The 57,671-nt window shown below is 63.5% G+C and carries 44 protein-coding genes (2 of these 44 cut by a window edge); 24 read left to right on the forward strand and 20 right to left on the reverse strand.

Annotated elements, in window-relative coordinates; translation table 11 throughout:
• The 10 genes from MnOB_RS18845 to MnOB_RS18890 all read left to right on the forward strand — a co-directional run.
• A protein-coding gene (locus tag MnOB_RS18845) for an efflux RND transporter periplasmic adaptor subunit (protein ID WP_077525758.1) crosses the window boundary here: on the forward strand, positions 1 to 779 show its 3' portion. Its footprint begins 1 nt before the window's first position; the window shows 779 of its 780 coding nt (coding positions 2-780); only part of the start codon is in view: it crosses the left edge, with 2 bases visible at positions 1 to 2; the stop codon is at positions 777 to 779.
• Complete coding sequence (locus MnOB_RS18850; RefSeq protein ID WP_077525759.1) at positions 776 to 2,095, forward strand: efflux RND transporter periplasmic adaptor subunit; 1,320 nt, start codon at positions 776 to 778, stop codon at positions 2,093 to 2,095. The genes MnOB_RS18845 and MnOB_RS18850 overlap by 4 nt, the downstream gene beginning before the upstream one ends.
• Positions 2,092 to 4,188 carry an efflux RND transporter periplasmic adaptor subunit gene (locus MnOB_RS18855; RefSeq protein WP_199824556.1) on the forward strand — a complete coding sequence of 699 codons (2,097 nt, stop codon included), beginning with the start codon at positions 2,092 to 2,094 and terminating at the stop codon, positions 4,186 to 4,188. Before MnOB_RS18850 ends, MnOB_RS18855 begins: the two co-directional genes overlap by 4 nt.
• A 33-nt stretch (positions 4,189 to 4,221) precedes the next feature.
• A complete protein-coding gene (locus MnOB_RS18860; RefSeq protein ID WP_371579935.1) occupies positions 4,222 to 5,013 on the forward strand; it encodes an aspartyl/asparaginyl beta-hydroxylase domain-containing protein in 792 nt (263 codons plus the stop codon).
• Complete coding sequence (locus tag MnOB_RS18865; protein ID WP_077525762.1) at positions 5,001 to 6,005, forward strand: sulfotransferase family protein; 1,005 nt, start codon at positions 5,001 to 5,003, stop codon at positions 6,003 to 6,005. Before MnOB_RS18860 ends, MnOB_RS18865 begins: the two co-directional genes overlap by 13 nt.
• A 137-nt stretch (positions 6,006 to 6,142) precedes the next feature.
• Positions 6,143 to 6,646, forward strand: a complete 504-nt coding sequence (locus tag MnOB_RS18870; protein ID WP_077525763.1) for a GNAT family N-acetyltransferase — start codon at positions 6,143 to 6,145, stop codon at positions 6,644 to 6,646.
• The gene (locus tag MnOB_RS18875) at positions 6,643 to 6,954 is read left to right on the forward strand and encodes a DUF6916 family protein (RefSeq protein WP_077525764.1); all 312 of its coding nucleotides are present in this window, start codon (positions 6,643 to 6,645) and stop codon (positions 6,952 to 6,954) included. Before MnOB_RS18870 ends, MnOB_RS18875 begins: the two co-directional genes overlap by 4 nt.
• 80 nt (positions 6,955 to 7,034) lie before the next feature.
• On the forward strand, positions 7,035 to 7,646 hold the full coding sequence (locus tag MnOB_RS18880) for a phage tail protein (RefSeq protein ID WP_077525765.1): 612 nt from the start codon (positions 7,035 to 7,037) through the stop codon (positions 7,644 to 7,646).
• Between the two features lie 102 nt (positions 7,647 to 7,748).
• Positions 7,749 to 18,437 (forward strand): DUF4347 domain-containing protein, encoded by a 10,689-nt coding sequence (locus MnOB_RS18885; protein WP_077525766.1) that lies wholly within the window; start codon positions 7,749 to 7,751, stop codon positions 18,435 to 18,437.
• 52 nt (positions 18,438 to 18,489) lie between these two features.
• Entirely contained in the window at positions 18,490 to 19,986 is a 1,497-nt protein-coding gene (locus MnOB_RS18890) for a TolC family protein (RefSeq protein WP_077525767.1), read from the forward strand.
• Positions 19,987 to 20,148: 162 nt separating this feature from the next.
• Here the strand turns inward: MnOB_RS18890 and MnOB_RS18895 are convergent, their stop codons facing one another.
• Entirely contained in the window at positions 20,149 to 21,036 is an 888-nt protein-coding gene (locus tag MnOB_RS18895; RefSeq protein ID WP_077525768.1) for a neutral zinc metallopeptidase, read from the reverse strand.
• A gap of 148 nt (positions 21,037 to 21,184) precedes the next feature.
• Here MnOB_RS18895 and MnOB_RS18900 point away from each other — a divergent pair, with 148 nt between their 5' ends.
• Complete coding sequence (locus MnOB_RS18900; RefSeq protein WP_077525769.1) at positions 21,185 to 22,489, forward strand: sensor histidine kinase; 1,305 nt, start codon at positions 21,185 to 21,187, stop codon at positions 22,487 to 22,489.
• 4 nt (positions 22,490 to 22,493) lie between these two features.
• On the forward strand, positions 22,494 to 23,408 hold the full coding sequence (locus MnOB_RS18905) for a response regulator (RefSeq protein ID WP_077525770.1): 915 nt from the start codon (positions 22,494 to 22,496) through the stop codon (positions 23,406 to 23,408).
• A 21-nt stretch (positions 23,409 to 23,429) separates the two neighbouring features.
• Here MnOB_RS18905 and MnOB_RS18910 read toward each other — a convergent pair whose 3' ends face one another.
• The 7 genes from MnOB_RS18910 to MnOB_RS18940 form a co-directional block, all read right to left on the reverse strand.
• Positions 23,430 to 24,470: a GlxA family transcriptional regulator gene (locus tag MnOB_RS18910; protein WP_107504101.1), complete on the reverse strand. Its 1,041-nt coding sequence runs from the start codon at positions 24,468 to 24,470 to the stop codon at positions 23,430 to 23,432.
• A gap of 152 nt (positions 24,471 to 24,622) precedes the next feature.
• The gene (gene gabP / locus MnOB_RS18915) at positions 24,623 to 26,032 is read right to left on the reverse strand and encodes a GABA permease (protein ID WP_077525771.1); all 1,410 of its coding nucleotides are present in this window, start codon (positions 26,030 to 26,032) and stop codon (positions 24,623 to 24,625) included.
• A gap of 419 nt (positions 26,033 to 26,451) precedes the next feature.
• Positions 26,452 to 27,945: an aldehyde dehydrogenase gene (locus tag MnOB_RS18920; protein WP_077525772.1), complete on the reverse strand. Its 1,494-nt coding sequence runs from the start codon at positions 27,943 to 27,945 to the stop codon at positions 26,452 to 26,454.
• Positions 27,938 to 28,849, reverse strand: a complete 912-nt coding sequence (locus MnOB_RS18925) for a dihydrodipicolinate synthase family protein (RefSeq protein ID WP_077525773.1) — start codon at positions 28,847 to 28,849, stop codon at positions 27,938 to 27,940. The genes MnOB_RS18920 and MnOB_RS18925 overlap by 8 nt, the downstream gene beginning before the upstream one ends.
• A 67-nt stretch (positions 28,850 to 28,916) precedes the next feature.
• Positions 28,917 to 30,245, reverse strand: coding sequence for an MFS transporter (locus MnOB_RS18930; RefSeq protein ID WP_077525774.1), 1,329 nt, complete (start codon positions 30,243 to 30,245; stop codon positions 28,917 to 28,919).
• A 176-nt stretch (positions 30,246 to 30,421) separates the two neighbouring features.
• On the reverse strand, positions 30,422 to 31,741 hold the full coding sequence (locus tag MnOB_RS18935; RefSeq protein ID WP_077525775.1) for an NAD(P)/FAD-dependent oxidoreductase: 1,320 nt from the start codon (positions 31,739 to 31,741) through the stop codon (positions 30,422 to 30,424).
• 319 nt (positions 31,742 to 32,060) lie between these two features.
• On the reverse strand, positions 32,061 to 33,011 hold the full coding sequence (locus MnOB_RS18940; RefSeq protein WP_077525776.1) for a LysR family transcriptional regulator: 951 nt from the start codon (positions 33,009 to 33,011) through the stop codon (positions 32,061 to 32,063).
• 245 nt (positions 33,012 to 33,256) lie between these two features.
• On the opposite strand from MnOB_RS18940, the gene MnOB_RS18945 reads away from it, so the two are divergent.
• From MnOB_RS18945 to MnOB_RS28880, 12 genes are all read left to right on the forward strand, one after another.
• Positions 33,257 to 34,468 carry an aromatic ring-hydroxylating oxygenase subunit alpha gene (locus tag MnOB_RS18945; RefSeq protein ID WP_077525777.1) on the forward strand — a complete coding sequence of 404 codons (1,212 nt, stop codon included), beginning with the start codon at positions 33,257 to 33,259 and terminating at the stop codon, positions 34,466 to 34,468.
• Between the two features lie 98 nt (positions 34,469 to 34,566).
• Positions 34,567 to 35,487 (forward strand): DMT family transporter, encoded by a 921-nt coding sequence (locus MnOB_RS18950; protein ID WP_077525778.1) that lies wholly within the window; start codon positions 34,567 to 34,569, stop codon positions 35,485 to 35,487.
• Between the two features lie 246 nt (positions 35,488 to 35,733).
• A complete protein-coding gene (locus MnOB_RS18955) occupies positions 35,734 to 36,906 on the forward strand; it encodes a quaternary amine ABC transporter ATP-binding protein (RefSeq protein ID WP_077525779.1) in 1,173 nt (390 codons plus the stop codon).
• A 52-nt stretch (positions 36,907 to 36,958) separates the two neighbouring features.
• Complete coding sequence (proW, locus tag MnOB_RS18960) at positions 36,959 to 37,912, forward strand: glycine betaine/L-proline ABC transporter permease ProW (RefSeq protein ID WP_077525780.1); 954 nt, start codon at positions 36,959 to 36,961, stop codon at positions 37,910 to 37,912.
• Between the two features lie 55 nt (positions 37,913 to 37,967).
• A complete protein-coding gene (gene proX / locus MnOB_RS18965) occupies positions 37,968 to 39,008 on the forward strand; it encodes a glycine betaine/L-proline ABC transporter substrate-binding protein ProX (RefSeq protein WP_077525781.1) in 1,041 nt (346 codons plus the stop codon).
• A gap of 73 nt (positions 39,009 to 39,081) precedes the next feature.
• On the forward strand, positions 39,082 to 40,431 hold the full coding sequence (locus MnOB_RS18970; protein WP_077525782.1) for an MmgE/PrpD family protein: 1,350 nt from the start codon (positions 39,082 to 39,084) through the stop codon (positions 40,429 to 40,431).
• A 142-nt stretch (positions 40,432 to 40,573) separates the two neighbouring features.
• A complete protein-coding gene (locus tag MnOB_RS18975; RefSeq protein ID WP_077525783.1) occupies positions 40,574 to 41,614 on the forward strand; it encodes a GlxA family transcriptional regulator in 1,041 nt (346 codons plus the stop codon).
• Positions 41,615 to 41,848: 234 nt separating this feature from the next.
• Positions 41,849 to 42,886: a GlxA family transcriptional regulator gene (locus MnOB_RS18980; protein WP_077525784.1), complete on the forward strand. Its 1,038-nt coding sequence runs from the start codon at positions 41,849 to 41,851 to the stop codon at positions 42,884 to 42,886.
• 141 nt (positions 42,887 to 43,027) lie between these two features.
• Positions 43,028 to 43,747, forward strand: a complete 720-nt coding sequence (locus MnOB_RS18985; RefSeq protein ID WP_077525785.1) for an AzlC family ABC transporter permease — start codon at positions 43,028 to 43,030, stop codon at positions 43,745 to 43,747.
• On the forward strand, positions 43,744 to 44,070 hold the full coding sequence (locus MnOB_RS18990; protein ID WP_077525786.1) for an AzlD domain-containing protein: 327 nt from the start codon (positions 43,744 to 43,746) through the stop codon (positions 44,068 to 44,070). Before MnOB_RS18985 ends, MnOB_RS18990 begins: the two co-directional genes overlap by 4 nt.
• A 446-nt stretch (positions 44,071 to 44,516) precedes the next feature.
• Positions 44,517 to 44,840: a hypothetical protein gene (locus MnOB_RS28875; RefSeq protein ID WP_158713831.1), complete on the forward strand. Its 324-nt coding sequence runs from the start codon at positions 44,517 to 44,519 to the stop codon at positions 44,838 to 44,840.
• A 192-nt stretch (positions 44,841 to 45,032) separates the two neighbouring features.
• A complete protein-coding gene (locus tag MnOB_RS28880) occupies positions 45,033 to 45,374 on the forward strand; it encodes a hypothetical protein (RefSeq protein ID WP_158713832.1) in 342 nt (113 codons plus the stop codon).
• 440 nt (positions 45,375 to 45,814) lie between these two features.
• Here MnOB_RS28880 and MnOB_RS19005 read toward each other — a convergent pair whose 3' ends face one another.
• The 12 genes from MnOB_RS19005 to hppD all read right to left on the reverse strand — a co-directional run.
• Positions 45,815 to 47,224, reverse strand: coding sequence for an ATP-binding protein (locus tag MnOB_RS19005; RefSeq protein ID WP_077525788.1), 1,410 nt, complete (start codon positions 47,222 to 47,224; stop codon positions 45,815 to 45,817).
• Positions 47,221 to 47,883, reverse strand: a complete 663-nt coding sequence (locus MnOB_RS19010; RefSeq protein WP_077525789.1) for a response regulator — start codon at positions 47,881 to 47,883, stop codon at positions 47,221 to 47,223. Before MnOB_RS19010 ends, MnOB_RS19005 begins: the two co-directional genes overlap by 4 nt.
• Positions 47,884 to 47,899: 16 nt before the next feature.
• Positions 47,900 to 48,541 carry a tetratricopeptide repeat protein gene (locus tag MnOB_RS19015; protein ID WP_077525790.1) on the reverse strand — a complete coding sequence of 214 codons (642 nt, stop codon included), beginning with the start codon at positions 48,539 to 48,541 and terminating at the stop codon, positions 47,900 to 47,902.
• Entirely contained in the window at positions 48,541 to 49,347 is an 807-nt protein-coding gene (locus tag MnOB_RS19020; RefSeq protein WP_077525791.1) for an SDR family oxidoreductase, read from the reverse strand. Before MnOB_RS19020 ends, MnOB_RS19015 begins: the two co-directional genes overlap by 1 nt.
• Entirely contained in the window at positions 49,334 to 50,008 is a 675-nt protein-coding gene (locus tag MnOB_RS19025; protein WP_077525792.1) for an iron-containing redox enzyme family protein, read from the reverse strand. Before MnOB_RS19025 ends, MnOB_RS19020 begins: the two co-directional genes overlap by 14 nt.
• Positions 50,005 to 51,474: an AMP-binding protein gene (locus MnOB_RS19030; RefSeq protein WP_077525793.1), complete on the reverse strand. Its 1,470-nt coding sequence runs from the start codon at positions 51,472 to 51,474 to the stop codon at positions 50,005 to 50,007. Before MnOB_RS19030 ends, MnOB_RS19025 begins: the two co-directional genes overlap by 4 nt.
• A complete protein-coding gene (locus MnOB_RS19035) occupies positions 51,464 to 52,138 on the reverse strand; it encodes a thermostable hemolysin (protein ID WP_077525794.1) in 675 nt (224 codons plus the stop codon). Before MnOB_RS19035 ends, MnOB_RS19030 begins: the two co-directional genes overlap by 11 nt.
• A 255-nt stretch (positions 52,139 to 52,393) precedes the next feature.
• On the reverse strand, positions 52,394 to 52,879 hold the full coding sequence (locus tag MnOB_RS19040) for an adenosine-specific kinase (RefSeq protein WP_077525795.1): 486 nt from the start codon (positions 52,877 to 52,879) through the stop codon (positions 52,394 to 52,396).
• A gap of 143 nt (positions 52,880 to 53,022) precedes the next feature.
• Complete coding sequence (locus tag MnOB_RS19045) at positions 53,023 to 55,629, reverse strand: TonB-dependent receptor (RefSeq protein WP_107504103.1); 2,607 nt, start codon at positions 55,627 to 55,629, stop codon at positions 53,023 to 53,025.
• A 151-nt stretch (positions 55,630 to 55,780) separates the two neighbouring features.
• Positions 55,781 to 56,791 (reverse strand): FecR family protein, encoded by a 1,011-nt coding sequence (locus MnOB_RS19050; protein WP_077525797.1) that lies wholly within the window; start codon positions 56,789 to 56,791, stop codon positions 55,781 to 55,783.
• Positions 56,791 to 57,309, reverse strand: a complete 519-nt coding sequence (locus MnOB_RS19055; protein WP_077525798.1) for an RNA polymerase sigma factor — start codon at positions 57,307 to 57,309, stop codon at positions 56,791 to 56,793. Before MnOB_RS19055 ends, MnOB_RS19050 begins: the two co-directional genes overlap by 1 nt.
• A 189-nt stretch (positions 57,310 to 57,498) precedes the next feature.
• Positions 57,499 to 57,671: the 3' end of a 4-hydroxyphenylpyruvate dioxygenase gene (hppD, locus tag MnOB_RS19060; protein WP_077525799.1), read on the reverse strand. Its footprint extends 904 nt past the window's final position; only the last 173 of its 1,077 coding nucleotides appear in the window; its start codon lies beyond the right edge, outside the window; its stop codon occupies positions 57,499 to 57,501.

Here is a 57,671-nt window from a genome sequence, read left to right on the forward strand (position 1 = left end):
TGAAACGCACGCTGTGGACGTTGTTGGGCTTGGTTGGGCTGGTCGCTACCGCATGGGCGGAAGAGCCGCCCGCGCAGGATCCCTTGCTCGACGTCCCCGTTGCAGCGACCGCTTCGGGCAGCGAAGCCCGTGGCGTGCTGCGTGCGCGTAACCAGGCGGTGCTTGCCAGCGAACTGGCCGGGCGCATCGTCGAGATGCCTTACGCCGAAGGCCAGGCGTTCAAGAAGGGCGAGGTGCTGGTGCGTTTCGACTGCAGCGCCTACCAGGCCCAGTTGAACGCTGCCAATTCCGCCGTGCGCGCCGCCCGCGAAGAACTCAAGAACAAGCAGCAGCTGGCCGCCCTCAACTCGGTGGGCCGTTTCGAAGTGGCCCTGGCGGAGGCACGCCAGGCCCAGTCCCAGGCTGAGGCGCAGGTCTACCAGGTGCAGGTGCAACGCTGCCAGGTCAAAGCACCCTTCGACGGCCAGGTGGTGGCGCGCAAGGTCCAACCCCATGAAAGCGTCGCCAGTGGTGCGCCGCTGCTGGATGTGGTGGACAACCGCACCCTGGAGATCCATCTGCTCGTGCCCTCCCGCTGGTTGAGCAAGCTCAAGCCTGACCAGGCTTTCGAATTCGTCCCGGACGAAACCGGCGAGCCGCTGCACGCCGTGGTCAAGCGCCTTGGCGCGCGCATCGACGAAGGCAGCCAGACCCTCTTGCTGATCGGCGGCCTGCCTGCCGACGCACCGGGCTTGCTGGCCGGCATGAGCGGCACCGCGCATTTCCCGGAGAAGCCATGAACGCAGCTGCACCGGGTGCGGTCGAGCGAGTTTTCGCGCTCTTTCTCGGGCTGCAGCAACAAGCCCGCCAGAAGACCAGTACCGAGCAACTGGCTTTCGCCATGGTCAACGATGGCCAGGCCCTGTTCGGCTTTCGCCATGCGGCGTTGCTGATTGCCGGCAAGGTGCGGGCACTGACCGGGATCAGCCTGGTGGAGCCCAACGCGCCGTTCGTGGCCTTTGTCGAACGCGCCGCCGCGCAGTTGCTTGGCCAGGACCGGTTAAGCGCAACTGCCGCCATCGAGGCCGAATCCCTCGACGAACAGTCCCGTGCCGACTGGCAGGCGCTGTCCGCCGCGCATGCCTGCTGGGTTCCGCTGAAGGATCGTCACGGCGACGTCTTCGGTGGGCTCTGGCTGGCCCGCGAGCACCCGTTCAACGACGCCGAACTGGCCCTTTCGACCCAACTCGGCGACACCTATGCCCATGCGTGGCTGGCCCTGCAACCGCGCAAGCCCTGGCGCCTGCGCTGGCCGAAGAGGAAGCTGCTGGCCATCGCCGGTGGCCTGTGCCTGTTGCTCCTGATTCCAGTACGCCAATCGGTGCTGGCGCCTGCCGAAGTGGTGCCCCAGGGTGGCCGCGTGGTTGCGGCGCCGCTGGACGGGGTGATCGCCGAATTCCTGGTCAAGCCCAACCAGAGCGTGGCCGCCGGTGACTTGCTGGTGCGCTTCGATGCCACCAGCCTCAAGGCCCAGGCGGACGTTGCCGAGCGCGCCCTGGGCGTCGCCGAGGCCGAGCTCAAGGCCAATACCCAACGCGCCTTCGCCGATGCGGAATCCAGTGCGCGAATCGACCTGCTCGCAGCACGCGTGGAGCAAAAACGCGCCGAGCGCGACTATGCCCGCCAGCTGCTGGCGCGTAGCGAAGTGCGCGCCGAACGTGCCGGCATTGCGGTATTCGCCGACGCCGAGCGCCTCACCGGCAAACCGGTGCAGACCGGCGAACGGCTGATGCAGATTGCCGATCCGGCCCAGGCCGAACTGCGCATCGAGCTGCCGGTGGGCGATGCCATCGCCCTGCAACCCGGCGCCGAAGTGGCACTGTTCCTCGACAGCGATCCGCTCAACCGTCATGCCGCGCGCCTCGAACGTGCGGCATACGAAGCCCAGAGCACGGCCGCCGGGCAGTTGGCCTATCGCCTCGATGCCGCCTTCAGTGACGCCCCGCCGCGTATCGGCCTGCGTGGCACCGCCAAGCTCTTCGGTGACCGCGCGCCGCTGGCCTATTACCTGTTGCGCCGGCCACTGGCCGCGGCTCGTCAGAGCCTGGGCTTCTGATGCTGCCGGCGCTGCGCTCCGACCTGCAGTTGTCGCCGGCCGCCCCCGGCCTGGATGGCGCGCCGCAATGGACCCTGGCCGACCCCCTGCGCGGTCGCTACTTCAAACTCGGCGCGGCCGCCGTGCGCCTGCTGCGCCACTGGGCACTGGGCGACCCGCAACGGGTGCTGGACGCGGCCAACGCAGAACCCGGTCTGCCGCTGGGGGCGCTGGAGGTGGAGGAGTTGTTGCGGTTCTTGCGTGGTCACGACCTGATCGCGGCCCTGGATGAGGAGCAGCGCGCCAGTTATGGCCTGAAGGCCGGCGCCGCGAAGCAGAGCCTGTGGAACCGCGTGTTGCACCAGTACCTGTTCTTCCGCATTCCGTTGTGGCGGCCCGACGCCTTCCTCAATCGCACCTGGCCCGTCCTGGATCGCAACGGCCATTGGTTGCTGCGCTGGGGCCTGCCGCTGGTATTCGCCCTCGGCCTGTTCCTGGTGGCGCGGGACTGGCAGCGCTTCATCGCGACCTTTCCGCACCTGTTCAGTCTTGGTGGCGCCCTGGCCTTCGGCGTTGCCCTGACCTTCGCCAAGCTCTGCCACGAATTCGGTCATGCCTTCATGGCCAAGCGTGCGGGTTGTCGGGTGCAGAGCATGGGCCTGGCATTCATGGTGCTGCTGCCGATGTTCTATACCGACGTCAGCGACGCCTGGCGGGTCAACGACCGCCGTTCGCGATTGCTGATCGGCGCCGGCGGTGTGCTCGCCGAACTGGTACTGGCGGTGTTGGCGCTGCTGGCGTGGTCGCTGTTGCCGGACGGCCCGGCGCGTACGTCGGCCTTCATGTTGGCCAGCGCCACCTGGATCACCACGGTGATCATCAACCTCAACCCGTTCATGCGCTTCGACGGCTATTTCCTCCTCAGCGACCTCTGGGGTGTGGAAAACCTCCAGGCGCGCGCCTTCGCCCTGTGCCGCTGGCGCTTGCGCGAAGCGCTGTTCGGCTACGGCGAGCCCATGCCCGAACCCTGGCAGCCGGCGATGGCACGGCGACTGATCTTCTGGGGTTATGGCTCCTGGCTGTGGCGGGCAGTGCTGTTCTTCGGTATCGCCCTGGCGGTCTACCACCTGTTCTTCAAGGTGCTGGGTATCTTCCTGATGCTGGTGGAACTGGTCTGGTTCATCGGCCTGCCGATCTGGAAGGAGCTGCTGGAGTGGTGGCAGCGCCGCGACCAGACGAACCCGCGCAAGGTTCTGCTGACCGGTGGCGGACTGCTGGTGCTGCTGGTCTTGCTGGTGCTGCCATGGCGCAGTTCGGTCGAGGTCCCCGCGCTGCTGGAGGCTTCCCGCACTACGGCCCTGCATGCGCCTGTGGCGGCAAGGCTGAAGGCAGTGCAGGTGAAGGACGGCCAGGCGGTGGAGCAGGGCGACCTCTTGCTTGAACTGGAGTCTCCCGACCTCGATTCGCGCCAGTCCATCGTTCGCCGCGAAATCGAAATCCTCCAACTGCAGCTGCGCCGCCAGGCGGGACGCAGTGAAACCGCCGCCGACGCCGGCATCCTCGAACAGCGGCTGGCCGAAGCAGTGGCCGAGTACCGCGGGCTGGCCGCACAGCGCGAACGTCTGCAATTGCGAGCACCCCAGGCTGGCGTAGTGCGCGACCTGCTGCCGGACCTCACGTCCGGCCGTTGGCTCAGTCCGATCGATGCGCTGGCCCGGGTCGTGGAACCCGGCTTGCGCCTGCGCGGCTACCTGGCTGAAGAAGAGCTGTGGCGTGTCGAGCCGGGGGCCGAAGGCCGCTTCATCGCCGACGACCCGGCGCGTCCGGCAGTAGCTGTGCGCCTGGATGAGGTGGACGCCACTGGTGTCGCCTATCTGGAATTGGAAGCCCTGAGTTCCGATCACAAGGGGCCGATTGCCGTACGCCGCGACGAGCAGCGCCGTCCTGAACCGGTGCAGGCCCAGTACGGCGTGCGCCTGAGTCTGCTGGACGATTCCATCCACCCGGCCCAGCCGCTGCGCGGCGTGGTGGTTCTGGACGGGGAAGGGCAGTCGGTCCTCGGTTTCGCCTGGCGCCGGCTGGCGGCGCTGGGGGTGAGGGAAAGCGGTTTCTGAACAACAGCAGGGAACAAGGACGATTCAATGTCGATGCCACTACCCATCTGTTCGCGCCTGCCTCTGACGTTCGAGCTGGCGCCCTTGCTGGAAGCTCTGGGGCGAATCGACGAAGCCGCGTGGCAGAGCCACTTCAACACCGGCTACTTCGAGGGCGACTGGAGCGGCGTCGCCCTGATCGCTCCAGACGATGCGCCATTGCCGTTGGCTCCCGGGCAGGGCGCGCCGGTTCGTAGTGGCTGGTGGCAGCGGGAGGCTGCCTGGAACGATCTGCTGGATGCCTTCCACACTACTGTGCGCAGTGCGCGCTTGCTGCGCCTGGGGCCAGGCTCGCGCATCCATGAGCATTGTGACCCTGACCTCGGCATGCCAGGCAGCGACCTGCGCCTGCACGTGCCGCTGCTGAGTCCGACAGGGGTGGAGTTCCTCGTCGATGGCCTGCAAGCGCCCATGCAGCCGGGGCAATGCTGGTTCCTCGATCTGTCCCGTCCGCACCGTGTGGATAACCCCGGGCCGGGCGAGCGCATTCACCTGGTGCTGGATTGTCAGCCCAACGATTGGCTGCTTGGACTCATCGAACAGGGTCTGCCCGACACACCCGCGCTGCAGCCGGGGAGGGCGGAGCAGGCCTTCGCCCGCTTCCGTGAGCGGGTGGAGCGAGACTCGACGCTTGCGCAGCGGTTGCAGTCGCTGACCGATATCCGCGACTTCCTGCGGGAATCGGTAGTGCTGGGCGCGGCGCATGACCTGCACTTTTCCGAGGCGGAAGTCCGTTCCGCCATGCGCCAGGGCAAGCAGGCATGGAACGAACAATGGAAGGCATGAACGCGCGGGACATGCACGGCTGGCTGCCCATCCGGGCCTGGCGGCGCGACGGAGAATGGCGTCTGGACTGGTGCTGGTTCGGTGAGCAGCGACTCACTCGCCCCTTCTTCCGCGACGACGTTGACCAAGCCTTGCGCTTGCCGTTCAACCAGGCTTTTCGCCGCCAAACGGGACTGGATGCGCTGTTGGACTGGCAGGTCTCCAGCCCGGGATTAGTCCCGAGCGCCCTGATCTTTCACGCCTCCCGCTGCGGCTCGACCCTGATGGCCCAGATGCTGGCGAGCCTTGAACGGCATGTCGTGCTGTCCGAACCGCCAACACTGGATAGCCTGCTGCGCGCGCATTTCCTCGATCCTGCCGCTTCGTCGCAGCAGCCGGCGTGGATCTCAGCGTTGTTGTCGGCCTATGGCCAGCGGCGTTGCCGTGGCGAGCAGCGTCTGATGGTCAAGCTGGATGCCTGGAGCGTGTTCGAGGCGTCGCTGCTGCAAGGCCTCTACCCGAGTACGCCACGCATCTTTCTTTACCGCGATCCGCTGGAAATCGTCGTTTCCCAACTGCGCCAACCCGGCATGCATCGGGTGCCGGGGCTGCTGGGGCCGTCGGCGCTGGATGTTGCCGGGGAGGACATCGCGGCCATGTCGCCCCTGGAATACACCAGCCGCACGATCGGACGCATTCTCCAACAAGGGCTTGAGCTGTGCCGCGCCCAGGGAGGAATCCCGGTGAATTACAGCGAGCTTCCCGATGCGCTATGGGGGCGCCTGGCTCCCGTACTGGGCCTGACCGAAGTCGATACGCCGGCGCTGCGGGATATTGCGGCGTTCGATGCCAAGCAACCTGCGATGTGGTTCAGCGCCGACAGCCAGCGCAAGCGTGACGAGGCCAGCGATGATGTACGCGCGGCTGTAGCGCGTTGGGCGGGCGATTCATACGAAGGATTGGAGCGCTTGCGTCGGATAGATCAGACGCTTCCTATAGGTTTTAGAGATTAGTCGTATTGATTATTAACTAAACAGTGGCTAGTGGCCGGCACCTTGGGATAATCTTCCGACGTTGAAATCGCGTGATAGCAAAATAACAGGATGCCGGCCTGCCCTGCTGGGGGCAGTCAGCAAGGACGCACGATCTCATGCCAACTCTCGAGTTGAATCTTCGCCCCATAGCGGATGCCGACATGGCGTTCCTGCGGCGGCTTTACGCGACCACCCGCGCCGAAGAAATGGCCTCCACCGGCTGGAACCAGCCGGCCATCGACACCTTCCTCGCCCAGCAATTCGACGCCCAGCACCGCTATTACCAGGAGCACTACCACGATGCGCAGTTCTCGCTGATCTGCCATCTGGGCCAGGCCATCGGCCGGCTGTATGTCTTCCGCGGACCGAACACTCTCAATCTGATCGATATCGCCCTTTTGCCCGAATGGCGTGGGCGAGGTATCGGCACGCGCTATCTAACGACGCTGACCAGCGAGGCGGATGAAGCCGGCAAGGCGATCCGCCTGTTCGTCGAGCCGGGCAATCCGGCCACGCGCCTGTATAGCCGTTTCGGCTTCGTCGTCACGGGTAATAACCGCGTGTATCTGCAGATGCAGCGCAGCGCCAGGACCTCACTCGCACAGGAAGTATCCGCATGAGCCTGATCCCGACTCGTCAGGATTTCGAACAGCAACTTCATCAGCCATGGCAGTTGAGCTGGGAGAACGGCGGAGGCGTCTTTGTGACGCTGATCGAGGTTAGCGAAGGCCAGGCGATGAACTCACGCCATGAATGCTACAGCGCCATCTTCGCGCAGCCGGTTGGCATCCGGATGCCACAACACAGTTACCAGCTGCGCAGCCCCAGCAATGCCGAATGGACGGTGATGCTGAGCCCGATCGGGCCGGATGAGGACGGTGAGCGTCATCTGTTGCAGGCAGTGTTCCACTGCCGCAAGGCCCAGTAGGTCGGGCCTTGCACTAAAGGTTGTCCCGCGCATCGATGCGCACCCTGCCGCCTGGGCGGCATCAACAAGGAGCAACAGCAATGAGTGATCCCTTCCTCGGCGAAATTCGCATGGTCGGCTTCAACTTCGCCCCCCGTGGGTGGGCCTTATGCCAGGGCCAACTGATGTCCATCGCGCAGAACTCCGCCCTGTTCTCGCTGCTCGGCACCATGTACGGCGGCAATGGCCAGGTCACCTTCGGCCTGCCGGACTATCGCGGCCGCAGCCCGGTGGGGCAGGGGCAGGGTCCGGGCCTGAGCCCGATCGACATCGGTGAGGTGAGCGGCACGGAGAACGTGACCATTCTCTCCAACCAGATGCCAACCCACACCCACACCGCGACGCCCGCCAGCACTTCAATCGCTGCCTCCGGCCAGGCCTCCATTCCTGCTGCGACCACCGGTACCACCCAGGCCAATCCAGGGCCGACCACCGTCCTGGGCCCGGTCGCGGCCGCCGGCCGTGCCGGCACCCTGTACGCCACTGGTACCCCGGATACCACCTTGGCACCGTTCAATGTCAGCGTGCTGGGCGACATGCCGGGCATCACCATCGGCCTTGCCGGTGGCAGCCAGCCCGTGGCGATCCGCAACCCGTTCCTGGGCACCAACTTCGTAATCGCGCTCGAGGGCATCTTCCCGTCGCGCAACTGATCCCGGCCCGCCCCAGGGCGGATTACTGGAGTCGTAACAGTACAGAGGGGGGAAGGCGAGACTCGTCTTCCCCCCTCGTTGAATGGCAGTAGGAGGTGTTCCATGTGGTGGAAGAAGACTGCTCGCGAGCAAGTAGCCGCTCAGCCGGCTCGCTCGGCGCTTGCCTTGGCGCTCGAAGCCCGAATGATGTTCGACGGCGCAGTCGCTGCTACCGCGGTGGAAGCGGCAGATGCCGCGCCAGCTGCCGATGCCTCCAGTGACCCGGGTGCCCAGGCGGATGCTACCCAGCACGACAGCGCAAGCGAGAACCTGGCCGCGACGCCGTCGGGCACCTCCGACAATCGCCAGGAAGTGGTCTTTGTTGACGGCAATGTCAGGGATTACCAGCAGCTCGTCAGTGGCCTGAAACCGGGCACCGAAGTCGTGGTGCTGGATGCGAACAAGGACGGGCTGCAGCAGATTGCTGACTACCTCGACGGTCGCAGCGGCATCGATGCCATTCACATCCTTAGTCACGGCGATGTGGGCAAGATCCAGCTGGGTAACGACTGGCTGGACGGTGGCGATATAGCCGCTCGTAGCGAGTTGCTCGACGCCATTGGCCAATCTCTCGACAAGGATGGCGACATCCTGGTGTACGGCTGCCGAGTGGGGGCCGATGGGGCGGGTAATGAGTTCGTCCAGGCTCTGGCCAATGCAACTGGGGCCGATGTCGCTGCCTCGGACGACATGACAGGCGCGGCCGGATTGGGCGGCGATTGGACCCTGGAGCGAAGCCTGGGCACTGTAGAAACCAGTGCGTTGCTTGGTCTGGAGACCTACAACGGGCTGCTGGCGACGCCAGCGGACCAGAACTTCGACGCCCTGCCTGTTGCGGGTCAGGGGAGCAACAGCGTCACGATCGGCGGGGTCACCTACTTCAATAACGACAGCGTTGCCATTTCGATCGTCAATGACGGCTTCATCGCGGCCGGCACTGACCATGCCTTGGGATACCGGAGCACTGGCCCCGGCACCTCCACGGAAGTCGGATTCAAGACCCAGGACAGTTCGGAGTTCAAGCTCAACGGATTTGTCGTGGACCGCGGTTTTGGTGGAGACAGCTCGTTCACCATCAGCGCCTATCGGAATGGTGTGCTGATCGATGCCAAAGTCGTCGATGTGACGTTGGGCACCGCGACCTTCAACGTCAGCGGAGACAGCAAATGGGAGTATATCGACGAAGTCAGGATCACCGGAGCTGACCTCGACGTTGACATCGACGACATCAATTTCAGCGACGCCGTCATCCCCGATACCACGCCGCCAACGGTGACGTCCGTCAGTTCCAGTACGGCCAATGGCACTTACAAAGCGGGTGACGTGATCTCCGTCACCGTGACCTTCAGCGAGGTGGTCACGGTCACCGGTACGCCCCGGCTCACCCTGGAAACTGGCGCCATCGATCGGGTCATCAACTACAGCAGCGGTTCCGGGACCAGTACCCTGACCTTCAACTACACGGTACAGGCGGGTGATACCAACGCCGACCTGGACTATCTCAGCACCGGCGCCCTGGCCCTCAACGGCGGCACCATTCGTGATGCTGCCGCCAACAATGCCACCCTGACCCTGGCGTCACCGGGCGCTGCCGGTTCGCTGGGTGCCAACAAGAACATCGTGATCGACTCGGCTCCAAGCATCAGCAACGTCAACGGCGACAGCGTTGCCTGGGCTGGAGTTGGCAACACGGTAACGCTGGATTCGGGCAGCAATGCTGTATTCAGCGATATCGAGAAGGGCGCGCTCAATAGTGGCAACGGCAACTGGGCGGGCGGGAGCCTGACCGTGCAGCGCTCGGGTACAGCTGTTTCTGCGGATACTTTCGGCTTCGACACCACGGGTGCATTGTTCACTGTCAGCGGCAGCAACCTGCAGTCCGGCGGCCAGACCTTCGCCACCTACACCTCCACCGGCGGCGTGCTGACGATCACCTTCACCAGCAGCGGCACCGCCGCCACGACCGCCCTGATCAACAATGTGGCGCAGCGCGTCACTTACAGTAGCGATACGCCGGCCGGCGACGCCACCATCCGCTTCACCCTGAGCGATGGCACCTCCAGCGCCACCGCCGATGCCACGGTCACCAGCGACACCATCTACATCACCAGCACCGCCGACACCGCTACGATCGATGCGAGTAACGGAGTGAGCATCAGCGAGGCAGTGGCGATCGCCGCTGCGGACGCCACGGGCAGCCAGACGCTGATCTTCAGCAGTAATTTCAACAGCAACGTATCGCTGGCCGGTAACTTGGCCATCAACGAAAGCCTGACCCTCAACGCCGATGCAGCGACAGGACTGATAATCAACGGCAGCACCATCACCCTGGGCGGCGGCACTACGCTGAGCTTCGTGAGTGGGAGCGGCGACACCACGACCGTCAACAGCAACATTGCGGGTACCGGCGCGCTGGCCAAGTCCGGCGCTGGCACCCTGACGCTGGGGTCCACCAGTAACTCCGCCCTCTGGTCCGGGGCCGTGTCGGTGACGGGCGGAACGCTCACCGCCGACACCGGGACGCGTCTGTCGACCGGGAACCTGGCACTGGATGGCGGCACCCTGGCCATGACTGTGACGGGCGCGGCGGGAACGTCCACCACCTTCACCAACGCCATCACCCTGGGCGCGGGCGGCGGCACCATCAGCGTCGCCGGTGGCGGCGGTGCCAACATCGCCAATTTCTCTGGCGTGATTTCCGGCAGCGGCAGCCTGACGAAGACGTCCCCGTCGATCCTGCAGCTCAGCGGCAACAACACCTACACCGGTGCCACCAACGTGAGTAATGGCACCCTGCTTGTCAGCCATGCCAATGCGCTGGGTACCACTGCGGGAGGGACTACCATCAGCAGTGGTGCAACTGTGCGTATCGCCGGTGCCCTGACCGTTGCCGAAAGCTTCGTGGTGAGCGGCAGCGGCACGTCGGTATCCTCCGTCAATTACGGTGCCATTCACCTGGTCTCTGGCTCTTCGACCCTGAGTGGCAACGTCACCCTGGCGGGCGATACCGACATCAGCGCCGCCTCCGGCGGCACCCTGACCCTCACCGGCGCCCTGAGCGGTGCGTCCAACCTGAACAAGACCGACAGCGGCACCCTGACGCTGTCCAACAACGGTAACGAGGCCAGCCATACCGGCGGCACCACCATCACCGGCGGCACGCTGTCGATTGCCAACGACGACCACCTGGGCTCCGGCCAGGTCACGCTGGATGGCGGCACCCTGGCCATCACCGGCGCTACCACGATCGATAACGCCATCGCGCTGGCCGCTGCTTCGACCATCTCCAACAGTGCCAGCGCCACCCTGAGCGGCACTCTCAGCGGCAACGGCGCCCTGACCAAGTCCGGCGCCAGCACGCTGACCTTGTCCGCCAGCAATACCCACAGTGGCGCCGTCAGCCTCACGGCCGGTGGCCTGACCCTGAGCGGCGGTTCGGCGCTCGGCAACAGCAGTGCGGTGACGCAGTCGGCCAGCACCGTACTGACCATCTCCACCGCCGAGACCATCGGCTCACTGGCAGGCAGCGGCAGCGTGGTGCTCAACGCCGGGCTGACCACCGGCGGCGACAACACCAGCACCACCTATTCCGGCGTGATCTCGGGTACGTCCGGCCTCACCAAGGCCGGCAGCGGCACGCTGACGCTGACCGGCAACAACAGCTACACCGGCGCCACCAACGTGTCGGCGGGCGGACTGACGCTCAACCGCGTTGGCGGCGCGCTGGATGACAACACATCGGTGACGGTGGCGTCCGGCGCGACCCTGACCGTTTCCGCCGACGAGACCATCGATGCCCTTTCCGGCGCCGGTACCGTGGCCCTCGGCACCTCCGCGCTGACGATTGGCATCAACGGCACCAGCAGCACCTTCTCCGGCGCGGTCACCGGTTCCGGCACCCTGACGCTGGATGGCGGCGGCACCTTCACGCTGTCCGGCACCAACAGCGGACAGAGCTGGGGATTGCAGGTATTGAGCGGCGGCACGGTTTCCATCGCCGGCGACGCCAACCTGGGCAGCGGAACCGTGCAACTGAACGACGGCACGCTGTCGGTCACCAGCTCCGGGACCATCGACAACGCGATCACGCTGGGCGCCAGCGCCGGCCGCGTCTCGGTGGATACCGGCCTGGCCCTCAGCCTGAGCGGCGCGATCGGCGGCGCTGGCGCCCTGACCAAGACCGGCAGCGGCACGCTGACCCTGTCGGGCGGCAACAACTACTCGGGCACCACCACAGTCTTGTCCGGCACCCTGTCCGTGGCGGGCGACGGCAACCTCGGTGCCGGCGCGGTCGCGCTGGCGGCCGGCACGACCCTGCAGGTAACTGGTGCTACCACCATCAACAATGCGTTCAGCCTCGGCGGTGCGGCCACATTCCAGACCGACGCGGCGGTGACCGTCTCCGGCGCGATCGGCAGTACCGGTAGTCTCACTAAAACCGGCGCGGGCACGCTCACGCTGAGTTCCCTCAGCAGTAACTACTTGGGCGGCACCACGCTGGCCGCGGGTACCCTTTCGGTACAGTCCAGTGCGGCCCTGGGTAGTGGCACCATCACCTTCAATGGCGGTGCGCTGGATGTCAGCACGACCACGGCGCTGTCCTTCTCCAACGCTGTGAACATGGCCACGGCCGGCAGCATCAGTTTCATCGACGACGCCGAAGCCACCTTCAGCGGCGCCTTCAGCGGTAGCGGCGGGCTCACCGTGACGGGAGTTGCGGGCGGTCCCCGCGAGCTTTTGACGCTGAGCAACAGCGGCAACTCGACCAGTTGGAGCGGCACGCTGACGGCGAACAACGCGGCCTTGCAGGTCGCCGCCGACAGCATGCTGAGCTCGGGCTCGATCACCATCAACAACGGCAGCGTGCTGCTGACCACAGCCACCACCACCGTCGACAACGACGTGGTCATCGGCGGCGCGGGCATCCTCTTCTCCAACGCCGGCAATCTGGTGCTGTCTGGCGTGGTGTCGGGCTCGGGGGCGCTGACCACCGGCGGCACCGTTGGCACCAGCGTCACGCTCGCCGGCAACAACACCCATACCGGCAGCGTCACGGTGGCCGCCGGCAAGCTGATCCTCAGCGGCGGTTCGGCCATCGACGACAACTCGGCGGTTACTGTCAGCAACTCCAGCACGCTCGAGCTGGCGTCCAACGAAACTATCGGCTCGCTGGCCGGCACCGCCGGCAACACCCTGGCGCTCGGCAGCAACACCCTGACCACGGGCGGCAACAACAGCAGCACTACGTTCGCCGGTGGGATCAACGGCATCGGCAGCCTGGTCAAGACCGGCAGCGGCACGCTGACGCTGTCGGGCAGCAACACCTTCACTGGCGGGGTCCAGGTTTCGGCCGGCGGCCTGACGGCCAGCGGCGGCGCCGCCATCGCCAACACCGCTCTCATGAACGTGGATTCGGGTGCCACCTTCACGCTGTCGGCGACTGAGACCATCGGCGCGCTGTCCGGTGCCGGCACGGTGCAATTGAACAGCAATACGCTGACCACCGGCGGCACCAATCTCAGCACGACCTTCAGCGGCAGCATCAATGGCTCGGGCAATTTGATCAAAACGGGTACCGGCACTCTCACGCTGAGCGGCAGCAACGGCTATCTCGGTACCACAACGGTGGGAGGTGGCGGCACGCTGAGCATTACCGACGCCAGCAATCTCAGCGTCAACACGCTGGGGCTGAATAACGGCGGCACCCTTGAAGTCACCGGCAGCAACGTCACGCTGATCAACACCATCGTGCTCGATACTGGTGGTGGCAGGATCAGCAACGCCTATGGGCTGACGCTCGCCGGCGTGCTGACGAATTCCAATTCATTTACGAAGCTGGGCGCCGGTACGTTGACGCTGACCGGTGGCTCCAATTACACAGGCGCGACCAATGTCAACGCCGGCACCCTGTTGGTGAACGGTGCGCTGGCCGGTACCTCCAGCCTGACGGTGGCTTCTGGCGCCACGCTTGGCGGCAACGGCAGCATCTTCGCCAACAGCTCCACCAACACCCTGACCGTGCAGAGCGGCGGGGTCCTGTCGCCGGGCAACAGCGCGGGCACCCTGACGGTGAACGGCAACCTGCAGATGAACGCAGGCAGCATCCTGGCGGTCGAGATCAACGGCACCACGGCCGGTACCCAGTACGACCAGGTTGTGGTCAACGGCACAGTGGATATTTCCGGCGCCACCCTGGCCGTGACCCATGGCTACACCCCCGGCCTCGGCGACACCTACGTCCTGATTGACAACAACCTCGCCGACGGCGTGACCGGCAACTTCAGTGGCCTCGCCGAAGGCGCCATCCTGACCGCCGGCGGCAACAGCACCGAACTGACTGTCAGCTACGTCGGCGCCACCGGCAACGACTTCACCCTGACGGCGCCGACCAACGAGCCGCCGGTAGTCGGCAACCTGAATGGTGACAGCGTGGGTGTCATCGAAGGCGGCGGCGCGGCCCTACTGGATTCCGGCAGCGACGCCACGGTGACCGACAGCGATTCCGTGGACTTCGATGGCGGCAACGTCACCGTCGCCATAATCGCCAACCGCGCCAGCGGCGAAGACATCCTTTCCATCGTGAATCAGGGGACGGGGGCAGGGCAGATCGGTGTTTCCGGTTCGAACGTCACCTTCGGCGGCGTAGTGATCGGCACCTTTACCGGCGGCACCGGCACCAACGACCTGGTGATCAGCCTGAACGCCAATGCGACCCCGGCGGCTGTCCAGGCGCTGGTGCGCAATATCACCTACACCAACGGCAACACCCTCGATCCGAGCACCGCTACTCGTACCGTGCGCATCACCGTGGACGATGGCGACGGCGCCACCAGCGGCAACGCGGACATCGCCGTCAGCGTGACCAGCGTGAACGATGCACCCACCTTGTCCGCCACCGGCGGCACGCCCACCTACACCGAGAACGGTGCGGCGGTAGACCTGTTCAGCGGCGTGAGCGTCGGCACTATCGAGGCGGGCCAGACCATCACCGGCCTCACCCTGACCGTGAGCAACCTCGCCAACGGCGCCAGTGAAATCCTGCGCATCGACGGTACCGACATCATCCTGGTCAACGGCACCAGCGGCACCACCACCGGCGGCAACGGCATCGGTTATAGCGTCAGCGTCAGTGGCGGCACCGCCACCCTGACCCTGACCATCGCCGGCGGTCTCAGCGCGGCCAACGCCCAGACCGTCATCGATGGCATGAGCTACCGCAACAGCAGCGAAGCGCCGAGCGGCAGCAGCCGTGTGGTCACACTGACCAGCATCAGCGACAGCGGCGGCACCAGCAATGGCGGCGTGGACAGCACCAGCCTCAGTGTCGCGGCCACGGTCGGCATCGAGGCGGTAAACGATGCGCCCAGCATCACCGCGCCTGGCTCCATTTCTGTGACTGAGGATGTCACCACTGCGCTGACTGGCATCAGCTTCGCCGATATCGACGCAGGCACCGGCAGTGTTACCGCCACCTTCAGTGTGGCCAGCGGTACCCTGGCTGCCTCCAGTGGCAGCGGCGTCACCGTGGGCGGCTCGGGCACCGGCACCCTCACACTGACTGGCAGGCCGGCCGACATCAACGCCTTCATCGCCGCCAGCGGTCTGAGCTTCACCACCGCCAGTAACGCCACGGCCAACGTGACGCTGACGGTCGCCATCGACGATGGCGGCAACACCGGCAGCGACCCGGGCCTGTCCGGTACCGGCAGCAGCGAGGCTGACTCGACCACCCTTACGCTGGCGGTCGCGGCCGTCAACGATGCCCCGGTCAACAGTGCCCCGGCCAGCGCCACTGTGGATCAGGACGACACGCTGGTATTCAGCAGCGGCAACGGCAACCTGATCACCATCAGCGACGTGGACGCAGGGGGCGGCACCGTGCGCGTCACCCTCACCGCCACCAATGGCCTGATCACATTGAGCAGCCTGACGGGCCTGGTCTTCACGGTCGGCACTGGGACTGGCGACGCCAGCATGACCTTCGATGGCAGCATCGCCGACATCAACAACGCCCTCAACGGCCTGAGCTTCGCACCCACCGGCGGGTACAACGGCCCAGCCAGTCTGCAACTGGTCACCAATGACCTGGGACTGACCGGTAGCGGCGGCGTCCAAAGCGATACCGACACCATCAACATCACCGTCAGCCCGATCAACCCGCTGATCACCGATATCGGTGTCAGCAACCCGGATGGTGGCTACAAGGTGGGTGATGTCATCACCGTCACCATCAGCTTCGACCAGACCGTGATCGTCGACACGTCCGGCGGCCGGCCTTCGTTGCTGTTGGAAACCGGCCTGCTGGACCGCACCGCCACCTATGTTTCCGGCTCGGGCAGCAACACCCTGACCTTCAGCTACACCGTGCAGGCAGGTGATGTCAGCGCCGACCTGGACTACCAGTCCACCGGTGCCCTGGCCCTGAACGGCGCGACCATCCGAAACGCCGGCAGCGACGACGCCATCCTCACCCTGCCGGCCGTGGGTGGCGCTGACTCCATCGCCGGCCAGCACGGCATCGTCATTGACGGCCTCGTGCCGCAAGTGACCAGCGTCAGCGTGCCGGCCAACGGCACCTATGTGGCGGGGCAGAACCTCGACTTCACCGTCAGCCTCAGCGAAGCGGTGATCGTTGACACCATTGGCGGCACGCCGCGCATCGCCATCACCCTGGACGGCGGGGGTACGGTCTTCGCCAACTACCTCAGCGGTTCCGGCACCTCCGCGCTGGTGTTCCGCCTGACTGTCAGCAGCGGCCAGCTGGATACCAATGGCATCAGCGTCGGCGGCGCGATCCAGGCCAATGGCGGGACGTTGCGTGATGGCGTGGGCAACAACGCCAATACCACGCTGAATAACGTCGCCAGCACGACGGGCGTGCGGGTGGATGCCGTGGTGCCGACGGTGGCCAGCGTGAGCGTGCCCGTGGGCCTTCCCTACAACGCCGGCGACACCCTGAGCTTCGTGGTCAACGCCAGCGAGGCGGTGATCGTCAACGGCACCCCGCGCCTGGCCCTGGATATCGGCGGCACGACGGTGTTCGCCAACTACGTGGCGGGTTCCGGTACCTCGACCCTGGTGTTCCAGTACACCATCCAGGCGGGCGACAACGACGCCAACGGCATCGCCGTCACCGGCCTGGCTGCCAACGGCGGAACCTTGCGGGATGCGGCCGGCAACAGCATGAACCTCGCGCTGAACAGCGTGGGCGACACCAGCAACCTGATCGTCGATACCCACGCACCCAGCCCGAGCGGGATCGTCGCCCTCGATCCGTCGCCCACCAACGCCGGCAGCGTGCGCTACACCGTGACCTTCAGCGAGAACGTCAGCGGCGTGGACCTCAGCGACTTCGCCCTGGTCACCACCGGCACTGCCGGCGGCAGCCTGACCAGTTTGCTGCAGATCGATGCCCGTACCTTCCAGATCACCGTCAGTGGCGTGAACGGCACCGGCACGCTGGGGCTCAACCTCAGCGGTTCGGCTACCGGCATCGTCGACGCTGCCGGCAACGCCATCACCGGCGGCCTGACCGGCGCGGTGTACAGCGTCGACCGCGACGTGCCCACCGTCACTGGCGTCAGCGCGCCGGTCGGCGTGCCCTACAACGCTGGCGACACCCTGACCTTCGTGGTCAACGCCAGTGAAGCGGTGATCGTCAGCGGCATTCCGCGCCTGGCCATCGATATGGGCGGCACTACCGTGTTCGCCGACTACGTGGCGGGCTCGGGCAGCAACACGCTGGTGTTCCAATACACGGTCCGCGCCGGCGACAACGATGCCAACGGCATCGCGGTCACTGGCCTGGTGGCCAATGGTGCGACCCTGCGCGATGCCATCGGTAATTCGATGAACCTGACGCTGAATGGCGTCGGCAACACCAGCGGCGTGATCGTCGATACCACGGCTCCCAACGCCAGCGCGACTGTCGAGCCGCTCGCCACGCCGGGCAGCGTGCAGTACACCGTGACCTTCGATGAGAGCGTCAGCGGCATCGACCTCGGCGACTTCAACCTGGTGACCACCGGCAACGTCACCGGCACCCTGCAATCGCTGGTGCAGGTGGATAGCCGGACCTTCCTGGTCAACGTCAGCAATGTCGCGGGCGCCGGTACCCTCAGCCTCGGGCTGAACACCACTGGCACCCTGATCACCGATACCGCCGGCAATCCCATGCTCAGCGACTTGTCGGCGCAGACCTACAGCGTGCCGCAGAGCGATGGCGATCCGGAGTTCCGCACCAACCCGCCGATCATCGTGCCGCCAGAGCCGACGGTTCCGGTGGACACCGTGCTGCCGAACCCGCCGCCGCCGCCGTTCACCTCGCCGCTCATTCCGCCGCCGCTGTTCGAGCAGCCGACCCTGGGTAGCGGTATCCCGACCCTGGGCAACATCTTCATCAACCAGGGAGCCCTGGCGCCCAGCTTCATCGCGCAGGTGTTCGGCAGCAGTGACGGCTTCCGCGATGGCTCCGGCTCGGGGTTCCTCGGCTTCGGCGGAGGCGATGGCGGCGTGTTTGGCAGCAGCAGCCTGTCGAGCTTCTTCGACAAGGATGTGCCGCAGGATTCCGAAGAGATGAAGCTGTTCGACGGCAAGCAATGGAAGGGCGGCTCCGGGGGGAGCGGCCAGGGCATCTTCGGTGCGCCCACGCTTGGCCAGCAGTTGCAGGACATCAAGGACAACGAGCAGCGTCAGGTCAGGGAGCTGGCCATGGCACTGGGACAGATCCAGGCGGTTCGCCCGCAGGCTTGAAGAACAACGAATTAGAAATCTGTAAGTGCCGTGTCTAGGGGGCGGCCCAAGGATGAGCAAAGCAGCGAAGTTTTTCAGCGTAAGTGTGCTGGCGCTGGCGGTCACGGGTTGTGCCGTGACCAGCCAGCCCATCGACCGTAGCGTCAGCGAGCAGCGTGCGCGCCAGGACCTGGCGACCATGTTCAAGGACCAGGAGCCCCTCAGCGGCCCCCTGACCCTGCACCAGGCCATGGCCCGCGCGGTGAAGTACAACCTTGAGGCACGCCTGAAGGTGATGGAAGAAGCCCTGGCCAAGCGCCAGGTAGACCTGGCCAGCTTCGACATGCTGCCGCGCATGGCCATGGAAGCGGGCTACGCCGGGCGCAGCAACGTCAGCGCCTCCAGCAGCCAGAGCGTGCTGACCGATACCCAGTCCTTGGAACCGTCCACCTCCCAGGACCGCGACCGTGGTGTGGCGGACCTGACCATGGTGTGGAACGTGCTCGACTTCGGCGTCAGCTACGTCAGCGCCAAGCAACAGGCCGACCAGCGCCTGATCGTCCAGGAGCGCCGCCGCAAGGTGGTTCACACCATCATCCAGGACGTGCGCTCGGCCTACTGGCGCGCTGTGGCGGCCGACCGTCTGCTGAAGCAGATCGACAGCCTGATGGCGCGCGTCGATGAAGTTCGCACCAGCAGCCAGCGCATGAGCTCGGAGCGCATCGGCGACCCGGTACAGGCCATGAGCTACCAGCGCGCGCTGATCGAGGCCACTCGTCAGCTGGAAGAGCAGCGCCGCGCGCTGTCCCTGGCCAAGACCGAGCTGGCTGCGCTGATCAACCTGCCGCTGAACACCGACTTCACCCTGGCCGCCACCGACGACTACCAGGTACCGGAACTCAAGGTGGACATGAACCGCCTGGAAGAAGAAGCCCTGGCCAGTCGCCCGGAACTGCGCGAACAGGACTACCAGGCGCGCATCAGCGCTGCCGAAACCCGCAAGGCCATGCTGCGGCTGCTGCCGGGCCTGGAGTTCTCCGCTGGCGGCCATTACGACAGCAACTCCTTCCTGGTCAACCAGAGCTGGGCCGACTACGGCGTGAAAGTCACCTGGAACCTGTTCAACGTCCTCTCCGGACCTGCCGCCATCGACGTCGCCAAGGCCGGCGAGTCCGTCGCCGCTGCCCGTCGCCAGGCCATGTCCATGGCCGTGCTGGCGCAGCTCTACGTGGCCAACGCCAACTTCCACGAGGCCCAGCGCCAGTTCCAGACCAGCGAAGAGCTGGCCAGCCTCGACGGACAGATCGCCGAACAGCTGCGCAATCGCTACAAGACGCAGAGCATCGGCGAACTGGACCTGATCCAGGGGGAACTGAACACCCTCCAGGCGCAGCTCAAGCGCGACCTGTCCTACGCCGAACTGCGTAACGCCTATGCCCAGCTGTTCGTCAGCGCCGGTGTCGACCCACTGCCCGAATCACTGCCGGACGACAAGCTCGCCACCATCGCCAATGCGCTGGAAAGCGGCGAGTCGCGCTGGGAGAGCGGGGACATCAGCACCGCCAAGTAGGTGGGCGCTGGTTAGAGCGAAGCGAAACCCAGCAAAGGTGCCGGCCCTGTTGGGCTTCGCGGCACTCGGCGATGAGCCGCCCGTGCCTGACCTGCAGGCTGCACCTGCCTGGCGCCCGTGAGCGAACGCATTCGATGCGGCGCGGCCCCACAATTCAGACCACTACTGCGCAATCCCCGTAAACAACTGCAAGCATCGTTGCGGGTCGCCGGTTTCGATGCCGGTATGCAGCCACTTCTGGCGTTGCTCGAAGCTGCCGTGGGTGAGTGCGTCGCGCATGGGTGCTTTGCCTGGGATGGCGGATTGTTCCTGTCCATAGGCCATTACCACCTTCAGCATCTTGTCCACCTCGTCGGGTTTCACCCAGGCGTATTTCTTCTGGGCGTAGCTGGCCCAGCTGCCAGCCAGGCAGTCGGCCAGTAGCTCCTGGGCGACCATCAGGCCTTCCGGTCCGGAGAGTTTGACGCCGCCTTCCTTCATATCCTTGATCCAGCTGTTGACGCCCACGAGGTTCTGCATGTGGTGGGCCACCTCGTGCGCGACGACGTAGCTGCGCGCGAAGTCGCCGACGTCAGGCGACTTTTTCTGCAGGCCGTCGAGGAAGTCCAGATCCAGATAAAGGCTCTTGCTGCCGGGGCAATAGAAGGGGCCGCTGGCCGTGCCGACGTCTTTGCAGGGGGACTCGACCTTGCCCCGGTAGGTCACCAGCTTGGCCCTCTTATAGGAGTAGTCGCCACGGGCGAGGAATTCGCCCCAGATGTCTTCGATGCTGTCCATCATCAGCTCGACCATTTCCTGCGAGCCGGCTGGCGCCTGGACAGGGGCCGGAACCGGTGCGGCGGCAACCGGTGCGGAGGGGGCTTCGATGCCATTGCTCTCCGGGAAGACCGGTGGGGGCGGCTTCAGGCGCTCGAACAGCTGCGCGGGGCCGAACGCCAGGTAGAGCGTCACGCAGACCAGCGCCACCGCCATGAGCAGCCAGGCAAGGATGCGCAGCAGGCGGAGCAGCAGACCTTTGCGGGGGCTCGGAGTGGCGGCTTTTTCGGGCATGGTGATGGTTCCTGTTGGCGTCGAGCTTCAGTGTTGTCGCTACTTCGCTTCCTTGCCATTTGTTTCTTGCATGAGACGCCTGTCACATGATGGCAACCTGATGCTGCTTGAATGCGCTGCACCTCAAATGTCGTCCGGAGTACCGCTCATGGCAGCCGCAAGCAGTCTGGCTCGCCTGCTCAAGACCGTGGAGCCGCTGGCCCCGGAGATGAGTATCAGTGATGTGGCTGATCGCCTGCTGACGCCCGAGCACAAGGCCTTCCTGTCGCTGCCGGTGGTGGACGCGCAGGGCAAGCCGCTGGGGCTGGTCAGCCGCTACACCTTGCAGGACATCTTCATGCAGCGCTTCGGTCGCGACCTCTGGGGTCGGCGTCCGGTGGGCGACGTGATGAATCCGGCGCCGCTGACCGTGGCCCTCGCCTCTGGCCTGGAGCCGGCAGCCAAGCAGGTCACCGCGCAATTGCAGTACCCCATTACCGAAGATTTCATCCTGGTGGACGAACAGGGACGCTACCTGGGACTGGGTACGGTGCTTGATTTGCTGAAAGCCATGGAACTGCGGGTTGCCCAGCGCAACCGGGTACTGCGCCAGGCGCTGGTGGACCTGAAGGAATCCCAGGCGCAACTGGTGCAGTCGGAGAAGATGGCATCCCTCGGCCAGATGGTGGCGGGCGTCGCCCATGAGTTGAACACGCCGCTGGGGTATGTGAAGAACAACGTGCAGCTGATGGAAGAGCTGACCACGCCGCTATTCGCCCTGGCCGCAAGCCAGGCTGCCTTGGCCGCTTGCCTGGAAGACCCGGACTGTGACGAACAACGGCTCACCGATGCGCTGGAACGAGCCGCCGCCAGCCGCGAAGCGGCCGCTCCCGAGCTGCTGACGGACGACTTGCGGCAGCTGTTCGGCGACACGCTCTACGGCCTCGGCCAGATCACCGAGCTGGTGTCCGGACTCAAGGATTTCGCCCGTCTTGATCGTGCCATGAGCGAGGAAGTGGACCTCAACGACTGCATCCGCAGCGCCTTGCTCATCGCCCGCAACCACATCAAGGACAAGACAGAGGTTTTCCAACTGCTGGGTGAGCTGCCGCGTATCGCCTGTGCGCCGTCGCAGATCAACCAGGTGCTGTTGAACCTTTTCACCAACGCCGCCCAAGCCATGGATGCACCGGGACGCATCCAGGTGAAGAGCTGGGCCGACGACGGCAATGTCTGCATCTCCGTGCAGGACAGCGGCCGGGGCATGCCGCCGGAAGTCATGCAACGCATCTTCGACCCGTTCTACACCACCAAGCCGGTGGGGCAGGGCACGGGGTTGGGGTTGTCCATCAGCTACAAGATCATTCGCGACCACGGCGGCAGCATCCGCGTGGCCTCGGAGCCGGGGCGCGGAACGCGCTTTCTCATCAGCCTGCCGCGCAGTCAGGCGGTCGAACTGAAACGGAGTGCCTGAGCTCATGACCTCACCTGTCCGCATTCTCTTCGTCGATGACGAGGAGCGCATCCTGCGTAGCCTGGCGCTGCAGTTCCGTCGCCAGTACGAGGTGATCACCGAAAGCGATCCGCTGCGGGCGCTGGAGCGTCTGAAGGAAGAGTCGGTGCAGATCATCGTCAGCGACCAGCGCATGCCACGCATGAGCGGCGCTGAACTGCTGGCCCGCTCGCGAGAAGTCGCCCCGGAGTGCCTGCGCATCCTGCTCACCGGTTATTCGGACCTGGACGCTGCGGTGGAAGCCCTGAACAACGGCGGCATCTTCCGCTACCTGACCAAACCCTGGGACCCGCAGGAAATGGCCTTCACCCTGCGCCAGGCGGCGGAAATCGCCGAGCGCCAGGCCAGTGCGCCGGTCACCGCCGCCACCAGCGACCTGGCGGCACCGCTGAACCTGTTACTGCTCGACGACGACCCGGAAACCCTGCATTGCGTCGAAGCCTTCTGCCAGGCCGGCGGCCATCGCCTGATGCGCGCCCACAACCTGAGCGAAGCGCTGGTGACGCTGAACCTGGAACCCGTGGACCTGCTCGTCAGCGACCTCAAGCTTGGCGGCGAAGACATGGCGCCGCTGCTGAAATCCCTGGCCCAGGCCCATCCGCGCCTGCTCAGCCTGGTGGTGACGCCATTCCGCGATACCCAGGCGCTGCTGAAGCTGATCAACGAAGCGCAGATCTTCCGTTACCTGCCCAAGCCGATCCGCCGAGGACTGTTCGAGAAGGGGCTGAAGGCTGCAGCCGAACAGGCCTTTCTCTGGCGTTCCCGGCCCCTCGACCTGGTCCCGCGTGCGGCCGAGGTGCCGAAGGAGGCCGGCGAGAACCAGCGTGTCGGCAGCATCCTCGGCATGCTGGCCAGGTTGCGGGAGCGGATGATCGCCTGACCTGGCAAGCCCTCGCGCCCGCTATTTCGTGGATTTCACATACCCGTATCGAACTTCCCTGGACGGGGAGTAACCATAGAACGCGGCGTAGCACTTGCTGAAATGACTGGCAGAGGCGAAGCCGCAGGCAACGCTGACCTCGGCAATGGGAAGGTCTGAGTACTGGAGCAGTCGGCGGCTCTCGGTAATACGCAACTCCAGATAGAAGCGAACCGGAGTGGTTCCGAGTTGCTGCTGGAAGAGTCTCTCCATTTGCCGCTTGGAGCGGCCGACATATCGAGCGAGCTGGTCCTGGGTAAGCGGCTCCTCAATGTTCGCGCTCATCAGGGTAATCGCGTCTCGGACCGGTTCGCTCATCTTCTCGTGCAGAGACGGATGGACGCGTCGATAGCGTGATTCTTCGAACGCCAGGATATCGACAATGGCGTCGACCAGGCCGCGGCCATGCAGAAGGTCGATCCATTTCAAAACCATGTGGAAGGCGCCCATCGGACTCGCTGCGGTCAGCCGGTCGCGATCCACGACAAAGCTCTCGCATGTCACCTGGCTGCTCTTGGCCAGCTCAGCGAGCGCGGCCCGATTTTCCGGATGCACCGCACACTTGTAGCCATCGAGCAACCCGGCCTGCCCCAGGAACCATGCACCATTCCAGAGGCCGGCGAGCGCTACGCCCCGGTCCTTCGCCACTTGCAGCACGTGTGTCAGCTGCGGCGAAGCACATAGCGTCGTCCGAAGCCCGCCACACACCACAAGCAGATCGAGTTCGTGCAAGAGTTCGCCGTGAAGTGGCGAACTCGGCGAAATCACCAGGTCGAGGTCGCTGGCTACTGAAGTGCCATCCAGCGTGAAGGTCCTGGTAGAAAAAGCGCCTGCGCGAATCAGGTTGGCGGTCACCAGGGTGTCCAGCGCTTGGGTAAAGGCTGGGAGAGAAAAATGCTCGAGCAGGACGAAGCCCACTCGAGCTTGAGGTAATTGCTCATCCTTGTGTTCACCCACAAACCGGAGGTTCCGTCCCTGCAAACCGTCGCTGAAAAACCTCCGCTCTCTCAATCTCTTCCTCATTCAATTTCAACTGGTTCGATACCTAGGCACCTGGGCTGACCCGGATCATCAGGCCAGGCACAAGCCAGGAAGCAGGAAACGCCCAGGCGGCATCGCCCGGGCGCTTCGAGTCCGACCCGGGGTGGAAATACCCCGGTGTGTAGTCGTTCAGATCAGGCGGTTTTTCCTACGGCGCAGACCCGCGCAGGTTGTTGGTGCTGTCGTTTGGTGGTGATGCCGATCAGCATGATCATGACCGCCAGCCCCAGGGTCGAAGTCACCTCGAGCCGGTGCTGAGGCATGACGAACATCACGCCCAGGGCGAAGACGATGAAGGCAATGACCGCCCAGGTCAGCCAGGGGAACAGCCACATCTTGAAGGCGATTTCTGCGTTCTGTTTCTGCAGCATCGAACGCATGCGCAGTTGGGAAAACGCGATGACCAGATAGACCAGCAGGGCAATGGAACCGGAGCTGGCCAGCAGGAACGCAAATACTTGAGCGGGTGCGAAGAAGTTCAAAGCGGTCGTCAGCATACCGATGAGGGTGCTGGCGATGACGGCGGCGCGGGGTACGCCTGCTGCGGAGGTCCGCTGGATGAAAGAGGGCGCATCGGAGCGCTTGCCGAGCGAGAAGATCATGCGCGAGGAAATGTAGATCGACGAGTTCAGGCAACTGGCGACTGCCACCAGTACCACCATGTCGACCAGGAACTTGGCGTAGGGGATGTTCATGATTTCCAGTGCGCGCTGGTAGGAACCCTGGACCGGCAGCAGCGGGTCACTCCACGGCACGACGGAAATGATGACGAAGATCGACAGGAGATAGAAAACACTGATTCGCCAGATCACGGAGCGGGTAGCCTTCGCGATGTTCCTGGCAGGGTCGCTCGATTCGGAAGCCGCAATGGTCACTGCCTCGGTACCCATGTAGCTGAACATCGTCGTCAGCAGGGCACCGATGATTGCGGTCCAGCCATTGGGCATGAACCCACCATGCTCCAGCGTCAGGCGCTGCAGGCCGCTTACCTCACGATCCGGCAGGATTCCGAGAAGAGCACTGGCACCCAGCGCGATAAAGGCCACGATCGCGATGATCTTGAGCATCGCGAACCAGAACTCGAACTCGCCGTACTTCGCCACGCTGAAGAGGTTTGTGGCGGTCAGCAGCACGGTCACCGCAAGAGCGAAGAACCAGGTCTCGACCTGGGGAAACCAGTTGTTCAGCACAACGCCTGCGGCGATCGCTTCAATGGGGATGACCAGCACCCAGAACCACCAGTACAGCCAGCCGATGGTGAAGCCGGCCCATCGGCCGATGGCCCGGTCGGCATAGGTGGAGAACGAGCCCGTGTCGGGGCTGGCTACCGCCATTTCTCCCAGCATGCGCATGACCAGCACGACAAGGGTCCCGGCCAATGCATAGGCCACGATTGCGGCAGGGCCGGCAGATGCGATGGCATGTCCGGAGCCGACGAACAATCCCGCGCCGATGATGCCGGCGATTGAGAGCATGGTTATGTGGCGAGGCTTGAAGCCTTGCGCCAGCTCGCTGCTTGCGCTTTCCGCTCGGGTGATAGTCATTCTGATCTCTTCTCTTGGACTTGTTATGGAGACGCGAGGCTGCCACCAGATCGCTGGCAAATCGGAGAGTCGGTAGTCCGAGTCCCTTCTTCGTTTCGCCGCTGGATTCGGCGGCGCACCAGCGCTGACACTCATTTCTGGCAAGCATCACGCGAGGCCAACATAGTCCACGTGGCGCGGAGATCGGTTGGTCCTACTCGCCACCGCGTTGAGGAAAAGCGACATCGATTTGTGTGCGCGCGGCATCTCGCTTTCCGAGCGTGGCCTGACAAATGGGAATTGGAGATGGACATCCGTACTTCGCGGATGCCGGGTGCGGCAGCATTGGCGGGGCGGCTGCTTGGGCGCGGTCATGCAAAAAATCCCCGACTCGACCACCGCACAGAAGGCGGTGGTGAATCGGGTCAATCGACGCGCCGTTATTCGGCCGCGTTGATCCAGATCGTTTTCAGTTCGGTGTATTGATCATGGGCCCAGATCGACTTGTCTCGACCGCCGAAACCAGACTCCTTGTACCCGCCGAAGGGGGTCGAGGCATCGCCTTCACCGAAGCAGTTGACGGTGACCACGCCGGCACGGATCTCCCTCGACAGGCGCAGGGCATTGCGCAGGCTGCCGGTGTAGGCCGAAGCGGCCAGGCCGTAGATGGTATCGTTGGCCAGCTCGATCGCCTCATCGATGGTCGAGAAGCTGGTGACGCTCAGTACCGGGCCAAAGATCTCCTCGACGAACAGGCGGCTGTCGCGAGACACGCCGTCGATGATGGTCGGCTGCACGAACACGCCCGAATCAGTTTCGCCACCCTGCACCACATTGAGTTTCTGCTCGGTGGCGTATGTCAGGTAGGAGCGAACCTTCTCGAAGTGCGACTTGCTGACCATAGCGCCCAGACGATTGTCCGGGTCCAGCGGGTCGCCGAGTTTCCAGTCCTTGAGGTGTTTGACGATCAGCGACAGCAGCTCGTTCTTGACGTCCTTATGAACGATCAGACGCGAGGACGCCGAGCAGTTCTCGCCCATGTTCCAGAACGCACCAGCGGTCACGAACTGGGCGACTTCGTCCAGGTTCTCGCAGTCGTTCATGACCACCGCCGGGTTCTTGCCACCGAGTTCCAGCACGATGCGCTTGAGGTTGGACTCGGCCGCGTACTTCAGGAACAGGCGGCCGGTTTCGGTGGAGCCGGTGAAGCTGACCATGGGGATGTCCATGTGGCGGCCAATGGCCTCGCCCACTTCACGCCCACCACCCGGGACGAGGTTGAACACACCCGCAGGAATGCCCGCCTCATAGGCCAGCTCCGCCACACGCAGGGCGCTCAGGGTGGTTTCCTTGGCCGGCTTGACCACGATCGAGCAACCGGCTGCCAGGGACGGGGCGATCTTCCAGGCGAGCATCAGCAGCGGGAAGTTCCACGGCAGCACCAGGCCGACCACGCCGATTGCTTCGCGCACTACCATGGTCACGGCCGCGTTGCCGGTCGGGGCGGTGCAGTCGTAGATCTTGTCGATCAGCTCGGCGTGCCAGCGGATGGTGTGGATGGTTTCCGGCACGTCGACGTTCTGGCACTCGCTGACCGGCTTGCCGCTGTCCAGCGATTCGAGCACCGCCAGTTCATGGGCGTTGTCTTCCAGCAGTTGGGCGAACCTGAGCAGGATGTGCTTGCGCTCGCCGGGCTGCAGCTTCGACCAGCGGCCGTCGTCGAAAGCCTGCTTGGCGGCGGCCACGGCCACGTCGACATCCTGCACGTCGCAAGCGGCGATCTCGGCCAGTACCTCGCCAGTGGCCGGGTTGGTGGTGACAAAGGTACGGCCCGACAGCGCCTTGCGGAATTCACCGTCGATAAACGCCTGGGTACGGAATTCCACATTGGCAGCGATTTCCGCGTACTGTGCCTTGCTCAGCAATTCAGCCATTGTTGGAACCCTCGGTGATTTTCGCGATGTTGCGCTTGAGAACGCTGAGGACCTCCTGCAGCCCTTGTTTCTCCTCGCTTTCGAGCGGCTGCATAGGTGCGCGCACGCCACCTGCGCGCAGACCGATCAGCTCGCAGCCGTGCTTGATGGACTGCACGAATTTTCCGCTTTCGAGGAAGTCCATCAGCGGCATCAGTTCGGCCATGATGCGGCGGCCCTTGTCGAAGTCCTTCTCGAGCACGCAGGCCTCGTACAGGGCTACGTGTTCACGGGGAATGAAGTTGGAGCCGGCGCACACCCAACTGCGTGCGCCCCAGGCGAAGAACTCGAGTGCCAGGTCATCCCAGCCACAGGACAGGGCGATGTCGGGGTGTTGCACGGCCAGGCGATGCAGGCGGGCGGTGTCACCCGAGCTTTCCTTGATGGCTTTGATGTTCTTGCAGCCAGCCACCTCGGCGAAGAACTCGTCACCCATGCCGACCCCCATGCGGGCGGGGTAGTTGTAGAGCATGATCGGCAGGCCAGCTGCGCGGTCCACGGCGAGGACGTGGGTGGCGATTTCCTTCTGTGTCGGCAGGGCGTAGGGCGGCGAGCCAACCAGCAGTGCGTCGGCCTTGATGGCCTTGGCCGCTTCGGCGTAGGCGATCGACTCCTCGGTGCGGACGGCTCCGGTGCCTACCACCAACGGCAGGCGGCCATTGATGACATCCTTGGCTTGTGCGGCGAGGTCGAAACGCTCCTGGGCGGTGTGGGCGTAGTACTCGCCCGTGGAACCGCCGATGACGATGCCGTGAACCTTCGATTCGATCAGGTGTTCCAGTACCGCAGCGAAGGCCGACTTATCGATGGCTCCGTCCGCCGTCAGGGGGGTGATTGCCGGGGTGAAGATACCGTCAAAGTTCACGATGCATTCTCCAGGGAGTTGAATGTTTACCGAGTCCCGGTTTGTTCCAGGGATCGGCGGGTTGTTTTCATGTGAGAGAGGCCGCCTGCTGCAGGTTGAGCGAGCGGGTTTCCGGGGCAAGGGCCAGTGCGAACAGCAGCCCGACCAGCGTCACGATGGCTGCGGCATACATGGTCGAGGCGATGCCGAAGGTCTGCAGGGAGACAGGCACGAGGTAGGTGCCTACCGCAGCGCCAATGCGCGACAGTGAGGTCCCGATGCCGACGGCGAAGGTCCGAATCTCGGTGGGGAAGAGTTCGTTCGGATAGACCAGGGTCAGGACCTGCGCACCGCCGATGAACAAGGCGTACGTACCGAACAGGAACAGAATCAGCAGCTGCGAACTGGAGTGGTAGATGCCCAATCCAAGCAGTGCGAGGCCGGACCACAGGAAGCTGTAGATCAGCATGCTGCGACGTCCGATGGTGTTGATCAGGCGGGTCGCGATGATGCAACCCAATACGAAAAGTAGGGTAATCGCCACTGAGCCAAAGGAGGCCCAGTCACCCTTGAGGTTAAGAGCCTGCAGGACCGTAGTGGCGAAGGCGTAGACCGCAAAGACCGGGATGACCGAGCAGGTCCAGAAGGCGGTGACAAACAACATGCGTTTGCCGTATCCGGAGTGGAGCAGGCTCCAGAACGAGAGCCTTTTGCTGTCCTGCTGCTCAGGTAGGTTCTTGAGCGAGAAGTTGGGGCCGTACACCTGTTTGATGACCCGTTCAGCCTCTGCCGCGCGGCCCTTGCTGAGCAGCCAGCGGGGCGATTCGGGAGTACCGATTCGCAGCAGGAAGAGTAGGGCGCCAATCACAGCTGCGCTGGCCAGGACCAGGCGCCAGGCATCATCGCCAGCGACGCGCAGGATGATTTCACCCACTACATAGGCTGCCGCTGCGCCAGCGAACCAGAGGATTGTCAGCGTTGCCAGCCGGGGGCCGCGATACTTTTTCGGCAGGAACTCGACCAGCAATGCCGTGGCAACCGGATACTCGATGCCTACGGCCACGCCTATGAGAAGGCGCAGGGCGAACAAGCCTTGGGCAGAGTCAACCCAGTACTGGGCGAGGGAGGCGATCATGAACAGGGTCGGCCCGACGAAGAAAGTTTTCTTGCGTCCGAATTGCTCACTCAGCCAACCGCCGAAGAACCCACCAAAAAAAATGCCGATCAACGCCGAGGCGGCAATCAAACCCTGCCAGAAGCTGCTGAGGCTCATTGCCGAAGTGATTTGCACCATGACAACGCCGATGATGCTGAGCACATAGCCGTCAACAAACGACCCGCCGCCTGATCGAAGGGTCAACAGCTTATGAAAGCCGTTGATGGGGACGTCTTCGATAGACGTACTAGGAATTATCATTATTTTCTCCTGGCTTACATGGTTTTTGCGTAACTTCAGGCGGAGCTGATCCTCAAGGCTGAAATATGATTAGCTCCAGAGTTTGCCAAGTCGCCTGAATTGAAAGTGGCTTGCCATCGCGGGGCTGAATGCCAATTGATGATTGGGCGGGATTTGCCCGTTAAAACTTTCGCTGACTAGCTTTCTTTCCCGGCGCGATACTGCCCCCATTTGAGGTTCAGGTTTACACCAACAGAAAGGAGCGGTTCCGGCGGGTTCAGGTTTGGGCCGGGAGCGTTCAGCAAGAAGTCAATTAATTCGCTCTTTCTTCCGGCGAGCCAGTCAGCAAGCAATTTACCGGTGGCGGTCCCTCGGGTGACGCCAAGACCGTTGCAGCAGAGGGCACCATAAACATTGTTGGATAACTGTCCGAAGTACCCCATGTGATTTCTCGACAGAGCCAGTGCGCCGCCCCAGGTATATTCGAATTCAACTCCGGGCAACATTGGGAATCGACTCTCGAATGACGCACAGTGTCGACTGATGAACCGGTCGATAAACTTTTTATTGCTACGCCCATCAGGGTTGAAGCTGAAGCTGTTGCGAATCAGCAAGCGGTTATCCGGCGTACGCCGAACTGTTGTGCCGAACGGGTCGGCGGGGATGACACCCCAGAACGGTTTTCCACCCAGTCGCGCCTGCTCGTCGGCGCTGAGCGGGCGAGTGATGCTGGCGTAAGTGAAGATCGGCAGCATGCGGCCCTTGAGAAAGCCGAAGCTCATGCCGAAGGCGTTGTTGGTGAGAACGAGCTTATCGGCGGTGATGCTGCCACAGGCGTGTGTGAGGACGATTTTTTCGCCGTATTCGACGTCAGTAATGGGCGTGTTTTCGAAGAGGCTGACATTTCCCGGGAGGCTGTCGGCCAGCCCTTTCACCAGGGCAGAGGGTTGAATCAGTACTGTTCCCGGGGTGAACAGGGCTTTACGGTAGAAGTGCGTACCGATATGTGCTGGAAGTTCGTCGGCCTCGATCATTTCATAGGCCTGACCCAACTTGTCCAAGCCACGCCTGTAAGCATCCAGTACGGCAATGCCACGATCTTCGATGGCAGCCTGGTACTTGCCGCAGGCTTTCATCTGACAATCGATGTTGTGCTGCTCCACCAGGTCCTTGAGCAAGGACTGTCCGGTGAGATTCAGTTTCAAACTGATTTTGGCGGTGTCGATATCACCGATGTAATCATCGGCCCCTATATCGTGAGGGAGATCTATGGCAAAACCGGCATTGCGGCCTGAGGTGCCGAATCCGACTTCCTGAGCTTCGACAAGAATGATTTCTTCATGCGGGAAGTTGAGCGCCAGTTGCCGGGCGGCGGCAAGCCCGGTGAATCCCGCTCCCACTACGACCCAACGTGCGGAGCTCTTGCCGAAATGGCTAGGCCTTGGCTGACGAGGTTTACTGAGGTGGTACCAGCCACAGCTCTTGTCGTCGGCAGGTAAAGACGTGATTTTTGTCATTTCATAGACCTAACTTTCTTATTTCAGCTTGGTAAACATCTCTTTCACGAGATGAGCACGCTGCCAACTTGGCATCGTTGAGTTCGGCGCCCGTTGGATGGGGTTGGAAAGAAGGTTAATGACACGATCAGGTCATCAACAAGCAACATTTAGGGAAGGCAATCGATGATCGGAGGTTATGGATTGTCGAAGGAAGATAGAAACGAAAGAACCCGCACTTGGCGGGTTCTTGTCGGGTGAATATCAAACGTTAACTATGGCAGTGTTTCTTTGAATATTTAATTGATAAATAGTGAGGGGAAACGATAACGTCAGGTCATCAGAGCTGTGCGATCAGCCAGTCACGCAGGCGGCAGCAGGCTTCGTCACCTTCTTTGTCTTCGTTGAAGGTCAGGTAATGCAGGGCGTCCTTTAGCACCAGCTCCTGCTCGACGGGCCGAACCAGCAACCCTTGATCAACAAGCTGACCTACCAGGTGGTTCCAGCCGAGCGCGACACCTTGATCATTCCGGACCATCTGTATGAGCAGGGTGTAGTCGTTGGCGTTGAAGAAATGTGGGCCGTTGGATGGGCGTGCTTCAAGATCGATATCGTTGAATGCCAGCCAGACCTTCCAATCGACATGTTCGGCGACCTGCGAGCGACCGTAGGGGCTGAGATTCAGCAGCACGGTATCGCGAAGCCCCTCCAGGGTGGATATCTCTGGGTGCTCCTTGAGGTACTTCGGCGTACAGACCGGGTAGATCACATCGTGCATCAGGGGATAGCTGCGATACCCCTCGCGGATCTTGGCCATTTTGGTGATGAAGATGTCCGGACGCACGCCGGGCTCCATGGACAGGAAGTTCTGCGTCGTAATCAGGTTGAGGTCAACGTCCGGGTTTGCGCTGAAAAAGCTTGGCAAGCGCGGAGCCAGCCAGTGCGCCGAGAACGCTGGTGAGCAGCAAAGGGTGAGCACGCGTCTGGACGTGCTCTTGCTGCGGATGCGCTCAGCGGCCTGGGAGATGTTGACGAAAGAAAGCTGCACTGCATCGAAGAAAATCGAGCCGGCGGCAGTGAGTTCCACGGCGCGACCCTCGCGCTTGAACAACTCAGCGCCCAGATAGGTTTCCAGCTCGCGGATTTGTCTGCTGATCGCTGCTTGCGTCACGCACAAGGCCTCCGCCGCACGGGTGAAGTTCTGGTACTTGGCCGCCGCAACGAAGGATTTCACGGCGCGAAGTGATGGCATCTTGACCAGCGTCTGATCGGGTTCAGTGTGCTTAACCATAACTACAAGTAATCAAGATCCTGAATAAAAAGTCGGTTCTGCCGACTGGGGACCTCGCCCTAGACTGCGACCTGCTGCAATCGCGGCGGGGCGGCTTTGCTGCTGGTTTGAGGTTATCCGAAAGGGCGCTCATGCAGAAAGCCCTGACCTTGGAAAGTGCGAGCTGACGAGTCGATGACTCCATTATTCGCCGATTTAAGCAAGCACCGACAACTTCATGCGCCTGTTCTGGAGTGCAAATAACAATGGATAAAAACACTGCTGTATTAGCCCTGATCCGCCAACGCAAAGAGCGTCATGCCCTTCCTCGAGCTCTCTACAGTGACGCAGAGGTTTATCGCCAGGATCTTGAACATATCTGGCACAAGGAGTGGATCTTCGCCGGGCATACATTCGAACTGGAAAAGCCCGGCCAGTACCTCACCTTGCAGATCGGGGACTACCCGGTTGCCGTGGTACGTGGCGGCGATGGCCAGGTGCGGGCGTTCCACAATGCCTGCCGGCATCGGGGTTCGAAGGTGTGCACCGAGAACAGCGGCAAGGTCGCCAAGCTGGTTTGCCCCTACCACAAGTGGGTGTTCGATCTGGATGGAAAATTGCTGTTCGCGGGCAACATGGGGCCCGATTTCAACACGGCTGACTATGGCCTGAGGCCGGCGCATTGCGAAGTCGTGAACAGCTACATCTACGTCTGCGTAGCCGACAAGGCGCCGGATTTCGAGAAGTTCCGCAAGGCCGTCTCTCCCTTCATCACCCCGCACAACCTGGATGATTGCAAGGTGGCGTTCGAGTCCAACCTGATCGAGCGGGGCAACTGGAAGCTGGTGTTCGAAAACAACCGCGAGTGCTACCACTGCGATGGGACGCATCCCGAGTTGCTCAACTCCTATGTCGAAAACCTTTCGGTAGCGGGTGTAGGCGGGGAGGATGACCCGGAGTTGGTGGCGCACTGGAATCGTTGTGAGGCAGCCGGCCTGCCCAGTCGCCTGGTGATGGACGAAGCCGGGCAGTTCCGCATGACGCGCATTCCGCTCTCTGCCGGTGCCGTGAGCTACACCATGGACGGCAAACCCGCAGTGGCCGGGCGCCTCGACCGCAGCGGCGAGGCCGATATCGGCGCGCTGCTGTATTTCAACTATCCCTCTACCTGGAATCACTTCCTGGGCGACCACGCCCTGAGTTTCCGTGTATTGCCGCAAGGCCCCAACGAAACGCTGGTGACGACCAAGTGGCTGGTGCCCAAGGACGCACAGGAGGGCCTGGATTACGACCTCGAAAGACTGACCCGGGTCTGGATCGCTACCAACGACCAGGATCGCCGTCTGGTGGAAGGGGCTCAGGCGGGCGTCAGCTCTCCTGCCTACGAGCCGGGGCCATACTCATCGATTGCAGAGAACGGCGTCTGCCAGTTCGTGGACTGGTATTGCGAGACCATGACCAGCCGACTGGCTGACTGAGTCCTGTTCCGCTTCGAATTGGCCCCGTTTCATCTGCTGGGTGAAACGGGGCTTTTTCTGTCTGGAAGGCCTTGGGGCCGAACCCGGTGACACTACACATGAACTCGCATTCGCATCGAAATGGTCATGCCAGGGGCTTCGGCCTCGTGCTGCTGGCTGCGTTCTGTTACGGCCTGCAGCCGCTATTCGCCCAGTACGCCTACGCGGGCGGTGCCGATCCCGTGGGGCTGCTTTTGTCGCGCTTCGCAATTGCTGCCGGAGTGCTGCTGGTGTTCCTCCGTTGGCGCGGAATACCGCTTCCCACAGGCCAGCTGGCGCGACAAAACCTGCTACTCGGATTCGGTTACGGGCTTGCGGCATTGGGCTACTACAGCGCCGCGCGATCTGCATCGGTCAGTCTGGCGATCATCCTGGTGTACACCTTTCCGGCCTTCGTAACGGTCGTATCCATAACCTGCCTGGGGGAGCGGTCCAGCACACTCAAACTGGTCAGCCTGGCTTTGGCCCTGGGCGGGGTATCGATGGCTACGGGGCTCAACCTGTCAGGCGCATCAATGGGGGCGCTGTGGGCGCTGTTCGCTGCGGTGTGCTACGGGGCGTCGGTCATCTACGGCACCCATCGGATCAACCACGAAAACCCATTGGCTTCAGCGGCGATGCTGCTTCTGGGCTGCGCGCTGACGTTCGCCGTCCCAGCCGTCCTGCAAGGGGCTTCATTGCCCTCGACCGCCCTCTCATGGTGGGCGACCTTGGGGTTGGCACTGTTCGCCACCCTGGTACCGGTGGCGGCCTTTCTGGCCGGCTCTCCGCGTATAGGTCCGTCGTCTGCCGCGACCCTGTCGACCTTGGAGCCGGTGGTAGCCGTGAGCATTGCGGTGCTGCTCATGGGCGAGCAAGTCACCTACGCGATGTTGGCGGGTGGAGTGATGGTCCTGATCGCGGCGGTTCTCCTGGCGCGTCAGGGGCCTTCGGAGCGGGAGTTTTCTTCGCTGGAAGGCTCCGCAACTCGCGATCAATAACATGACGTTATGGTTACGGGCGAACAAATGTCGTTGGACGCTGTAATGCCCAACCCCTAATTTGAAGCTGCAACGCGGCATTCATAAATCGATGTCGCTTTTATGGAGCAGGATTTTCTGCGCGCCGGTTTACCCACGTCAGAGACGAATGGAACTCCGGTTTTGCTGGACGCTAATCACAGTCGATTTGACGAATGAAAAGCGCGAAGTTGACTGATTGGTTAATAAGCATAACAAAGAGGTTTTATGAATCAGGCCGACGAAATTCTTTCGGTAAAGAACATCTTCAAGGTATTCGGACCCCATCCGGAAGTTGCCATGGAGATGTTGCGCAAGGGCGCCGACAAGAACGAAATATTCCGCAAGACCGGTCATGTCGTCGGTGTGTTCGACGCTAGCTTTTCCGTGAAGCGTGGCGAGATCTTCGTGATCATGGGGCTGTCCGGATCGGGCAAGTCGACCATGGTGCGACTGTTCAACCGGCTGATCGAACCCACCTCCGGCAGCATCCACCTGAATGGACGCGAGATCACCGGCCTGTCGGACAAGGCACTGCTCGATGTTCGCCGCAAAGAGATGGGCATGGTCTTCCAGTCCTTCGCGCTGATGCCGCACATGAGCGTCCTGGAAAACACGGCGTTCGGCCTGGAGATTTCCGGCGTGGGCGAGCGCGAGCGTCAAGCCCGCGCCAGCGAGGCCTTGAGCCAGGTCGGTCTGGCCGGGCACGAGCACAGCTATCCGCACCAATTGTCCGGAGGGATGCAGCAACGTGTGGGGCTTGCCCGCGCCCTGGCGAACGACCCCACGATCCTGCTGATGGATGAAGCTTTCTCTGCGCTGGACCCGCTGATCCGAAGCGAGATGCAGGGAGAGCTCATGCGCCTTCAGGCAGAGCAGCAGCGCACCATCATCTTCATCTCTCACGATATCGAAGAGGCCATTCGAATCGGACATCGCATTGCGATCATGGAAGGTGGTCGGGTGGTGCAGATCGGCACACCGCAGGAGCTGCTGAACCAGCCCGCCAATGAGTACGTCGAGACCTTCTTCAAGGGCTTTGACAGTTCCCGGGTGCTCAAGGCCGGTGACGTGGCACAACTCGACCCGGAGATGGTGTGTCGGGTGAACGGCAAAGCCCCGAAATTCAAGACTGGCATTCCTTACGGATACCTGATCGACGAGTGCGACCAACTGCTGGCTGTTGTGGGAGCAGACGAAACCGGCGGCGGGGTCGCGGGGCTGCCGGGCGACGCGCTCAGCATGCACAAGCAACACCCCGTCTACACCGACACGCCCCTTCATGACGTGCTGGATATCGTCGCGGCACTGCCATACCCAGTGCCCGTCCTGGACCGCAGCGGTGCTCTGAAGGGCACCATTTCCAAGAATCAGCTGTTGCACACCTTGAGTCGCCATTGAGCGAATCCCGCGATTACGCAACAGCCGCAACTTCGGAGAATAGGTAGCCACCATGTCAGAGTTCAGTCTTCTCGATCCTTTCCAGAGCGCCGTCATCCCACTGGGTGAGTGGGTGGAAACCACCCTGAGATACCTGGTGCACAATTTCCGGGATGTGTTCCGTGCCATCCGCTGGCCTATCGACCAGGTTCTCAACGGTATCGAGTACGTCCTGCAGAGCATCCCGCCGACCATCGGCATCATCCTGTCCTCGCTGCTGGGTTGGCAGCTGGCCGGCAAGCGCATGGCACTGCTGTGCTTCGTCACCCTGACCCTGCTTGGCTTCATCGGCGTTTGGTCGGAGTCCATGACCACCCTGGCGCTGGTGCTGACCTCGGTGTTCTTCTGCGCCGTGATCGGTATTCCGCTGGGAATTCTCTGTGCTCGCAGCGACCACTTGGAGCGGGTGATTAGGCCAGTCCTCGACGCCATGCAGACCCTGCCGGCGTTCGTCTACCTGGTGCCCGTGGTGATGCTGTTCGGCATTGGCAACGTGCCTGGCGTGCTGGTGACCATCGTGTTCGCCCTGCCACCGCTGGTGCGCCTGACCAACCTGGGCATTCGTCAGGTACCCGAAGACAAGATCGAGGCCGCTCGTGCCTTTGGCTGCACCCGTCGGCAGATGCTGACCCGCGTGCAACTGCCGCTGGCCACCTCGACCATCATGGCCGGCCTGAACCAGACCCTGATGCTGTCACTGTCGATGGTGGTGATCGCCTCGATGATCTCGGTTGGCGGCCTCGGGCAGATGGTCCTGCGCGGCATCGGTCGCCTGGACATGGGCCTGGCCACAGTCGGCGGGGTAGGACTGGTGTTGCTGGCCATCTTCCTCGACCGCCTGACCCAGGCCATGGGAGCGCGCTCAAGCGCCGACCCGAGCCTGCGTTGGTACCACACCGGCCCCGTTGGCGCGCTGCTGCGTCTGTGCGGTGCCGGGCACTCCTCCGGGCGGCGCAAGACTGCCTGAGCCGATTGATTCGATCTGCCGAACCCGACAGAAAACAATATAAAGGTACGAGACGATGCATCGATCCAAGTTCTCCCACAGCCTCCTGCAATGCGCCACCGCCCTGTCCCTGGCAGTCGCCGCCCTGAGTGCCAGCGCTTCGACCGACAAGCCAGGCGAGGGCGTCGAGATCACGCCGATCTTCCCCTCCATCGCCGAGGAGCGCTTCCGCGGCGAGGTGGCGATGGAAGGCCTGCGCGAACTGGGCTACGACGTCCAGGAGCCGAAAGAGACCGAGTACGGCGTGATGATGGTGGCCCTGGCCAATGGCGATGCCGATTTCACCGTGCATCTCTGGGAAAAGCTGCACGACAAGTTCTACCAGCAGGCCGGCGGTGACGACGTAATGGTCAAGATCGGAAACATCCTGCCGGGTGTCAGCCAGGGTTACCTGATCGATAAGAAAACCGCCGACCAGTACAACATCAAGTACATCACCGACCTGAAAAAGCCGGAGATCGCCAAGCTGTTCGACACCGACGGTGACGGCAAGGCCGACCTGACCGGTTGCAACCCGGGCTGGGGCTGCGAGCTGGTCATTTCCCACCACATGAAGGCCTATGACCTGGACAAGAGTGTGCACGTCAACCAGGGCTCGTACTTTGCCCTGATGGCCGACACCATCACCCGCTACAAGGAAGGCAAGCCGATCCTGTACTTCACCTGGGTGCCGCAGTGGATTGCCAGCGTGCTGGTCGAGAACACGGACGTGGTCTGGCTGGAAGTGCCGAAGACCGACCTGCCGGACGGCAATAACGATGTGGACACCATGTACAAGGGCAAGAACCTCGGGTTCGCCGTGGACAAGGTGGTGGCGGTGCTGAACAAGGACTTCGCCGAGGAGAACCCGGCGGCCGTGAAGTTCCTCTCGCAGGTGCAGATCAGCACCGATGACGAGAGTGCGCAGAACCTGAAGATGCAGCAGGGCGAGAAGAAGCCCGCCGACATCCAGCGCCATGCCAAGGAGTGGGTCGCCGCGCATCGCCAGCAGTTCGATAGCTGGCTGCAAGCCTCGCGAACCGCCGCTGGGAACCAGGTCAGCCAGACCAAGCAGTAATGCCTTCGGGAGCCCGTGCTGCGGGCTCCCTCATTCCCTTTACCCAAACAAAGCCCGTCTGTGGAGTCTCCACATGTCGCTCTACTCGTTCGTCCGCGATTTCCGTTTCCACCATGCACCGTCCCATACCCGCGAGCTGCTGCAGACCTGCTTGCTGGATATTCTCGGTGTGGCGGCCGGTGCGCGTGACAACCACACCAGCCAGGCGCTGAAACGCTACGCACTGGCGCATTACCCGGCTGGAAAACTGGCCAGCCGCCTGCTCTTCGATGGCCGCGCTGTGCATCCGCTAGGGGCCGCGTGGGCAGGCGGCTTCAGCGTTGACAGCCTGGATGCCCACGAAGGCCATTTCACGTCGAAGGGGCATGCAGGCGCGACCGTGGTGCCGGCCCTGCTGGCGATCGTCGACGCATGCCGTGAGCAGGGTAGGAACATCAGCGGTGAGGAATTGTTGAGCGCCCTCTGCATCGGCTATGAAACCGCTCTGCGTGCCGGCGCCGCGCTGATGGCTACCGCTCCTGAATACCATGCCTCCGGAGCTTTTTCCGGCGTCGGCGTCGTATGTGGAGGAGCGCGCTTGCTGGGCCTGGACGAAATGCGCTTCCGCCATGCGCTGGGTATCGCCGAATACTTTGGTCCGCGCTGCCCGATGATGAGACTTGTCGATCATCCGTCGATGTTGCGTGATGCCCATGGTGCGGGGGCTTACGCCGGCATCAATGCCCTGCTGCTGGCCGAAGCAGGTGTCACCGGGGCGCCGGCCGAGACGGTGGAGGATGATGCAGTGGCCGCCCACTGGCGGGATCTCGGCGAGCGCTGGGAAATCGACGCCCAGTACTTCAAGCCCTGGCCGGTTTGTCGCTGGGCCCAGCCGGCCCTCACCGCCGTGACGGCTCTCATGACCGAGCATCCGCAGATCCGTGGCGAAAACATCGAGCAGATCCAGGTGCAGACCTTCCATGAATCCATGCGCCTGCAGGGGCATACGCCGGCCAACGCCGACGAGGCCCAGTACGCGTTGGCCTTCCCGCTTGCGGCGCTTGTGGTGCGTGGTCAGGTCGGGCCGCTGGAGGTGACGGGTGAAGCGGTCCACGCCTCCGACATCCTGGCGGTAAGTCAGCGCATTGAAATCGTTGAAAGCGATGAGCTCTCCGCACGTTTCCCCAATGAAATCCTGTCGAGGGTTTCGATCCAGCTCAAGGATGGTCAGGTCCTCACAAGCCCGATCACCGCCGCCAAGGGCGACCCCGAAACCGCCATGACCCACGCGGAATTCCTCGCCAAGTTCAACCTGCTGGCCGGAATCAGTCTGGGACCGGAGCAGCGGCGCGACATCGAACAGGCTATTGCGGCACTCCCAGGTAGCCCCAGCTGCGAGAGGCTTTTCGCCTTGCTGTTCGAGCAGGCAGGCGCGACTCGATGACGTTGAACGGGATGCGGATCGGCCCGTGTGGTGTGGTTATTTTTTTTGATTGGGGGCTGTCCGGCACTCCGCGCCGGGGGACGAGCCGCTACCAGGGATGGGGTGGCAATGATGTAAACCCTGTACAGCTGTGAGTCGAGAAATGAGAACGTCATTCGAGAGTGTATTGAAGTGCAAGAACCTGGCACATCTGGATAGGGCCAGCCGTGCGGGGCTGACGACGCCCGTACGTCGTGTCGCCTTCATCCTGCGCGAGCACTTCTCGATGATGGCCTTCACCGGAGCGGTGGATGCTTTGGTGACGGCCAACCTCATGAGTTCGACTCCTGTGTTCGAGGTCCTGGTCGTCGGCGGCGAAGGTAACCTGGTTACGAGCGACCTGGGGATTGCCATCTCCACCGATTGCTCGCTTGCTGAACTCGATGAGAAGCACCAGGACATGATTGTGGTGTGCGGCGGATTCCGTGTCCGTCTTCAGAGTGAGCCGCAGCTGAAGACGAAACTGCGTAATGCCGGCGCGGCGGGTGCGGTGCTTGGCGGCCTCTGGAATGGTGCTTACTTCCTGGCTGAGGCTGGCCTGTTGGATGGCCATGAATGTGCCTTTCATCCTGACGGTCGAGCGATGATGTCCGAGCTCTTTCCCAAGGTGAGCGTCACCACCCATTCCCACGTGCTGGACCGCAAGCGAATGAGTTGCGCTGGCGCGAATAGCTCACTGGGCATGATGCTGGAAGTGGTGGGACACAGCGCAGGCCAGGAACTTCTGGATGCGGTGGAGGAGGTCCTGGGTTGCGACAAGATGCGGGAAACCGTTGACGTATCAGTGGTGTCGATCGACTTTGATCCAACCCTGCCACGAACGCTCAAGCTCGCCTTGGAACTTATGCACAGCAACATCGAGGACCCCATCGACATAGGTGAGATCGCGCGGTATTCGCGTATTTCCAGACGGCACCTGGAGCGTCTGTTCAGGCGGCACGTAAAGGCGACACCTCCGCGCTACTACATGGAGCTGCGACTCACGCATGCGCGCCAACTGTTGCAACACACCAACAAGTCCTTGACCGAAATATCCGTGGCGAGCGGATTTGCCACCCTTCCGCATTTCAGTCGCTGCTTTCGCGAGAAATTTGATGTGGCTCCCGGTCAATTTCGTTCTCGGTCTCAGTTCCGGGTCGGATAGCTAGAGTCGCTGCTGGCTTCAGGGCTGCCCTGGGTCTGCGAGTAAAACTCAAGCTGTCGGCAGCGATCCGTCCAGGCGCGGCGTCGCATCGGGAAATGGAAGCGGCGAATGCAGAACTGTCCGGAAGCCCCCAATTGTGAGAATTTGCTTGCGCTGGTACCAGACTTCGGACCGACATCCGGGCATCAGCAGGGGGAATGTCGATCCGTACCCTGAGTTCCTGTGAGTCGAGAAATGCGAGCGTCCTTCGAGAGCGTTCTGAAGAGCAAGAACCTGGCGCATCTGGACAAGGCCCGTCGTTCAGGGCTGACCACCCCTGTTCGTCGTGTGTCCTTCATCCTGCGCGAGCATTTTTCGATGATGGCCTTCACCGGTGCGGTGGATGCCTTGGTTACGGCCAATCTGATGAGCTCGACCCCCGTGTTCGAAGTCCAGGTGGTGGGTGGGGACAGCAATCTCGTCGTGAGTGACCTTGGCATCTCCATCTCCACCGATTGCACCCTCAGCGAGCTGGATGAAAAGCGCCAGGATATCCTGGTGGTCTGTGGCGGCTTTCGCGTTCGACTCGAGGGTGAGGCGCTGCTACGGACGAAGCTTCGATCTGCCGACGCCGCTGGGGCGGTACTCGGAGGGCTCTGGAATGGGGCGTTCTTCCTGGCCGAAGCCGGCTTGCTGGATGGTCATGACTGCGCATTCCACCCGGACTGTCGGGCAATGATGATGGAGCTCTTCCCGAAGGTGAATGTGACGAGCCATTCCCAGGTGCTCGATCGCAGACGAATCAGTTGTGCCGGCGCGAACAGCTCCCTGGGCATGATGCTGGAAGTCGTGCGCCACAGTGCCGGCGACGAGTTGGTGAGTGCCGTGGAAGAGGTGCTCAGCTGCGACAAGATGAAGGATGTCGTCGATGTGTCAGTTGTCTCCATCGATTTCGACCCCACTTTGCCTGAGTCGATCAAGCTCGCACTGGAGCTGATGCACAGCAATATTGAAGATCCCATCGAGATTGAAGAGATTGCGCGCTATGTGGGGATATCCAGGCGACATCTGGAACGCCTTTTCCGGCGCTACGTGAAGGCGACGCCGCCACGGTACTATCTCGAACTTCGGCTCACCCGGGCACGGCAGCTACTGCAGCACACCAACAAGTCGCTGATCGAGATCGCAGTGGCGAGCGGGTTCGTGACCCTCCCACATTTCCAGCGCTGCTTCCGCGCGATGTTCGATATGGCCCCGGGGCAGTTCCGCAAACGCAATCACTTCAAGGTCTGAGCGTGCGGGCCAGGCAAATGGAGTCTGGGAAAGTGTCCGGAGGGGTGTCGATTTTCAGTTTCAGCTCGTGCCCCCCAACGCCTACCGACCCTGCGGGTTGGCCAGCAATCTCGCGCCATGTTTTACAACCAAGGACACCACATGCCGTATCAGACACGGACTGAAGCCTTCTGGGCAGGCGTTCGCACGCTTATTCCTTTGACCCCAGGCGTTGTGCCGTTCGGGCTGGTCGCAGGTGTCATGGCCATAGACATGGGGATGTCCCCAGGCATGACCATGGCGATGACCTTGCTGTTCTATTCGGGGTCGGCACAGATGGCCGCGCTTCAACTGCTGCACAACGATGTGCTGCCGGTGGCGATCGTGATGACGGCCCTGGTCATCAATTTGCGCTTTGTGATGTACAGCGCGTCGCTCGCGCCGTTCCTGCATCACTTGCCCCGTCGTTGGACGTGGCCGCTGTCTTACATGCTGTCTGACCAGTCGTACGCCATCTGCATTCTCAAGCTTTCCTCGGGGGAGCTGGGGCGCTTCGCCCACTTCTTTTACGCCGGCACGGCTGTGACCATGTGGGTGTCCTGGCAGCTATCGGTACTGGCCGGCGTCTACCTGGGAGCCAGCATTCCCAGTTCATGGTCACTGAGCTTCGCCATACCGCTGTCTTTCCTGGCGATTCTGGTGCCCTCCATACGCAGTGTGCCCAGCCTCGGGGCCGCCGCGGTAGGTGGGGTGGTGGCGGTCTTCGCGGTCGATATGCCCTACAACCTTGGATTGGTAACGGCTTCGATAGCCGGCATCGTGGCTGGGGTGCTCATCGAAAATGCGCGCCAGCGTTCGCAGGACGAAAAGGTGGCTGAATGAGTGATTTTTCTTTATGGGGACTGTTTCTGGCCGTCGGGCTGGGAACTTTCGCCATGCGTCTTTCGTTTGTCGAACTTTACGGTCGACTGAGAGTTCCTGCGTTATTGAGACAAGCCTTGCTGTATGTGCCGGCCAGTGTGTTGGCCGCGCTGGTACTGCCCGCAGTGGTGTACCCCAGCGGGCATGGCGACGTTGTTCTGGATAATCCACAGGTACCGGCGGCCATCGTCGCAGCCTTGCTCGCATGGCAAACACGTAACGCTGCGCTGACGCTAGCGGGGGGGATGGCCACGCTTTGGGCGCTCAAGCTTTCAGGGTGGTGATTGCCTGCGGAATTCAGGCAGCCAGGGCAGGGCAACAAGGCGCCTGAATCGGATACATGAGTCGGCAAAAAAAGCCGCCTGTGTGGCGGCGGCGAGGTCTCAAGCTCATGGCCTTCGACGAGTCACGTCTGTACGGAGAAACCGGCTTCGAAGCATTCGAGGCCGTGCAGGTCGCAGAACCTGGTGAGGGCCTGCCAATGCGAACAGCTTGAAGCGCACCGTGATCAAGGGAGCGAGGCTGTTCATGGCCTGACTGCGATGCAGATTACGCCGCCTTTGCCGGGCAATAGCTGTCCATACCCGACCACAGAAAGGACGAACGCGACGCCTGGCTGAATGCGTCGGCAGCACTCGGCAAAAGACCGGAGCTCCAGACCGGCTTGCGCCAGCCTGGACACTCCGCAAGGTGCGACTCCCCAGTTCCTTCCTCGTTATTGTGCCGAGCGGTGCTCTACTTCGACGACGTCAACATCCGGAGCATCCGGCGCGTCATTGGGTTCTGCCTCGACGGCATCGACGTCGGGTGCATCAGCGGCGTCATCAGCTTCGTCCGCAGCTTCCCTGGCTGCGTCGCGGGCTGCATTAGCCGCGGCTTTGGCCGCATCCCTGGCGGCATCCGCGTCGTCTCTTGCAGCGTCCCGAGCCGCATTTGCCGCAGCCTTGGCTGCGTCCCTGGCGTTATCCGCAGCCGCTCTTGCGGCATCCCGGGCCGCATCCGCGCCTTCGTCACCTGCCGCCCTGGCCGCATCCCTGGCCGCATCGGCGGCTGATCTGGCGGCATCCCGGGCAGCGTCTGCGGCGTCCTTGGCCGCATCTCTGGCGGCGTCCGCATCAGCCCGGGCGGTGTCCCTGGCCGCATTCGCATCATCGCGGGCCGCGTCCCGGGCGGCATCGGCGGCATCGTTGTCGTTGTCGTTGTCGTTGTCGGCGTCGTTGTCGCCCCTGTTGCCAGCGATACCTCCATGGTCCGCATCGCCGCGTCCCGGCCCGCCATGGCCGTCGCCATCACCATCACCGTCGCCATGGCCGCCATGTCCGGAGCCGGCGTTGCCGCCACCACCGTCATGGCCGCCTCCATCTCCACCGTGGCCGGAACCGCTTCCACCGCCACCGCCACCGCTTCCTCCGCCATGGCCACCGCCGCCGCCAGAGCCGCCACCGTGACCACCGCCACCTCCACTACCGCCTCCACTACCGCCTCCACTACCGCCTCCACTGCCGCCACCGCCACCGCCACCTCCACTGCCGCTACCACCACCACCGCCGTGTCCACCACCTCCGTCCTGGGCATGGACGCTGAATGAAGTCGAAATGTAATCAGGTACCAGCACGCTGGATGCCGAGAGAACACCACCAATCGCTAAAGTGAGCAGGCACTTTCTAAAAGACATAGTCGGGCCTCCGTCTCGGTCTTCCGGGGTTGCCCCCGAGGAACACACAATCGGTTGAGCCCGGAACAAGGCCGCGGTTCAGCGGTGGGAACATGATTCTGGACAGGCGGAAGGCGCCCGTGCATGCGGCTCTTGGAGCTCAGGGGAATAACGGGAGGGCTGGTTGGTACGGGTCTTTTTAACGGCAATGAATTTTGTGGGAAATTTTCCCACAGTGATTCACGGGGGAAACAGTTGAAGGCTGTTCGCCGGACAGTTTGAACTTCCAGTCCGGCTTTACATGCAGGTATGCAGCTGACGAGCGGTATCCAATTTTCCCGCGAAGTTCGCCGGTGAGGGGTATCGGAACGGGGTCAGCGCTTCCCTATGGCCGAGCCGGGTGAGCTGTGCAAGGGCATCCCGCGCGGCAGCCTGAAGTCGGCGCGCAGGCCGCTGCCCTCGCGGTTGGCAAGGCTGATGCTGCCGCCCAGGCGCGAGGCGATCATCTGCACAATGGCCAGGCCGAGCCCCGCGCCCTGGGGGTTGTCCTGGCTGTAGAAGCGTTCGAACAGCCGCTCCAGCCGGCTCTCGTCGATGCCTGGCCCCTGGTCTTCGACCCTTAGCAGGAGGAAGTCCTGGCCATCCGGCAGCAGGCTGACCTTCACTTCGCAGCCGGCTGGGGAAAAGTTGCTGGCATTGGTCACCAGGTTCTGCAGGGCAATGCCGATGGCCGCCGGATCGCTGGTGGTGCGGTAGTCGCCTTCCGCTACGTCCAGGGACAGTTCCACGCCCTTGTCCAGCACCAGGGGGGTGAGTTCGGCAAGGTGCTCGCGAACCAGCGGCTCCAGGTCCACGGGCTGCCATTTCTGTTTGGCCAGTTCGGGCTCTACACGGGCCATGGTGAGCAACTGATGCACCACGCGAGTCAGCCGGTCGACGCCCACGGTGAGAAATCGCAGGGCCTCGGTGCGCTGCTCATCGTTCGTCGCTTCCAGGGCGTTCTGCGCATGCAGGCGCAGGACCGCGAGGGGTGTTCGCATTTCGTGGGCGGCGTCGCCGATGAAGCGACGTTCACGCTTGAGCATCTGTTCGATCTGCGCCAACAGCCGGTTGATCGCCGCCTGCATGGGCTCCAGCTCCCGCGGCAGTGGCACGACCTGCAGGGGCGCGAGGGAGTCGGCATGGCGGCTGCGGATCATTCGCGCCATGTTCTGCAAGGGGCGCAGGCCCCAGCCGATGGCCAACCAGACCAGCGTCGCGAGGATGAGGATGCCGATCAGGTTCGGCCACAGGGTGTGGCGCACGATGCGTTGCACCAGGTCCTGACGCACATCGTCGCGCTCACCTACCCAGATCAGCAGGCCCTGTTCCGGATCCGGCAGGACGAACCCGCGCCAGTGGTGGTCGCCGAGCTGGAGGTTGTAGAACCCTGTGCGAATGGGAACGTGGTCGAAGGGCGGCGAGCTGGCCGATTGCACCAGGCTGCGGCCGTCGCGGTCCCAGACGTGGAAGGCCAGCTTGCTCTCGTAGGGGTGGCCGACCTTGTGCGGCCCGGCCTGACTGAGGGCCTGGTTGAACGCCCGGAACAGCTCGGCCCGGTCGCTGTTGGCCTGCGGCATGTGCATGACCCCCAGCAACAGCCGGGCGTTCTGCGCCAGGTGGGCATCGTAGATTTCCTCCACCTCATGGCTGCTGTCGCGGTAGTTGAGGTAGACGATGATCAGTGTGCCGAGCAACAGCAGGACCATCACCAGCCCCAGGGTGCGGCGGCGCAACGAGGTCATGGCTGCGCATCCACCCGGTAGCCGATGCCACGCACGGTGCGGATGAGGTCGCTGGAGAGCTTCTTGCGAAGGTGGTGGATATGCACTTCCAGCGTGTTGCTTTCGGCTTCTTCGTCCCAGCCATAGAGCGTCTGCACCAGGCGTTCGCGGGTGAGCACCTTGCCCGGCTGCGAGAGCAGCTCGTGGAGCAGCTGGTATTCCTTGGGCGTCAGCGGCACGGGGTTGCCCTGGTAGCTCACCTGCTGGTTGGTCGGGTCGAGCACCACGCCGGCGTGTTCGATGAGTACCTGTGGCCGACCCGCGCTGCGGCGCAGCAGGGCGCGCAGGCGGGCCTTGAGTTCATTGAGGTCGAAGGGCTTGACCAGGTAATCGTCGGCGCCGGCGTCCAGGCCGAGGATACGGTCCTCAAGGCCGTCGCGGGCGGTGAGTACCAGCACCGGTAACGTGGAGCCGCCAGCCCGGAGTTTCTGCAGGACGTGCACACCGTCCAGTCGCGGCAGGCCGAGGTCGAGGATGGCCAGGTCGAACTCTTCGTTCTGCAAGGCGTGCAGGGCGCTGGCGCCGTCGGTGAGCCAGTCGATGGTATAGCCCTCCTGGCGCAGGCCGGCGCGCACGCCAGCGCCGAGGGCGTTGTCGTCTTCGACGAGTAGAAGTCGCATGGGTCGCCTTAGTGCTTCAGTGCGTCTGGATTTCCTGCAGTAAAGCATCGATTTCCTGACGCCTGCCCTGGTCGGCTAGCTCGCGCCCCGGGCGCGGGGCGGCGGCCTTGGCCTTGAGCAATGCCTCGCGCGCCTGCTCCGGGTGACCCTGGCGATTGAGGTGGTCGCCCCAGAAATACAGGCTGTCGATCCCCGCCGGGTTGATCTCCAGGGCCTTGCGCAGCAACTGGTCGGCCTTGTCCTCGTCGCCGAAGCTGACGGGCCAGCCGGGCACCCGGTCGTACAAGGCACCGAGGCTGGTATAGGCCGAGCCCTGCAGGGCCTGTGGGTCGAGCTGGATGGCTTTTTCCAGAGCGGCGCGGGCTTCCTTCACCTTGCCCAGCGCCCCCAGACCACCTTCGGCGCCGGCCCAGCTGCTAGTGACGATGCCGTGCCAGATCCAGGCTTCGGCCGCCTGCGGGGCGCTGCGGGTGAAGGCGCCACTCTGGGCGGCGAGCTTCTCGAATTCGGCGGCGCGCTGTTTCTCCGGAAGCTGGTACTGGATTTCCGCCCAGCGTTTCTGAATGTCCGCCAGACGCTGGCTGCCGCCGGCATCGAGGGCCCACGCGGGGATGCAGAGGGTCAGGAACAGACCGAAGGCGCACAAGAGCTTGTTCATCATGAAGGGTCCTTGCCGTGATGGAGTTTGCTGAAGCGGCGAATGATCGGCAGCTGCTTGTGCAGGGCGCGATCCACCAGGCCCGGCAGCATGCTGTTGAGGCGGACGAAGAACTTCTCCGGCCAGCCGAGGTAGAGCTCGCTGAGGTCTTTCTCGATGGCCGCGATCACCGCGCCGGCCACTTGCTCCGGCTCGTCCACGCCCACTTTGAGTTCGGCGTTGAGGGCCATGGCGGTCTGGCTGTTCATGCTGGTGCGGGTGGCGCGCGGCGCGACGTACAGAACGTTCACGGAGGTGTCGGCCAGTTCCCGGCGCAGCGCCTCGGAAAATCCGCGCAGGGCGAACTTGCTGGCGCAGTACACGGCATAACCGGGATAACCGATGGAGCCGTAGGTGGACCCCACGTTCACCACCAGGCCGTGGCGCTGCTGCCGCAGCAATGGCAAGAGGGCACGGGTCAGCTGCAGGGTGGCGGTGACGTTGAGGGCGAGCATGTCTTCGATCTGGCCGTCATCCACCTGTTCCAGCATGGCGAAGGCGTTGACCCCGGCAGCGTTCATCAGGACGTTGACACCGCCCATGCCACGAGCGGTATCCAGCACTCGCTGGCGGCCAGTGGCGGAACGCAGGTCGGCGCCGACCCAGGACAGTTGATGCGAGAAGCGCTGGCGTAGCTCGGCCAGGGTCTCCGGATGGCGACTGACCGCCAGCACGTGGGCACCCCGTGCGCAGAGCTGTTCGACCAGGGCCAGACCGATGCCGCCACTGGCGCCAGTGAGCAGTACCCGGCAGTCATCGAGTCGCATGGCTCACCTCACCGGCGCGGGGCAGGCCACGGAACATCTCCGCATACAACTGGTAGACGACCTTGGCGGCGTGGATCACGGCCTGTTGGTCGTCCTCGTCTTCCAGGCGATCCATCAGGCGGCGGTAGGTAGCCATGTGATCCTGGTCGAGGGCGCCGTGGGAGGACAGGTAGCTGAAGGCTTCCGCCGGCAGTCCGAGGCTCTCGCGGATGGTGCCGGCAGCCTGGGTGGCCAGGGCTATGCTGGTGCCTTCCAGCACGTTGACCATGCCGAAAAGACCCACCGGGTTGCCTCGGGCAATCAGGTCGTAGAGATAGGCGACCATCAGTTCGATGGCCAGCGAGGGACGGCTGTGGCGGGCGGCCTCGGCGTCGCCTCCGCAGGCCCGGATGTCATCGAGGATCCAGCGTTCGTGGCCGTATTCCTCATCGATGTATTCGCACACGGCGCCCCGCAGCCATTCCAGACGCGAGGGCAGGCGCGCCCCGCACGCCATCATCAGCGGCACGGTATGGCGCACGTGGTGGTAGGCCTGGCCGAGGAAGGCGCGGTAGCCCTCCAGGCTCACCTGTCCGGCCAGGGCCTCGCGTATCACCGGAACACTGAACAGGGCGTCCCGCTCGGTGGCAGTGGCGGCTTGCAGCTGGTTGAAGAAACTCATGGTCGTACCTCGTTCTCGAGTTCGAGCAGGGCGCTGCGATAGCGCTCGGCGATGGCGTCGCGGCGCAGGCGCCCGTTGCTGGTGAGCAGCCCGTCGGTAACGCTGAAAGGAGCGGCCAGCCGGTGCCAGGCCCTGACCCGCGCGTAGTCGGGTAGCGCGGCATTGGCGCTGGCCACTGCATCGGCGAGGGTCTGGTCGTCGCACTGCGGGTCCAGCGGCCAGAGCAGGGCCAGGTTGCCGGGCAGGCCTTCACCCTGGACGAAGGCCTGGGCGATCACCCCGCGCTGGGTGAGTTCGGCTTCCACCCAGTCCGGATTCACGTTGCGGCCGAAGCTGGTGATGAACTGGTGTTTCTTGCGGCCCTTGAGGTGCAGGTAGCCTTCGTTGTCGAACTCACCCAGGTCGCCGGTGGGCCACCAGTCGACTGCATGGGGCGCCTCGCCCAGGTAGCCGAGCAGGGTGGAGCCAGCGACTTGCACTTCGCCGTCGTCCGCCAGCCGCACCTGAACATGGGGCAGGGGCCGGCCGACGCTGCCGGGGCGATTGGCACCGGGGCGGTTCAGGCAAACCACCGATGCGCATTCGGAGAGGCCGTAGCCTTCGAATACCGGCAGGCCGATCCGCGCCGCGCGGGCCAGCAGATCCTCCGAGACCCGCGCGCCGCCCACCGCAACGAAGCGGAACTGTGCGGCGCTGAGGAGGCTGCGTTCGATGGCTGTGACCAGGCCGAGTAACAGCTGCGGCACCAGGATCAGGCTCTGGGCACCACTGAGTACGAGCGTGGCGAGCAACCGTTCCCAGTCGACCCCGCTCGCACCCTGGATGCCCATCTGCCGCTGCGGCAACAGGGTGACGCAGGCACCGGCGAGCAATGCGGCGTAGACCCCAAGGTTCTCCAGCAGCACGGCCATCGGCAAGACGGCCAGGTAGTGCGCCGGTGCAGTGGGGCGGCTGGCTACGTCCAGTTCCTGGCTGACCCGCAGCAGGGCCGGCGCTCCCAGGCAGACGCCCTTGGGCTGGCCGGTGGTGCCGGAGGTGTAGGTGATCTTCGCGGTTCCGGTGGGCAGGGCGGCACGCGTGCCGGGGGGCCTGCGCCAGAAGCCGTCGTCCGCCTGGAAACCGGCGTCTTCCAGTTCGCCTGCGTAGCTTGCGTCCGCCACGGCCAGGCGGACGTCACACTGCGCCAGGCAATGGGCGCGCTGCTGCGGGCTGAAAAACGGCGGCAGGGTCAGGCAGGGCCGACCGGCAAAGAGGGCGGCCAGGTCCCAGAGCAGGGCCTCGGGTCCATTGTCCAGGCCGAGTGCCAGCACGCCCTCGGGCTCCTTGCGCAGCAGGCCTTCACGCCGCTCCACTTCGGTCAGCAGCTGGGCATAGGTATAGCGCCGGGTATCCCCACGGATGGCCAGTGGCATCGGTAGATGATTGGCATGTTCGCGCAAGCGCTCGCGCAGGGCTTCAGGCTGCATGGTGGGAGGCCCTGTCGATATCGGGAAAGCCCAGGCGTGCGAGTACGCCATTGCTCTGCAATTGCTCGAAGCCATGGCGGATGTTGCCGGTGAACACCTGGGGCTTCTGCTCGTAGTAGGTGCCCCATTGCTGCTGCGCCTCGCCAAGGCGGAGAGGGTCGGCCTCGCCGAGGGGCAGGGGTTCCAGACCCAGGCGACGGAAGCTGTTGATCAGTGCCGGGGCGCCGGTGAACACCACCCACTCCAGACCTCGCAGATTCAGCAGCCAGGTCATGGCGACGATGATCAACCGCGCATTGCCGGCGTTGATCGAAGCCAGGTTACCCACTTCAACCACCTGCTCGCGCCGGACTTGGCCGCCTGCGAGGGCTGAGATCAACGCTTCCGCCGAACGCGCCAGGTACTGCTCCAGGAACAGTGGCCCATCCTCGGCAAGGCGGATGCCGGTCGCGGCGCTGAGCGCGCCGTGGAAGTTGCGCATGCTGAGCAGTTCCGGCATGAACTGGCGGATGTCGGCACCGTGGGCACTGAGAAACCGACGATGGACGAAATCCTCGGTCTGGGTGCGTCCCGGGGTACCGGGCAGCAGCAGGGACAGGAAGTGTTGCTGCGAATTCAGACCGAAACGTAAGGGGAACAGGGCGTTCCACTCGGTATTGTTCATCGCGGCCCTCCAGGCGAATGGCGAATGGAGGGAGTATCCGGCGCGAGTCTTAAGGGACTCTGAAGATGCCGCGCGCACCTGTCGCGTAGTGGTCATCTCGCTGACACGCTGGCGTCATGCGTCTGGAGCATCCTGATTGCAGGAACAGAAAGGGCACAGGAAGTGCCAGGGTGCAAACTGAAGCTGCCGGCGATGGCAGCTTTTTTTTTTGCTTGCGGATAGGCGAAGCAGGCGTCGAGCGGTACGCCGCCGGCGTCAGAGCTTGTAGCCGATCTGCCTGAGCAGGCCCTTGCGCCAGGCAACGTCCTCTTCGCCTTCGATGCCTCTGGGGGAGAAACCGTCCACCACGCCGAGAACGCCACGGCCCTGCTCGGTCTCGGCGAGGATGACCTGGGTGGGATTCGCGGTGGCGCAGTAGATGCGGCAGACCTCCGGCACGAGCTTGAGGTTGTTGAGCACATTGACCGGGAAGAAGCCTTCACCCAGGAAGACGATGAAGCTGTGCCCGGCGCCTATGTCCATGGCGTTCTTGCGGGCCAGTTCGAGCATGGCTTCATCGGTGCCGGAGCAGCGCACCAGGCAACTGCCGGAGGCTTCGCAGAACGCCAGGCCGAAGCGGATGCCGGGCACGCTGCCCACCAGGGTTTCGTGGATGTCTTCGACCGATTTGATGAAGTGGGTCTGGCCGAAGATGAAGTTGATCGACTCGGGCTTGTCGATGCTGACGCTGATGAGTTGCATGTGACGAACCTCCAGCCCCCATGGACAAGCTTAGTCACGGCAGCGGTCCAGCTGTGGCCCGGCGGCTCGACGGGGGCTTCAGGGCTTGCTGAAGGGGCTGCTGGCGAGGCGAGAGAGCGGGGGAGGGGCGTAAGGAAAGCGGGTCAGATGTCCCATTCCAGGTTGACCGAGACGTTGCGTCCGGGCTGGGTCAGGCGATCGAGGTTGGCCGGGCTCAATACCGAGGATTCGCCGTTGAAGCCGCGCACGTCTTCCCACAGCCAGTACTTCTTGTCGGTCAGGTTGAACAGCCCGGCGTTGATGGTCAGGTCGTTGGTGAGCCGGTAGTAGCCGCTCAGGTCGAGGATGCCGAAACCCGGAGGCTTGAACTGGCTGCTGGTGCCATCCGGTGCGCTGAAGCTGCTTTCGTCGATGCGGGTCTTGCGCTTGACCAGCGTCCAGTCGAGCAAGGCGCCATAGCGGCGTTCGGCCTGGTCGTAACCCAGTCCGAACACGCCGGTAAGCGGTGTGATGCTGTTGAGTGGCTCACCGTTGTCCAGGTTGCGACCCCATGCGTAGGCGACCGAGCCCTTGGCATAGAAGCCGACGGGCGCGCCGAAGGGTTCAAGTTCCAGTCGGCCCTTGAGTTCGATGCCCTTGATCACCGCTTCGGAGACGTTGTGGGTCTGGAAGGTCAGTTCGTTGCTGTCGGGGGCGAGGGCGTCTTCGTCGATCAGGTCGCTGTACTGGTTGTAGAACAGGGCGAGGTCGAAGTACCCCGCTTCGAAGGTGCCGCGCAGGCCGGTCTCGTAGCTGCGGCTGCTCTCAGGATCGAGGTTGGGGTTGGGCTCCAGCCGGTAGCCGTTGGTGGTGTTTTCGAAGCGGCCATACAGCGCCTTGGCGCTGGGGGTGCGAAACCCTTCGGCGTACTGCCCGTACCATAGGTAGTGGTCGTTGAAGGTGTAGGTCACGCCGAGTTTGGGCGAGAGCTGGTGCCAGCTGCTCGCTTCAGCGTTGACGTTGCCGCTGTTGCTCTGTTCGACGGTGTTGAGGAAGTGTTCGGTGATGTGCGGCTTCAGTCGGGTGTAGTCGTAGCGCAGGCCGGGCAGCAGGGTCCAGGCGTTCCAGCGGATCTCGTCCTGGGCGAAGAGTGCATAGGTGTCGATGGTGGGGTCGGGAAAATCGCTGGAGCGTTCCAGGCTGTCTTCGGGGCGCACGAAGCCTGCGGCGGGGCAGCCGATGCCCACCGCCAGGCAGGTGCCGCGACCTTCACGGTAGCCGGTGACCTTCTGGCGCCTGAGGGCCGCCCCGTAGGTGATGAGGTGGTCCGTCTCGTCCAGGCTGAAGCCCTTGTCCAATTGCAGGTCGAAGACCCACTGGCGCTCCTGGTAGAGGGTGTCGCGGGTCCGCAGCATCTGGCGGGTGAGCGGGTAGTAGAACTCCTCGGTGCGTTGGTCGGTCTTGGCTTCCTGGTAATTCAAGGTCCAGCGGGCGTTGTCGGCCAGTCTCGAGTCGAGTCCGAACTGGTGCTCCAGGCCGAAACGCTCGCGGGTGATGGTGTCGCTGCCGGTGCGCCACTGGTACATCCCACCGGGCAGGACGCTCGGCGGCGTGATCGGCTGGCCCCCGAAGTAGGGACCGCCGTAGGCGCTCTTCTGGTCGGATTCGACATCGTCCCTGTAATGCTCGTAGACCAGGCCCAGGCGCGCGTTGTCGGTGTGGTTCCAGCCGAGCTTGGCCAACACGTTGGAGGTGCGTGCATCTTCCGGATTGGCGCGGGTACGGCTGAGGCCGGGGCCGCCGTGATCGCCGAAGGATTCGGTCTCGTGGCCGCTACGTCGGCTGACGTGCAGCAGGCCGTCGAAATCATCCTGGCGGCCGGCGAGGGTGGCCGAGTTGATCCAGCTGTCATCGGCGGAGCTGTAACCGGACTTGAGGCGCGCGCCGGCGTCCTTGTCGGCGTCGATGATGTCGTCCGGGTCGAGGGTGAAATAACTCACCGCACCGCCGATGGCATTGCTGCCGTAGAGCGCCGATGCCGGGCCGCGCAGAATCTCCACGCGCCTGACGATTTCCGGGTCGACGTAGTTGCGCTGGATCTTGGCGTAGGGGCCATTGGAGAAGCTGTTGGGGACTTCCACGCCGTCGACCTGGGTCAGCACGCGGTCGCCGTCGATGCCGCGGATGTTGTAGCCGGCGAGACCGGCGCGCTGGCCGGTGCCACCCACCGCAACGCCCGGTTCGTCGCGCGCCAGGTCCTTGATGTCGTTGACGTTGGCGCGATCCAGCTGTTCGCGGCTCCTCACGCTGACGCTGCTCGGCACCAGGTTCACGCTTTGCGCGTGACGGGTTGCAGAGACGGTCAGCGGCTGCAATTCCAGGCCCTGGGCGACTGTCTTTTCCAGCACCACATTGCGCTCGCCGATGCTGCGGTAGTCCAGCCCTGTTCCGCCCAGTAGATGCTGGAGGGCCTGGCGCGCCGGCAAGTGACCGCTCACGCCGGGGGAGATCAGCCCGTCGGCCAGTTCCGCTGGCAGCCCCACTTGCCAGCCGGTCACGCTGCTGAAGGCATTCAGGGCGGAAACCAGGGGCTGCCGCGCAATCGCGAAGCTGTATCCGGGCTGCCGGCTCTGGCTGCTCGGGGTGGCGTCATGATCGGCGGCCGTGACCGGGACAACGGGCAAGCCCGCCAGGGCTATGGATAAGGCCAGCGTGGACAGTTTGCAGGTTGCCAGGGGGATCTTGGCCAGGCGGCGGGTTCGCAGGGGCATGGAAGCACTCGTCATTCCGGCGATTTTATACTAATGCGAATCAATTGCATTGGAATTGACGAGACGAACGAGCCCGAACGAGCGCGTAAAAAAGCTTTGGGGATTGGTGTTGCGAGAGAAGGCACCCGGCGCTCGGCCGGGCACCGGGGACTCAGTTGAGGATCAGCAGCGAGGGATATTCGTGGAGCTGCGCGGATGTGACCTGGGCCAGTGAGCGCACCACGCCAGCCGGGTCATCGAGGCGGTAGTTGCCGGTGACCCTGACCTGGTCCAGACGCTCGTCGGCGCTGTAGATCCAGCCGGGGTAGTAGCGGCGCAATTCGGCCAGCACCTGGCTCAGCGGGCAGTTCTCGAACACCAGGCGGCCCTGTACCCAGGCCAGTTCCTGTTGCAGGTTGGCGTGGCGCAGGTTGCCGAAGCCCTCCGGGCCGATGCGGATGCTGTCGCCGGCGCCGAGGCTGACGCGGGTGCTGTCCGTGCGGCTGCTGACGTCCACGCTGCCACGTTGCACGCTGACTTCGGTCGCATCGCCCAGGCGGCGCACGGCGAACGCGGTGCCACGCACTGAAACCTGCACCGGGCCGGCCTCCACTTCGAAGGGGCGATTGCGGTCGTGGGCGACATCGAAATAGGCCTCGCCGCGATAGAGGCGGGCGACTCGCTGTTGCTCGTCGATGCGGCTGGAGATGGCCGAGTCGGTGTTCAGCAACACCTTGGAACCGTCGGCCAACTGTAGCGTCTGGCGTTGGCCCACCTCGGTCAGGTGGTCGGCGCGCAGGCGCAGCAGCAGGTCGCTCTGCAGGCCGAAGCCCACGGCCAGCAACACGGCAGCGGCCATGGCCAGGGGCTTGAGGAAGCGACGTTGGGGCAGGGGCTGGACGACGGCGGCGGGGCGCTCGTCGAGCTGCCGCGCGGCTTCCGTCAGCAAGGGGGATTGCCAGACCGCCTGGGCCTGTTCGAACGCCGCAAGGTTCTCGGGCGCGGCGTCCAGCCATGCCGCGAAGCGTGCCTGGGTGGCCTCGTCGGCGTCCTCCAGGACGATCAGCCAGTCGAGGGCTTCGGCCAGTGGACGGTTGTCGGGCGCGGTGGGTGGCACGGGGGATTCCTCGCGGCGGGGGGCCGGTATTCTCTGCCAATGATCGGACGAGGGAAAGCCCGCCATCAGGCTGGGTCCAGTCGACTGAGGGTTTCGACGCAGATTGCCATGATCAGTCGCAGTTCCTTCTGCACCGTGCTTTGCGAAACGTCGAGTTTCTCGGCGATTTCCGCCTGGCCGCAGCCATGCAGGCGGCTGAGGATGAAGATGCGCTGCTGGCGCTCCGTCAGTTTCGCCAGGGATGCCCCGAGGCGTTCGAGCAACTGGCTGGCGTAGAGCCCGTCTTCGGTTGAAGGGGTGGCGGCGGGGACGGCCTCGATCACGTCCTCGGGAACATCGTCCAGCAGTGTTCGCAGCTTCATGCGCGTGTGCCGCAGGTGGTCGAGGGCCAGGTTGCGGCCGGTCTGGAAGAGAAAGGGTTCGAGGTGGTCGACGCGACGATCGCGCAGGGTAGTGGCGACCCGCAGGTAGGTTTCCTGGACCAGGTCCTCGGCGACGCTGGGGTTCTTCACTATCCTGAGCAGCGTACGCAGCAAGGGCGTGCGTTGGGCGAGGAATACGGCGTCGAGGTTGGAGGTCGTCACGGGGGCGTCCAGTTTTATTCTGGCGCAAATGGTAATTGTTTTTATTCGTGCGTCCAATCGCGAATTGGCTTGATCCCGAAAATGCCCGAATTGTCGTGCGCACCTGGATGGATTTCAGCGGTGACGTGCGCTGCGCCCATAAACGAAAAACCCGGCGGAAGCCGGGTTTTTCAGGGGAGGGCGGGTGCCTTATTCGGTGCTCAATACGCCACGACGGATCTGGTCGCGTTCGATGGATTCGAACAGCGCCTTGAAGTTACCTTCGCCGAAACCGTCGTCACCCTTGCGCTGGATGAACTCGAAGAACACCGGCCCCATCAGGGTTTCCGAGAAGATCTGCAGCAGCAGGCGCTTGCTGCCGC

This window comes from Metapseudomonas resinovorans (assembly GCF_002003485.1).
Lineage (GTDB): Bacteria > Pseudomonadota > Gammaproteobacteria > Pseudomonadales > Pseudomonadaceae > Metapseudomonas > Metapseudomonas resinovorans_D.

Bases quoted from the DNA above. Each gene is read 5' to 3' on its own strand.
- gabP (WP_077525771.1), bottom strand. From the start codon at position 26,032: ATGACTATCACCCGAGCGGAAAGCGCAAGCAGCGAGCTGGCGCAAGGC.
- MnOB_RS18870 (WP_077525763.1), top strand. From the start codon at position 6,143: ATGCCAACTCTCGAGTTGAATCTTCGCCCCATAGCGGATGCCGACATG.
- MnOB_RS19050 (WP_077525797.1), bottom strand. From the start codon at position 56,791: ATGGCGGGCTTTCCCTCGTCCGATCATTGGCAGAGAATACCGGCCCCC.
- MnOB_RS19020 (WP_077525791.1), bottom strand. From the start codon at position 49,347: ATGCGACTCGATGACTGCCGGGTACTGCTCACTGGCGCCAGTGGCGGC.
- MnOB_RS18935 (WP_077525775.1), bottom strand. From the start codon at position 31,741: ATGACAAAAATCACGTCTTTACCTGCCGACGACAAGAGCTGTGGCTGG.
- MnOB_RS18990 (WP_077525786.1), top strand. From the start codon at position 43,744: ATGAGTGATTTTTCTTTATGGGGACTGTTTCTGGCCGTCGGGCTGGGA.
- MnOB_RS19030 (WP_077525793.1), bottom strand. From the start codon at position 51,474: ATGCAGCCTGAAGCCCTGCGCGAGCGCTTGCGCGAACATGCCAATCAT.
- MnOB_RS18930 (WP_077525774.1), bottom strand. From the start codon at position 30,245: ATGATAATTCCTAGTACGTCTATCGAAGACGTCCCCATCAACGGCTTT.
- MnOB_RS18920 (WP_077525772.1), bottom strand. From the start codon at position 27,945: ATGGCTGAATTGCTGAGCAAGGCACAGTACGCGGAAATCGCTGCCAAT.
- MnOB_RS18890 (WP_077525767.1), top strand. From the start codon at position 18,490: ATGAGCAAAGCAGCGAAGTTTTTCAGCGTAAGTGTGCTGGCGCTGGCG.
- MnOB_RS19040 (WP_077525795.1), bottom strand. From the start codon at position 52,879: ATGCAACTCATCAGCGTCAGCATCGACAAGCCCGAGTCGATCAACTTC.
- MnOB_RS19035 (WP_077525794.1), bottom strand. From the start codon at position 52,138: ATGAACAATACCGAGTGGAACGCCCTGTTCCCCTTACGTTTCGGTCTG.
- MnOB_RS19005 (WP_077525788.1), bottom strand. From the start codon at position 47,224: ATGACCTCGTTGCGCCGCCGCACCCTGGGGCTGGTGATGGTCCTGCTG.
- MnOB_RS18865 (WP_077525762.1), top strand. From the start codon at position 5,001: ATGGAAGGCATGAACGCGCGGGACATGCACGGCTGGCTGCCCATCCGG.
- MnOB_RS18895 (WP_077525768.1), bottom strand. From the start codon at position 21,036: ATGCCCGAAAAAGCCGCCACTCCGAGCCCCCGCAAAGGTCTGCTGCTC.
- MnOB_RS18880 (WP_077525765.1), top strand. From the start codon at position 7,035: ATGAGTGATCCCTTCCTCGGCGAAATTCGCATGGTCGGCTTCAACTTC.
- MnOB_RS18980 (WP_077525784.1), top strand. From the start codon at position 41,849: ATGCGAGCGTCCTTCGAGAGCGTTCTGAAGAGCAAGAACCTGGCGCAT.
- MnOB_RS18850 (WP_077525759.1), top strand. From the start codon at position 776: ATGAACGCAGCTGCACCGGGTGCGGTCGAGCGAGTTTTCGCGCTCTTT.
- MnOB_RS18940 (WP_077525776.1), bottom strand. From the start codon at position 33,011: ATGGTTAAGCACACTGAACCCGATCAGACGCTGGTCAAGATGCCATCA.
- MnOB_RS19025 (WP_077525792.1), bottom strand. From the start codon at position 50,008: ATGAGTTTCTTCAACCAGCTGCAAGCCGCCACTGCCACCGAGCGGGAC.
- MnOB_RS28880 (WP_158713832.1), top strand. From the start codon at position 45,033: ATGGTCCGCATCGCCGCGTCCCGGCCCGCCATGGCCGTCGCCATCACC.
- proX (WP_077525781.1), top strand. From the start codon at position 37,968: ATGCATCGATCCAAGTTCTCCCACAGCCTCCTGCAATGCGCCACCGCC.
- MnOB_RS18885 (WP_077525766.1), top strand. From the start codon at position 7,749: ATGTGGTGGAAGAAGACTGCTCGCGAGCAAGTAGCCGCTCAGCCGGCT.
- MnOB_RS18975 (WP_077525783.1), top strand. From the start codon at position 40,574: ATGAGAACGTCATTCGAGAGTGTATTGAAGTGCAAGAACCTGGCACAT.
- proW (WP_077525780.1), top strand. From the start codon at position 36,959: ATGTCAGAGTTCAGTCTTCTCGATCCTTTCCAGAGCGCCGTCATCCCA.
- MnOB_RS18970 (WP_077525782.1), top strand. From the start codon at position 39,082: ATGTCGCTCTACTCGTTCGTCCGCGATTTCCGTTTCCACCATGCACCG.
- MnOB_RS18985 (WP_077525785.1), top strand. From the start codon at position 43,028: ATGCCGTATCAGACACGGACTGAAGCCTTCTGGGCAGGCGTTCGCACG.
- MnOB_RS18905 (WP_077525770.1), top strand. From the start codon at position 22,494: ATGACCTCACCTGTCCGCATTCTCTTCGTCGATGACGAGGAGCGCATC.
- MnOB_RS19045 (WP_107504103.1), bottom strand. From the start codon at position 55,629: ATGCCCCTGCGAACCCGCCGCCTGGCCAAGATCCCCCTGGCAACCTGC.
- MnOB_RS19010 (WP_077525789.1), bottom strand. From the start codon at position 47,883: ATGCGACTTCTACTCGTCGAAGACGACAACGCCCTCGGCGCTGGCGTG.
- MnOB_RS18950 (WP_077525778.1), top strand. From the start codon at position 34,567: ATGAACTCGCATTCGCATCGAAATGGTCATGCCAGGGGCTTCGGCCTC.
- MnOB_RS19015 (WP_077525790.1), bottom strand. From the start codon at position 48,541: ATGAACAAGCTCTTGTGCGCCTTCGGTCTGTTCCTGACCCTCTGCATC.
- MnOB_RS18900 (WP_077525769.1), top strand. From the start codon at position 21,185: ATGGCAGCCGCAAGCAGTCTGGCTCGCCTGCTCAAGACCGTGGAGCCG.
- MnOB_RS18955 (WP_077525779.1), top strand. From the start codon at position 35,734: ATGAATCAGGCCGACGAAATTCTTTCGGTAAAGAACATCTTCAAGGTA.
- MnOB_RS18910 (WP_107504101.1), bottom strand. From the start codon at position 24,470: ATGAGGAAGAGATTGAGAGAGCGGAGGTTTTTCAGCGACGGTTTGCAG.
- MnOB_RS18875 (WP_077525764.1), top strand. From the start codon at position 6,643: ATGAGCCTGATCCCGACTCGTCAGGATTTCGAACAGCAACTTCATCAG.
- MnOB_RS18860 (WP_371579935.1), top strand. From the start codon at position 4,222: ATGCCACTACCCATCTGTTCGCGCCTGCCTCTGACGTTCGAGCTGGCG.
- MnOB_RS18945 (WP_077525777.1), top strand. From the start codon at position 33,257: ATGGATAAAAACACTGCTGTATTAGCCCTGATCCGCCAACGCAAAGAG.